The following is a 57,671-nucleotide window of genomic DNA, read 5'->3' on the forward strand; positions in this document are numbered from 1 at the left end:
GCTGATGACATATTAGCTTGTTTTGCATAAGTATCATTGTCATTGGTACTTGTTGGTTGCCTGTCATCAGCAACTTGTGTTTGCGTGTTTGATGCACTATCTTTTGTGTGATCTGTAGCAACAGCTGTACCACTTGTACCATCAATTGCGGTTACCTCATCAGCCAAGACATTTCCAGCTGAGAAGGTGAGTGCGCCTGCAAGTGCAATCCCACAAACCAAACCATATACCTTTGATTTTCTAAAATATCCTTTTCCTTGTTTCTTCAACATTCTTTCTTTACTCCTTTTTTTATAAAGTTTGTTTTAAATGTATTTCTTTTTTGAGAGAATACCGACCACTCCAAGTAGCCCAGTTCCTAAGATTGAAAGTAGGCTAGTCGCTTCTCCTGTTTGCGGCAAGGTTGCTTTGGTACCATCTGCTTTAGTGACAGTGATAGTCTTATCTGCGTTGGTAATAGCTCCAATAGATTCAGGAGTGGCTGTCGAACCATCAGACAGAACTACTTGTCCGTCCTGAGTACTCACAATAGATACTCCAGTATTGGTTTGAATAGGTGCTTCAGGAATCGCAGACTGGATGACCTGACCTGTCACAGTGGAGGTCGTTCCCGTTTGAGATTTTCCCTTTTGTGTGTGGTCTATTGTCACCCCTCCAACATCGTTAATATTTGGTGCTGGTGCTTGATTGTTTGAACTATTATCATCTTCAGATGGAGCAGTAGTTGTTGTCGGATTCGTGTGATCAATATTCACTCCTCCAGCATCACTCACATCAGGAACAGTTGGATTCGGTGTGCTTGGAAGTGTCGGATCTACTGGTGGAGTTGGATTTTCAGGTTTGAATGGTTCTGTTGGATTGCTTGGTTCTGTAGGAGTTGTAATCGGTAGGGTCGGATCTGTCGGGGCTTCTACTGGTCCAACGGGATCTGTAGGTACCGTAATTTCTGTTGTTGGTGCTGTTGAGTCTACCGGGGCAATTTCATCTGCCAAGGCAGTCCCAGTAGCCGAGAGTATAATAGCTGATGTCGCAATTGTTGCGAGTACTTGTTTCTTTGTCATAATTAGTTACCTTTCTGTTTGTTTGTGCGATAGGAGGGCGACTGATAACCTTTTCCTGTTAGGCGTAGTACAAAGCCTGCTGGGCTTCGTGTCTTTCTTGCCACTAAATGATTATCTTTTTTGATGGTGCGAATATGGCTATAAATACTCTTGTAGGGTAAGTGGAATTCTACATCTCGAAGTATGCCATCCACATATCCTCTCGCTTTTTTTACAGCATAGTCAGGCTTAAGGATGAGTTCTGTCCCATCCTCTAATCGTGCCGTTGCACCTCCTTGTTTTCCTAAGTTTCTTAAGTCCCTTAGGTGGACTGTTTGTGTTTCATCTATCATAAGATTTCTCCTTGAAGTTGAAAGGCGATTTACGCCGTGCTGGAGTGATTCGTAAACCACTCTCGGTACTTTATACACTGGGTTTATAGTCTAGGAACCCCTACTCCTTCAGCTTATGATTTTTTAAACCATGCTTTTTCGTTACTGTGGCTGGACTAGATATCCTTTTCTAGCTCGCTACTCGCCCCCATTTTTCTTTTATCCATAGCCACGCTGTATCAGGGCAAGCCTTTTATTTAGTTATCAAAGATCCGTCTAGTTTACTGACATCTCGGTCAAGTTGCTATCAGCGTTTTTGTTTGTAGGCAATCCAATAGCTTAAATCAGAACTAGCATCCTGCTTGTCGTTACTTACACCGAGAAGGTAGCCAATAGAAACATGAAAATACTTGGCTAGTTGTTCTGCGTACTCAGGATTGATACGGCTAAAACCTCGTTCCCAATTTGAAACAGTTTTACGAATCACACCAACTTTTTGAGAGAGCTCCTCCTGAGTCAGACCTGCTTGTCTCCTTAGTTCCTTCAATCGGTTCGAGACTGACTTTGTCACCTGAAATCACCCCCTTTCCCTTTTGGATAGGGCATCCAAATACTTATTGAGTTGGCTGGTTGACAGCTTATTGGGGTAGTAATATCGGATAATGCTTGGACAGGCTTCAGGAAATTCCTTAATGTAGTCACTCCAATTTGAAACTGTCACAAATCCCTGTTCTGTTTCTACGAGAAGAGCCATTTTCCAGAAGTGAGTCATCATCTTGTAGAAATAGCCTGGTATATTTTTGATTGGTTTTTCTTCATTCTCACCTGTTTTAATTTTAAAAATGAGTTTATCAATTTCACGTTCAAGATCTGTGACCCAGACCTCACCCAAAATGGTTAATCCCTGCAGGAGGTCGCTATATTCCTTTTCAACTTGTCGCTTAGCCTGGTATATTTTATTTTCAAGTATTTTGGCATCATCACCAAATAAGCTGAGTCGCTGAATTGCCGTTGAAGATAAAAAACCATGTTGTCCCATTTGGAATGCTTCAGAATCCGAAAGCGTAGATAGTGGAATCTCGTTCTGGTATCGATTAGTATCGTTATCTCTTTTATCATTCTTACTTAGATTATTCTTACTTGGTTCGATATTCCCGACTTCTTGATTTCGGTTTTGACGAGTTCTTGAAGTCGGAATTTCAGAGTTCTTGAAGTCGGAATTTCAGAGTTCTTGAAGTCGGAATTTCCGACTTCATAGAGTTCCCAAGGGTTTGGAGCATCTTCAAAAGCTATTTCTAATAGAAATGGATCAGATACAACATTCTTTGGGTATAGTCTATTAGGTTGCTTCATTCCTTGTCGTTCTTCATCAAGCAAGTTGTATCTAATCAGCTCTTTCTTCAACTTGATGATTTTATCTTTTCCATAACCAGTGTCTTGACTTAGTTCATTATTCGGATAGATGACATAGACGTCACCATGTTCATCTACAAAATTACCTGTGTCTTTAGCTGTCTGAAGTGATAATTTCAAGCGGTCATTGATTAACATATAGAGAAATTTTGCTTCAGCACATAATTTTTGATAATAGGTTGTCCCAACTAAAACTTTAGGCAACTGGTAGTGGATCTCTGTAGCTTGAACTTGAATTAAACTCTTTCTGCCGTAAGCCATATCTTAGTACCCCACCTGAAATGAATTTAGATTACACGCTAGCTGATTTTGTGGTGTAAAAGTAATTATCTGTTGTCTTTCTAGCAATGTGATTACTGCATCAGCTTCATATTTGGTCAATTGTCTTATAAACATGATTTCTTGAATCAATTCTTGTCTTGTCATTTGAGTAGTTCCTTCCTTTCTTTATTTCAATAAATTAAAGTAGCTAAAGAGCGCGTATAGTGATACTAGAGCATTCATCAAAAAGAAAAAGAGATACAGCAGATAAACCTTGTCCCTATGGTAAGCACTGATAAATATTGAACAAAAGATAATTGCAACACAAATATTTGCTGGAATTAAAACTGACATACTTTACCTCCTCATACATAATTCATCAGTCCTGGATTAAACTCCAAAGTCAGCCACATAGCCTCCTCCTGTGTCAACTGATAGACATGTCCCCAAGTGTGATCTCTGGAACGTTGGAGATAAGGATAGGTTCCATGTTTATTCTTTGGTCTTAGTCTATGGACAACACCATCTTTCTCAGCTTGCCATAGTAAGCTAGAGGGTTTGTAGTAATAACCATTTCCTAACCAAATTCTGTTTAGGTCATCATATGGAGATGCTTTCTCTTCTTTAGAAAAATTTTCAGAATCTGTAACAGTTTCTACTTCCTTATCTCCATCAAGATCTATCACTTCAAAGATTTCTAAGGTATCAATATCCATGATAATTTCAATGTTGTTTGACATTTATTCTGTATCCTCCAAATAATTTTAGGTGACGAAAAAGAGAACGATTTCTCGTTCTCTTAAGCTATAAAGTATTTAATTTTACATTTCCCAAAATTCTAGACACTTACCATCCGAATGCCACACGTAGCCATGAAAAAGAAGCGCAGAAGCGCTTTCTGATTACAGGCACTTTTATGATTGCCAATCATTTTACGTTTGACCATTATCACTCACTCGTTTTCAAGGGGATGATATTACAAACAAAACCCTTTGATACAAACACCTTATCTGAACGTACAGACTTTCCTCATGTCTTATCCTATTTTGGTGCGTCTGCATTGAGCTGCTGTTCCTGTTTGAAAGCTTTCTTTTTCTCGCGTCCTTGACGGAAAAAGGTCTGCATAATCGTAGCACATTCATCTTCCAAGATTCCTGTTTCAACTACGACACGATGATTGAGCCGCTCGTCCTCTAAGATATTATAGAGGCTCCCTGCAGCACCAAACTTTTGATTTGGCGCACCGTAGACGACCTGTGGAATCCGCGCTAGACCGATTGCGCCGCTACACATGACACAAGGCTCAATGGTCACAAACAAGGTCGTATCAAGTAAGCGCCAGTTTGCTTCTCGCTGATTGGCCTCTTGAATGGCCATGACTTCTGCATGTAAAATCGCCTGATTGCACTCTTCCCGCGCATTGTGCCCGCGTCCGATAATCCTACCGTCTTTCACGATGACACACCCGATCGGAATTTCATCTTTTTCCAACGAACGCTCCGCCTCTTTCAAGGCCTCCCGCATAAAATATTCTTTTTCTTCCTGGCTGTAGCTATTTTTTGTTTCCATGTCAAGTATTATAGCAAAAAAAGTAAAGAGCTCCAACTAGTGGTGAATCCGAGACAAAAATTGTTTGGTTCTTTCTTCCTTGGGAGAATCAAAGATTTCTTGAGGACTTCCTTGCTCAATAATCTGACCATTTTCCATGAATACTACTCTATCTGCCACCTCACGAGCAAAGCTCAGTTCATGAGTCACTACAACCATGGTCATGCCCTCTTTTGCCAACTCAACCATGACCTGCAAAACACCACCAATCAACTCTGGATCAAGGGCTGATGTCGGCTCATCAAAGTAGATGACAGCCGGGTTGCTGGCAAACGCGCGCGCAATCCCTACCCGTTGCTGCTGCCCGCCTGACAATTCACTCGGATAAGCATGGTATTTCTCTGCAAGTCCCACCTTATCCAGTGCTTTCTGTCCAATCGTATCTGCCTCTGCCTTGCTATATCCTTGCGCCATAATCAGACCCTCAGTCACATTTTCCAAAGCTGTTTTATTAGCAAAGAGATTATAATTTTGAAAGACAAATCCTGTACATTTACGAATCTCCGCGATTTCTTTCTGGCGAATCTGCGCCAAATCATAGCTTGTATCTCCAAATACAAACCGACCGCTATCTGCCCGCTCTAAAAAATTCATACAGCGTAGCAAGGTCGTCTTTCCTGACCCTGATGGACCCAAAATGACGGTCACCGTCCCTTGCTCCACTTGCAAGTCCACGTCCCGCAAGACCTTGGTCATGCCAAAGGACATGTTTATCTTCTGTACTTCTATCATCTTACTCCCTTTTAATAGACTTTCAATTTCTTTTCACCGTAGGCTTGTACTTTCGTCAAGACTGTTGAAAACAATAAGTAAATCAAACCAACCTCACAATACAAGGCAAAGGGCTCATAGGTTCTTGCCGCAATCTGCTGAGTTGCCATAAACATCTCTAAAACCGTGATATTAGCTGCTAAGGATGTATCTTTCACCAGACTGATTAAAGAATTAGATAGTGGAGGAAAGGCTACTCGAAAAGCTTGAGGTAGTACAATACGATGCATGGTTTGCCAGAAAGTCATCCCTACACAATAGCCTGCTTCTAACTGCCCTTTAGGAACGGATTCAATCGAGGCCCGAATCGTTTCAGCTGCATATGCTCCTGTATTGATGGAAAAAACAAAAACAGCGGACGGAAAGGCATCTAGTACCAATCCCAAGCTCGGTAAACCGTAGAAAATCACATAGAGTTGCACCAACAGAGGTGTGCCTCGAATGAGCCAAATATAAAATCTAGCGAGCTGTTTTAACACTGGAATATTGGCAATCTGCACGAGGGCTGTAAAGACTGCTATGAGTAGGCCAAACACGAAAGAGAGGACTGTTAGTGGAATCGTCACTAACAATCCTGGTATCAGTATCTGGCTGAATGAATCAAGAATAATCTGCCATAATCTATCTGTCATAATGATCCCTATTTTTTCATCTGTGACACATCATCGCCGAAGTATTTCTTAGATAATTCTGTCAATACGCCTTCATCTGCCAATTCTTTCAAAGCCCGATCAATAGCCTTGACCAAATCATCGTTACCTTTAACAACCGGTAGAGCTGTTGCCTGCACATCATCTGACAAGGCTACTACTTTAACTGGTGCCTCTGGGTGTTGCTTGATATAGTCAAGATAGGCTACATTATCATTGATAGTTACATCCACACGCTTCGAAGCTAGCAATTCAATTGCTTGTTGGAAACCATCTACACCAACAATTTCTGCACCCTTGCTTTTAGCAACTTCAGCCCAATTACTCGTCAAGCTGTTGGCTGATTTTTTCCCTCTAATATCAGCAAAAGAGGTAATAGTCTTTTCGTCTTTCTGCGTAATCAAGGCGCCATAAATATAGGTATACGGGGTTGAAAAATCGTATTTTTCCCTGCGTTCATCGGTCACACCGACTTGGTTAGCAATGACGTCAAAACGTCCCGCATCAAGCCCTGCGATAATCGAGTCCCACTCCGTTTCGATAAATTCCGCTTTCACTCCGAGCTTTTCAGCTACTTTTTCAGCTACTTCAACATCGTACCCTACCAACTTTCCACTCTCATCATGATAGGTGTAGGGTACATAGGTCCCCTCAGTTCCAACTTTCAAGACCCCCTTTTCCTTGATTTGTTCAAGTAAAGAGCCTGCTGTCTCTGCTTGTTTTTGTGAAGTAGAGCTACATGCAACAAGCACCACACTTGCGACAAGTCCTACTATCCAGACTACTAATTTTTTCATTCAATTTCTCCCTTACTTTCTAGCTTGATGAAAGGCATTTTCTAAATCATCAATCAAATCCTTACCTGCTTCAATACCTACTGCCAATCGTAATAAGTTATCTCGGATACCAATCTGGTCTTGTAAGTCTTTATTGTAAGACTCATGGATCATGGTTGCCGGATGGCAAATCAACGATTCAACGCCACCTAAACTGACCGCAAAACCAAAGAGTTTCAAGGATTGGATAAAGGATTGCAAATCATACACTTCCTTATCTAATAAGAAAGATAAGACACCACCATGTCCTCTTGCCTGACGCTCCTGAATTGCGTGACCAGGATGATCTAAAAGTCCTGTATAAAATACTTGGACGCCCTCTTTTTGATTCAGATATTCTGCCACCAGCTGGGTATTTTCTTGATGCTTATCTAAACGCAAAGGCAAGGTCTTCATTCCTCGCGATAAAAGAAAGGCATCAAAGGGACTCAGGATAGCTCCGAGCAATTTGTGCGTTGCTTTCAGCTTAGGATAAAGATCCTCCCGGTTGGTCACTACTAAACCTGCCAAAATATCCGAATGCCCAGCATAATACTTGGTCGCTGAATAGACAACAATATCTGCTCCAAAATCCAACGGTCGTTGCAAATAGGAGGTCATAAAGGTATTATCCACAATCACCAGCAAGCCTTGTGCTTTAGCACGACCAATCACAGCTTCCAAGTCTGTGACATGAAGAAGCGGGTTGGTGGGAGTTTCTAAAAAAATCGCCTTAACCCTCGGATCAAGCTGAGAAAAGTCATAGTGATTAAAATCAGGCACCAGTTCATAGGACAGGTTTCGACTTTCAAAGAGTTCATTAACAAATTGCCACGTTCCACCATAGACATTATCTGATAGGAGAATACGGTCGCCACTGTTTAATAATTCAAAGACAATAGCTGTCGCAGCCATCCCAGTTGCGGTTGCCAAAGCATAGCGAGCACCTTCCAAACCAGCTACCTGTTGTTCTAAACTAGCCCGAGTGGGATTAGCACTTCTACTATAGACAAAATCACCAAACTGATTGATATTTGGTTGTAAAAAGGTGGATGAAAGATACACCGGATAGGTCACTGCACCTTTTCCTGTGTCATCAACTTGACCATGAATTGCCTTTGTACTATATTCCATGATACCCTCCTATTACTGATGCTTTTTATCATACCACGCTCCTTGCTTCTTGACCAATACATATTTTCTATCACCGTGATTAGTAAAATTTATTCCCCAGCCTCTCCTCTTAAAAAGATAAACACCCGCACATGGAAGCAAGAGCCCATTTTTGACACGCTTCTTCTATCTTTTCCTAATTCATTCCCAGCAAAAAACTCTTCAAAATAGTCTGACTTCAGTATTTCCAAAAGTTTTAATGAATACTATCCTCAGAGTTCACCTCAATACAGTGGTTGATTGCTTCAATGGCTATCGTGCCGTTGAAAGTTGAAACGAAGCGCTGTTCCTTTTTCAGACTAGAACCTCCTTGGGTACCTTTTTCTCATACTGGTTCCCTTTTCACACTCCAAATCTGACCCAATCAAACCCTGTAGAAAAGAGCGCAACAGTCCGAGAATAGCGCGTTTCAGCCCTAAGCTAGAATGCAGGAAATAAGGTAAAAACCGACCTCTTTCTTATGTCTTTTAAGTTCTTTCCCACTCCCAAAGCGGGTGAACGAAGTAATATAGTCCTTTCGTTTATATTTTTACTACTTCGTTCACTCGTCTTGCTGTACTCCAGTACTACCTGCGACTCCTTGCCTCGTACTAAAAATAAACGAAAGGACTATCACTGAATTCAACAGAAAAAAGAGTCCTAACCGTAAGCAAACAAGGGCTGCAATGGCTACGACTCCCTTTAGGTAGAATACTTCCTACACAGTGATGTTTCCTCGTCCATTTGCCTATTTTATAATTGTTTCGAACTAGTAGAAAAGGATACATCCTTAAAACAAACACCGTCCGTGCTAAGCCAATGACACCCTAACCGATTGCTTAGATAACTATCATGCCACTGATGAAACGTATGACAGAAGTATCTTTCATCTTCTCTCACCTTTTAAGCTTAAAAGAACATGTTATCCATCTTCCGGGTCTAGAACCACAAAAGCGAGTCTTTAAAATCACGGCCTCGTCTCACTCCCTTTTATTTGACATAACCTAATTGGATAGCAGGGAAATGTTCTAGTAAATACTCAAAGAAAGGGGTGAGCATCTCATCTGTCTGTTTGCCTTTATTTTTAAAATGTAGCTGTTGGATCTTTTTACTATCTTTTTTGATAACCGAAAGAAACGATGAACGCGAAGTAGTAATCAGACCATAGGCTTTACTTCTCAGCTCATAATGATAAATACGCTCCACCTCTGCTAAATCAACCAAATGGAAACCTCCCTGATAGGTAAAGAGATGATTTTTATAGATTGCAATCTTTAGTTCGTGATTGCTCCAATCTGCCTCATAGACTGCTCGCTCAATCATTCCAACCAACTCTGGATAGCTAGCGTACAGTTCTTGATAGGCACGTGTATTTGCCCTAAAATGTCTGATTGCAGAGTAAAGAAGAAAGAGACCAAGTCCTCCTGCTACAAGCATTGTCAAAACTGCATGAAACCTATCACCTTGCAATTTTGCAAGAGAAACATAGGAGCGAGAAAGAACATCCTGCTCTATCTCACTGCCTGCAAAAAAGCTGACGATATAAGACTGATAATCTTGAATTTCAGACTCTGTATCAGTTCCCAACTGATAAGCATAGACTGCTAAAGGCTTGGGAGTTTGTGATAAATTCTCACCTTGTGCAATCATCTCGTTTACCAGTGGATCATTCTTCTTAGCTTCTAAGCCCAATAAATTTCCCGACTCATCGCTAATCAGATAAAGCTGATTCCCATTTTCCAACTCACCAATCGCCTCTGGGACAAACATAGACACGTTTATCGTGGTCTCCCCATGACTAGAATTAGGTTCATAAACCAGATTCTTACGCTGGAGTGAAGCAAGGTCTGTCTGAAAATAACTGAAAAAGCCATAGCCAACTGCAAAGGAGAGAACCAACAAACCTATCAGAAACATTCCCCAGAAGCCTTTGAATGTTTGTTCTTTCATTTCAAGCACCTATATCCTCTCTACTTCACCACTAAGTTCACCAGTTTGTTAGGAACGACGATTACTTTGACGATTTCCTTGCCCAGTAGCTCGGCCTGTACCTTGGCATCGGCTAACACAAGAGATTGTAACTCTTCTCGTGATAAATCTTTTGCTACTACGAGTTTAGCGCGTACTTTCCCTTTAACCTGCACCACGATTTCAATCTCATCTTCTACCAAGAAAGATTCGTCATACGTTGGCCATGCCACGTAGGAAATACCATCATTTGAGCCCGTCACAAGTTGCCAAAGTTCTTCTGCCAAGTGTGGTGCAAATGGGGCTATCAACTGGAGAAAACCTTTAGCATATTCGATATAGAGTCTTTCTTCTTTGTTAGCACTATTCACAAAAATCATCAGCTGGGCAATGGCTGTATTGAACTTAAGTGTTTCAATCTGATCGGTCACAGCTTTGACCGTTTCATGATAGACCTTGTCCAAGTTACCATTGTTTTCTGTGACAAGTGTTTTTGACGAAATCAAGCGATAAACACGGTCTAGGAACTTACGGCTACCCTCTAAGCCTTCTTCGCTCCAAGGAATGGATGCGTCAAGTGGTCCCATAAACATTTCATAAACACGAAGAGTATCGGCACCATATTGAGCAACTACATCATCCGGATTGACCACGTTTTTAAGAGATTTAGACATCTTGGCAGGTGTTTGTTCTAGCTCTTCTCCTGTTTCCAGGTTAAAGAATGAGCCGTCACGTTTTTCAACCTTGTCAGTCGCGACAAGGGCACCGCGACGATCGCGGTAACTCGCTCCCAAAATCATCCCTTGGTTAAAGAGTTTTTGGAATGGTTCCTTGGTTGGAACCACACCGATGTCATAGAGAAACTTATGCCAAAAACGTGCGTAGAGCAAATGGAGGACCGCGTGCTCTGCACCACCGATGTAAATGTCTACAGGTAACCACGCCTTAAGTAACTCTTCATCTGCTAGTTTTTCTGTATTGTGTGGATCAACGTAGCGGAGGAAGTACCAACTTGACCCTGCCCATTGTGGCATAGTATTGGTCTCACGGCGTCCCTTGACTCCGTCTTCTCGGGTCACCTCTAACCAGTCCGTCAAGTTTGCAAGCGGGCTTTCTCCTGTACCCGACGGCTTGATATTGCTCGTCTTTGGTAAGACAAGTGGTAATTCATCTTCTGGAACTACAGTTGAAGTCCCATCCTCCCAATGAATGATAGGGATTGGTTCCCCCCAGTAACGCTGACGACTAAAGAGCCAGTCGCGCAAGCGGTAGGTCACCTTTTCCTCACCGACACCGTGTTCTACAAGCCAAGCAATCATCTTTTCAATCGCATCTACCTTGTTCAAACCATCAAGGAAATCAGAATGGATATGCAGTCCGTCCTCCGTATAAGCCTCCTGCTCCACATCTCCCCCTTCGATGACCGCGACAATCGGCAATCCAAAGGTTTTGGCAAATTCCCAATCGCGGTTATCGTGCGCAGGGACTGCCATAACTGCCCCTGTACCGTAGCTAGCAAGCACATAGTCGGCAATCCAGATTGGGATTTCTTGACCATTTACAGGGTTAAGCGCATAAGCACCTGTCCAGACACCTGTTTTTTCCTTGGCCAGGTCGGTTCGAGCAAGGTCAGATTTAAGACTAGCTTGATGCTTGTACTCAGCTACTGCTTCAGCTTGTTCAGGAGTCGTGATGTAATCTACCAATTCATGTTCAGGTGCCAGTACAGCAAAGGTTGCTCCAAAAAGGGTATCGGGACGTGTTGTAAAGACTGTAAAGTCCTTTTCTGTCCCCTTAACTGCAAAAGTGACATTGGCACCGCGTGATTTCCCAATCCAGTTACGTTGCATGTCCTTAATGGACTCTGGCCAGTCCAAGTCTTCCAAGTCATTAAGCAAGCGCTCTGCATAAGCTGTAATTTTTAACATCCATTGGCGCATCGGTTTTCTGACAACAGGATAGCCTCCACGCTCAGAAGTTCCGTCAGGTAAGACTTCCTCATTCGCAATGGCTGTTCCTAGCTCTTCGACCCAGTTCACAGGCACTTCCGCTTCATAAGCCAAGCCTTTTTCATATAATTTTGTGAAAATCCACTGGGTCCACTTATAATAATTTGGATCCGTCGTATTGACCTCACGGTCCCAATCATAAGAAAATCCCAGTGCATTAATCTGTCGTTTGAAATTAGCAATATTTTGCACTGTAAACTCTGCTGGGTCATTTCCTGTATCCATAGCATATTGTTCCGCAGGTAGACCAAAGGCATCCCAGCCCATTGGGTGAAGAACATTGTAGCCTCGAGCACGCTTGTAACGGCTTAAAATATCTGTAGCTGTATAGCCTTCTGGATGTCCAACATGTAACCCGGCTCCACTTGGGTAAGGAAACATGTCTAGGGCGTAAAAATTTGGCTTTGCTTTATCCGTACCTGTTTTAAAAGTGTGATGTTCCGCCCAGTATTTTTGCCACTTAGGCTCAATCACTCCATGATTGTAAAAACTCATAGCTATCTCTCCCATTTTGTATGATATCCTCATTATATCATGTTCTAACGCATTTGCAGCAGGAGATTGAACCAAAATACCTGAATTTCTTGATTTCTATTTTTGAAAGCGCTATACTAAAAAAGAGAAAAACGATTTGAAAATATTCGTATGCTCTCTCATTGTTTATCCTCGTTTTGTACACACCAAAGAAAGAAGCAACAGCGATGAAAAAAGAAGTGTTTTATTATTGGGAATATTTCTGCCAGATAAATGCTGGCCTCTGTGGAATGATTGCTCTTACCATGGTCTTGTTTCCACAGTACAGCCTAATGATACGCCTGTCAAATTTTGTAAATGTTTTTTCTTTCCCTCTCATTCTAAATAGAAAAATGAAAACCAAGCTCCGTTATCGCTTTTTAATCGCTATCAGCCTCATAGCCATTCTCGATCCAATTTGGAATAAGATTTCAACAAAACCAATTCATCTAACCCCACTCTCCTTATTTATAGCCAGTCTACTACTCAGCTTATTAGCTCTAGGGAATTATTTTTATCAAAAACATGAAAAAATCCATGTGTGATAATTTCGAACAGGCATTCGCTTGTTCAAGCACTTACTAAAGGTGAACGCGTATGATTTGTTAGCTTCAGCATAAAAGATTCTTAAAAGAGATGAACACTTTTCAGTATCATCTTCACACTCCTTTTCAACATCTTTCTATTTGAATAGTTGAAATCATTTGACATATCACTAGTCAACGGAATGATTGATGATATCCGAGCTCAGAAGCCAAAAAGCAAGGTAGTGCGCGCTCAAAATTCTATTTTTAATACTCGTCAATCCGCAACTCCTCCTAGCAGTCCCTCACCTTGCTAAACTTCAGTTCTATCTTCGATTTAGAGGAGGAGAGCTTTATTATCCTTATTCCCACCTTTTACAATTCTCAGTCATGAAAGGTAGACAGATGTTCAATTTTATAGTCTTTTAGTTTATCTTTTATTATAGCCATTTCGTTTATTTTTAGTACTAGGCAAGGAGTCGCAGGTAGTTGAAATAGTTGATAACTATTTCAAGTGACAGATAAGAAAAGTGTAACTTTTCTCAATGGTACAGCAAGACGAGTGAACGAAGTAATAAAAGATAAACGAAAGGACTATATAACGTATCACATTTCCTCATACGCCAGCACATGAGGAACTAAAGAAGCTGAAAATGCATTGGTCAATTATGACTGCCACATCCAAAAACGCAAAAAGGATACACTTGGTATCCTTTTTCATGTTAATACAAGTCCAAATAATGGTCAATTTCCCACTGTGAAACATAGGTTGCATAGCTTGCCCACTCGATTTTCTTAGCTTCAACGAAGTTTGTGAAAATATGATCTCCCAACGCTGCCTTTACAACGTCATCTTTTTGCAAGGCCTTAATCGCATTATGAAGTGTGGACGGCAAGTCTACAATACCTGCCTCTTGACGCTCTGACTCACTCATCGCATAGATATTTGACTCGACTGGCGCTGGTGCTTCAATTTTATTTTCCACACCGTCTAAGCCAGATTCTAGTAGGACTGCCATAGCCAAATAAGGATTCGCAGTTGGATCGACCGAACGCAACTCCAAGCGAGTTCCCATACCACGAGATGCTGGTACACGGATTAAAGGCGAACGATTACGACCAGCCCAAGCAATATAAACAGGCGCTTCAAAGCCTGGTACCAAGCGCTTATAAGAATTGACCGTCGGATTCATAATCGCTGTGTAGCTATAAGCATGGTTCATCAAGCCACCTAAGAAATAATACGCCGTTTCTGACAACTGCATACCGCGAGTGTCTGCTGGATCATAGAAAGCATTATTACCTTGGCTATCAAAGAGTGACATATTGCAATGCATCCCTGAGCCCGCAATCCCAAACTTCGGCTTTGCCATAAAGGTCGCATACAAGCCGTGCTTGCGAGCAATGGTTTTAACAACTAATTTGAAAATCTGAATATTGTCACATGCTTTCAACACATCTGCGTATTTGAAGTCAATTTCATGTTGACCTACCGCTACTTCGTGGTGACTAGCCTCTACTTCAAAGCCCATTTGAGTCAAGACATTGACAATCTCACGGCGAGTATTATCTGCAAGATCGGTCGGCGCAAGATCAAAATAACCGCCTTTGTCATTTACCTCAAGCGTTGGATTTCCATTTTCGTCCATTTTAAAGAGGAAAAATTCCGGTTCTGGCCCCAAGTTGAAAGAGGTAAACCCTAGCTTTTCCATATGGCGCAATGCTTTTTTCAAGTTCCCACGAGGATCCCCTGCAAACGGCTCCCCTTCTGTCGTATATATATCACAAATTAAGCCTGCTACACGACCATTTTCATCCCCCCAAGGAAAAATGGTCCATGTGTTCAAATCAGGATAAAGATACATGTCTGATTCATTGATGCGGACAAATCCTTCAATGGACGATCCGTCAAACATGGCTTTATTTGATAGCACCTTATCTACTTGTTCATCAGTGGCTGGAATCTCGACATTTTTCATAATTCCTAAGATATCTGTAAACATCAAGCGAATGAAAGTCACGTTCTTCTCTTGAATATCCCGTTTGATATCCGCTACTGTAATTGACATAAATGGTCTCCTTTTTTTGTTCAAATATAAGGTTTCTAGCCATATAGTGGCTAACGAAAGATACTGGTAGGGTTAGAAAAGCGCCCTTGATTACGAAGTTCATCACGGAGAATACGACGTACATCTTCATCTGTCAAGTTTTCACCCTCTCTCTGAGGTCTAGCTTGACGATTGGCATACTCTTTTTTAATCGCTGCGATATTAAGACCCTCAGTTAGAAAATCCTTGATTTCCAATAACTGATCCATATCATTGAGCGAATAGAGTCTACGATTGCCTTCATTGCGATCTGGATAAATCAATCCCTGCTCCTCATAGTAGCGTATTTGACGGGCGGTCAAATCCGTCAATTTCATCACACTACCAATCGGAAAAACAGCCAAAGATCTACGGAATTCTTTCTCTCTCATTGATAAGCTCCTTTCTGCCTACCATTATAGGGGAAATTTATCTATTCGTCAATATCTTATGTAAGAATTTCTGACATCTTTCGTTTTATAATCTTTTTTTAATGTTATCAATGTCTGAATTTACTAAAATCGCCACAAACACACCAACAAATGTCTCAAATACACGGATAAAGACATACTGAATAGCATTGCCAGACGGAATAGACAGGGTAATGATTAAAAGAGCTGCCACTCCACCGATAATACCCGATTTGTTATTCATCGCTACATTGGTCATAATCGTTAACATGACACAAATCGGCACAACAACGAGTGTCACCAACAGATGCTCATGGAACCATTGATTTAAAATAAAAAAACATAGAGCATAAAGGCCACCAATTGAATTACCAAGGATACGTGATGCACCAAAATGCACACTCTTATCAAAATCCTCGCGCAGACTAAATACAGCTGTCAGAGCTGCAATCTGTGCTCCCTGACGACTGAAAAAACCAAAGAGTAATATCACTAAAAAAACGGCTACTCCTGATTTTAAGGTCCGCATTCCTAATTTAAACTGCTTGGGATTAAATTGATATTTCCTAAACATACAAATCCTCTCTCTTCTTCCTAGTAACGCTACTTCTCCATTATACCACTAATTTTTCAAACTAACTCTCAGTAGACCATTTCAAGGAAATAATACCTAGTGACCTCATCATGCTAGGCCAACTCTTTCAGAGCACATGAAATCACCTGCTTACGGCATCTTTTATCATCATTTGAAACAAGACAGGACGCTAGGAACTTCGTTTCAGCACAGATGCCTAGCTATCACAAAAGGGTGAACACAGTCACCCTTTTTGCTATTGCACCAATTTGCTTCCCTAGTAGCTTTATTTGTGTTCATACTAGGAAAAACGATTATCTCTCTCCTCTACACAATCCAGAGTGTGAGAGACGAATGGCAAAACCATTATTTTTCAGTCAAAGCTGCAAGACCTGGCAAGACTTTTCCTTCCAATAATTCCATTGAAGCACCACCACCAGTAGAAATCCATGAGAATTTATCTGCACGACCAAGGTTAATGGCTGCCGCTGCTGAGTCACCACCACCGATGATTGATTTCACCTCTGGTTGTTTAACAATCGCATCCATCACACCGATTGTTCCTGCTTGGAAGTCTGGATTTTCAAAGACACCCATCGGTCCATTCCACACAACTGTTTTCGCACCTGTAAGAGCTTCATCAAATTTCGCGATTGATTTTGGACCAATATCAAGACCAAGGAAGCCTGGATCAACTGCTTCATCTTCTGTATCTTTCACTTCAGTATAGCCTGCAAATGCATTTGCTTCTTTTGAGTCAACTGGCAAGATTAGTTTCCCATTTGCTTTTTCAAGAAGACTTTTTGCTATGTCAAGTTTATCTTCTTCTACAAGTGAGTTTCCAATTTCGATACCTTGTGCTTTGTAGAATGTATAAGTCATCCCACCACCGATAAGAACTTTATCCGCTTTTTCAAGAAGATTTTCGATAACACCAATCTTATCAGAAACTTTTGAACCACCAAGGATTGCTACAAATGGACGGACTGGATTTTCAACCGCTTCTTGGATGTAGGCAATTTCGTTTTCAAGAAGGAAACCTGCAACTGCTTTTTCAACATTTGCTGAGATACCTACGTTTGAAGCATGCGCACGGTGGGCTGTACCGAATGCATCATTGACAAAAATACCGTCTCCAAGAGAAGCCCAGTATTGCCCAAGCTCCGCATCATTTTTTGATTCTTTCTTACCGTCAACATCTTCAAAACGAGTGTTCTCAACCAAAAGAACTTGCCCATCTTCAAGTGCCTTGATTGCTGCTTCAAGCTCGGCTCCACGAGTTGCTCCTGGAATAAAGACAACATCTTGACCTAATTTTTCTGCCAGGTTCGCAGCGACTGGGGCAAGAGATTTTCCTTCCTTGTCAGCTTCCTCTTTCACGCGACCAAGGTGAGAGAAAAGTACTGCGCGTCCACCTTGCTCAAGAATGTACTTGATAGTAGGAAGCGCCGCTGAGATGCGGTTATCATTTGTAATCACGCCGTCCTTCAAAGGCACATTAAAGTCAACACGGACAAGGACTTTCTTTCCTTTCAAGTCAACATCTTTTACAGTAAGTTTTGCCATTTTACAAAAACTCCTATTCTTTATTTTATACTCCTTCATTATACCATATTTTGGAAATTATGGGAAAGATTTCACAAAAATTCTCACTAGAAAGCACGTTTTACATCAAAAAAAAGGGAGGTTAAACAACCTCGCCTTTCATTTTATTATTTTGCAATTTTTGCAAAGTACTCAAGAGTACGAACAAGTTGTGATGTGTAAGACATTTCGTTGTCATACCAAGAAACAACTTTCACTAATTGTTTACCGTCAACATCAAGTACTTTTGTCTGAGTTGCGTCGAACAATGAACCAAATGAGATACCCACGATATCTGAAGAAACGATAGCATCTTCAGTATAACCGTAAGACTCGTTTGAAGCAGCTTTCATTGCAGCATTTACTTCGTCAGCAGTAACGTTCTTATCAAGAACTGCTACCAATTCAGTAACTGATCCAGTTGGAACAGGAACACGTTGTGCAGCTCCATCCAATTTACCATTCAATTCTGGAATAACAAGACCGATTGCTTTTGCAGCACCAGTTGAGTTAGGAACGATGTTTGCTGCAGCAGCACGAGCACGACGAAGGTCTCCACCACGGTGTGGTCCGTCAAGAACCATTTGGTCACCAGTATAACCATGGATTGTAGTCATCAAACCTTCAACAATGCCGAAGTTATCATGAAGAGCTTTTGCCATTGGAGCCAAACAGTTTGTAGTACATGAAGCACCTGAGATAACTGTTTCAGTACCATCAAGAATGTCGTGGTTGGTGTTAAATACAATTGTTTTCACATCGTTTCCACCAGGTGCAGTAATAACAACTTTCTTAGCACCGTTTGCGTGGATGTGTTGCTCAGCTTTTTCTTTAGAAGTGAAGAATCCTGTAGCTTCAAGGACAATTTCTACACCATCAGCTGCCCAGTCAATATTTCCTGGTTCGCGTTCTGCAGAAACTTTAACGAATTTTCCGTTTACTTCGAATCCACCATCTTTTACTTCAACAGTTCCATCAAAACGACCTTGAGTTGTATCATATTTCAACAAGTGTGCAAGCATTGCTGGATCTGTAAGGTCATTGATACGAGTAACTTCAACACCTTCTACATTTTGGATACGGCGGAATGCAAGACGTCCAATACGACCGAAACCGTTAATACCAACTTTAACTACCATGAATGATTTCCTCCTTATGAAAATCGAGTTCTTTTATTTTAAAAGGGGTCACCTTTTAACTATTTGTGAAAATCTTAACTTGCAAATATCCAAGCCATCTTTCAACATTTTTATTATATACCTATTTTGCAAAAATTGCAAGTTTTTGCTTAGCTAGAAATAGGAATTTTCATTAGAATGAAACCGGGTAATTATACTGAAAGAGTCAACATTCTTACAATCAAGCTAGTCCGTACTCTATAAAAATCCTCCTATGACTAACTTTCACAATGACGAATTGTGAAAAGTTGACAAATAAAGATAGCAAAGCAACTTTCCTCTAAACCAAAGCGAAAACTATTTTTTACCTTGAGTTTTGCACAAACTTAGTATCTATCTTGTGGAATTGAACTCAGGCTAAAGGCTTGGAAAATAAAAACACAGATTTTCTAGCTTTAGCTAGCTCCAAAGGCATGGATACCTTTGGAAGCGGGAAATAAACGTTTGCAGAGCAATGCTCACTCTTATAGGGCTATCTTTTAGATATAGTTTTTCCTAACTCTAGAGATATAGTATATCTTTGGAGGTGTAGCTTCCTTTATCCCTAGACGTTATGCTTCTTTGTCATCTTTCCTAATGTTATAGTCATTTCGTTTATCTTTTATTACTTCGTTCACTCGCTTTGCCGTACTCCAGTACAGCCTGCAGCTCCTTGCCTAGTACTAAAAGTAAACTAAAAGACTATATAAGTCCCTATACAAACCCCATTCCGATGATGCAATTTCCAATAACTACCCCCGTGCGTTCCATTCCCAGAATTGACCGCATGCTCCCTAACAACATATCTACCTCTTGGTCCATAGTAGGTCCCCACTCTTCCTGAAGCCGCTGACGCTCCGTATCTATTTATGTAGGAAGCTAGATTTATATAGGATTGCTATCCGTCATCTTCACGGTTCGCATCGTGAAAGCTCTCATTTCAATACCTTGTTCAGCTTGTACAACTGCTAACGCTGGGCTTGCTATAGGAAAGAGGTTTAACCACACAACAAAGGTACATAACCGTTTTTAAATGTATTATTTTGCATAAAGAAATACCTCCTTATTTTTGATAGCCACATTCTACCAAAATAAGGAGGTTTCGTCAATGATATTTTCTATCTCATTTTTTCCAAAATAGGACGGTAGTCTTCAAAACTTACCTTATCCGAGCCATATCGAATCTCTGGGGCAATACCTGCAATGTATGCCAGAACAGGGCTTATATCCTTAACTGGTGCACCCGGTGACAATTTTATAATCCTTTTCTCATCTGACTTAGTAATGAAGACAAGCTGCGGATCATCCCCCACAATTGCCTGACCACGACGTTTAAGCGCAGCTGTCCGCTCATAGTAGATAGCAGAAACAGTATCTAAATCAATGAAGTCGAATTCCCAATTACTAATGAAATGATTCTTATAAACAGCAAGATAGAACTCTTGGTAAAAATCTGCCTTTTCTGGTAGAACAGTGACACCACCTGGCAACTCTGGAAACAGTTGCTCAAATCTTGCATAGCGAGCAATACGCTCTTTTACCTTACGATACTCTAATACTAACAAAATAACAAAAACAAGGACAACAACCAAGGGAATCCCTACTCTAAATAAGCTAGTATCCGTCCCTGCTGGTGCGTCAGTAACAAATATTCTCCAAAACAACCAACCTGCAAAAGCTACAAAAACTGTCCAGATAATAGGTGTAAATAGAAAACCTGTATCTTTCCTCATAATTCGACTCCTCCACAACTATAGAAAAGAAGATGAGGAAACTTGAATTCCTCATCTTTTAGCAGTTCATTAAGCGTTTCCACCATTTTTCTTGATGATCTCGTCTTGTACTGACTTAGGCACATCTTCATAGTGGTCAAATACCATCATGAACGTACCACGTCCTTGTGTAGCTGAACGAAGAACTGTTGCATAACCGAACATTTCAGCAAGTGGCACATAGGCACGAACAATTTGTGTGTTACCACGAGCTTCCATACCATCTACACGTCCACGACGAGCTGTTACGTGTCCCATAACATCACCAAGGTTATCTTCCGGTGCAGTAATCGTTACAAGCATCATTGGTTCAAGGATAACCGGTTGTGCAGATTTCGCTGCTTCTTTAAGGGCAAGGGAAGCTGCAACTTTAAAGGCTGTTTCAGATGAGTCAACATCATGATATGAACCATCATAAAGTTTTGCTTTCACGTCAACGATTGGGTAACCAGCAAGAACACCGTTGGCCATAGATTCAACCAACCCTTTTTCAACTGCCGGGATAAATTCACGTGGAACCACACCACCGACAATCGCATTTTCAAACTCAAATCCTTTTCCTTCTTCATTTGGAGTAAATTCAATCCATACATCACCAAATTGACCTTTACCACCTGATTGACGTTTGAAGAATCCGCGAGCTTGAGTTGAAGCACGGAATGTTTCACGGTAGGATACTTGAGGAGCACCTACATTTGCTTCCACCTTAAACTCACGACGCATACGGTCAACAAGGACATCCAAGTGAAGCTCACCCATACCAGAGATAACTGTTTCACCAGTTTCAACATTTGTTTCAACGCGGAATGTTGGATCTTCTTCAGCCAATTTAGAAAGGGCAACACCCATCTTGTCTTGGTCTGCTTTTGATTTTGGCTCCACCATCAATTGGATAACTGGCTCTGGAACATTGATAGACTCAAGGATTACTTTTGCCTTTTCATCTGTCAATGAGTCACCAGTTGTTGTATCTTTCAAACCAACGGCAGCCGCAATATCACCTGAGTAAACAGTTTCAATTTCTTGACGGCTATTCGCGTGCATTTGAAGAATACGTCCGATACGTTCACGTTTCCCTTTGGAAGTATTCATAACGTATGAACCTGAGTTAAGGACACCTGAATACACGCGGAAGAATGTCAAACGACCTACAAATGGGTCTGTCATAATCTTGAAAGCAAGAGCTGCAAATGGCTCTTCATCTGAAGCTGGACGTTCTTCTTCAGCATCTGTATCTGGATTAATCCCTTTGATAGCTGGGATATCAATCGGACTTGGAAGGTAGTCAATAACCGCATCAAGCATCAACTGAACACCTTTATTTTTGAAAGCAGAACCACACAATACTGGGAAAAATTCAACATTGATTGTCGCTTTACGGATAGCAGCTTTCAATTCTTCGTTTGTGATTTCTTCACCTTCAAGGTATTTCATCATCAAATCTTCATCTGTTTCCGCAACTGCTTCTACCAATTTTTCACGGTATTCTTGAGCTTGCTCAAGGTATTCAGCTGGAATATCTTCTTCAAGAATGTCAGTACCGAGATCATTTGTATAGATTTCGGCTTTCATTTTAATTAAATCAATGATTCCACGGAAATCGTCTTCTGCACCGATTGGCAATTGGATTGGGTGAGCATTTGCTTGCAAGCGCTCATGAAGTGTGCTTACTGAATAAAGGAAATCTGCTCCGATTTTATCCATTTTGTTGGCAAATACGATACGAGGAACCCCGTACTCGGTTGCTTGGCGCCAAACTGTTTCCGTCTGTGGTTCAACCCCTGATTGTGAGTCAAGAACGGTTACTGCACCGTCCAATACACGAAGAGAACGCTGTACTTCAATAGTGAAGTCCACGTGTCCTGGTGTGTCGATGATGTTTACGCGATGGTTATTCCATTGTGCAGTTGTCGCAGCAGATGTAATTGTAATTCCGCGCTCTTGCTCTTGCTCCATCCAGTCCATTTGTGAAGCACCTTCGTGTGTTTCACCGATTTTATGGATTTTACCAGTGTAGTAAAGAATACGCTCAGTTGTAGTTGTTTTACCGGCATCGACGTGAGCCATGATACCGATATTACGAGTTTTTTCTAATGAAAATTCGCGTGCCATTATGTTCTCCTATAGTTTAAATTTAGTTACATCTCATTATAGCATATTTTAGAAAAAAACGGATAGGCAAGACCTACCCGTTACTAAAATGTTTTTAGCTTGTAAAATAGTTAAGAAAGATACTTGTGAGTAAATGTAATAGAGATACTCACTATCACTAAAATCGCGCGCGACCAGTGAAAAAGATGGAACTCCTTTGTCTAAGAAACACTACATTGCTGTCCTATTTTCACTCTGCATGTGTCATAGCCTTATATCACCCAGTCAAGGTTCAAGCTACGACTCATTGTTTATCATCGTAACCTCAGGCGCTTTCTTGCTTTGATAGAAAAACACTTGACACTTTCATAACCTAATTGAATTTGGGCTAAACAAAGTGTGAAAAAGAGGCGAAGCTATTGTAACGTTTGTTTGTAGAACAAACTCACCTCTAGGTTCTTCGTCCGATTTTCTATTTTTCCTTGAACTCTGTATCTTCTTAATGGAGCAAGAGTTATTTACTTACCATGAAAAAGAGGAGTGTTCTTGTACATAAGTACATAGCAAGCATTTCCTATTTTTCACTAGCAAACCAACTCTCTGCATTTCAATCTTACCAACGGAAGTGTGCAAACGCGCGGTTCGCTTCTGCCATACGGTGAGTATCTTCACGCTTCTTAACAGCTGCACCGGTGTTATTTGCTGCATCCATGATTTCTTTCGCAAGGCGGTCAACCATAGTATGCTCACCACGGTTACGTGCAATTGTTACCAACCAACGAAGTCCAAGAGTTGTACGACGTTCTGGACGCACTTCAACTGGGACCTGATAGTTAGACCCACCAACACGACGAGCACGTACTTCAAGTACAGGCATGATATTTTCCATTGCTGTTTCAAATACTTCTAGCGCATCGTTTCCAGTAGCTTCCTTGATTTGATCAAAGGCACCGTATACGATAGAAGCCGCTGTACCACGTTTTCCATCAAGCATAACACGGTTGATTAAACGCGTTACTAATTTTGAATTGTAAAGCGGATCTGGCAATACTTCGCGCTTAGGCGCTTGGTTTTTACGACTCATTTATCTTTATCCCCTTTCTTACCCTTTTGGACGTTTTGTACCGTATTTCGAACGGCCTTGTTTACGATCCGTTACACCTGCTGTATCAAGTGCACCACGAACGATATGATAACGTACCCCTGGAAGGTCTTTTACACGTCCACCACGAAGAAGCACCACGCTGTGCTCTTGAAGGTTGTGTCCGATACCTGGGATATAAGCAGTTACTTCAATCAAGTTACTCAAACGTACACGAGCAAATTTCCGAAGGGCTGAGTTAGGCTTTTTAGGCGTCATTGTTCCGACACGAGTCGCAACACCACGTTTTTGTGGTGAAGAAACATTTGTTTGAACTTTTTTACGGCTGTTGTAACCAACGTTCAAAGCTGGTGATTTAGATTTTTCTACTTTAGACTTACGTGGTTTACGAACCAACTGGTTAATTGTAGGCATCTACATTCTCCTGTATAAATTTTTATTTTTGGTTGATAGAGCACTTGGTGACAGCCTCTATCCGTGTGTACTTTGCAACTATTTGTCAGCACGTCTCTGTACACTTTTGAGAGACCAAAAGTAAAAAGTACCGTTTATCATCATAACACAAACAGCCCCCTCTGTCAACTATCCCTACTGATTATTTCATGCCGCACGCATGAAGGGAGTGAGAAAGAACTCGACAGGTCAAAAAAGGGTTCAGTTTTTACCTTATTTCCTAAATTCTAACTTAGGGCTGAAACGGTCTATTCCCAGACCATTTCACTCCCACCCCTGCACAGCTCCAACAGTCAGAGTAGTGACTGTTGGAGGTTGGAAATGAAGCCAACGAGTTCGCATCAGTCGTAGAGGTCAGATTTGGAGTGGGAAACACCAACAAATATGAGTAAAAACTCCAGTGGAGCTTTTTAGCCTGCTCCTTGAAAAAAGAGCAGCATATCATTTCCAACCGTCAACGGCAGGATAGCTATTATAGTCATTTCGTTTACTTTTAGTACTAGGCAAGGAGCTGCAGGCTGTACTAGAGTACGGCAAAGCGAGTGAACGAAGGAACAAAAGATAAACGAAATGACTATAAAGCAAGCAACCACTGCGTCAACATCATTCGGTTCATAAAGGGAGAAAGCTGGGACTTATGTCCCAGCCTCTAGTTACATGTATTTTTAAATAACTTCACAAAACTTACTTTTCAATCTGACGAATCTTTTATTTTCAGCTATGATAATGCCGTTTTTTTCTAAAGAACTGCCTCTCCTATAAACAACTCTTTTCTGAAAACGAATCTTTCTTCAGGTATTTATCGTGCTAAGCATTTTATCAAAGAAGACTACTGTCCTTTAGTAGAAAAATAAGCCCGCACTTTTGGTGCAACTTTTTCACCATAAAGGCGAATCGCTTTCAACGTATCTTCGTGTGGCATAGAACCGACCGGAATATGGAGCATAAAGCTATCAAGCTTCAACTCTTCAATCACCTGTATCATCTTATCTGCCACCGTATCAGGGTCTCCAACAAACATGGCTCCGTCTTCAGCAATATTTTTTCTATAAGCTTCATAGGTCAGTTCTTTCCAAAAAGGCCTGTCCTTGCTAATAGCATCTACCAACTGTTTTGTCGGATAAAAATAATCTCGCTCAGCTTGCTCCTTATCTTCTGCAATCCATCCCCACGAATGAGCTCCGACCGTCATCTTCTCCTCATCATGTCCTTTCAAGCGCCCAATTTTCCGATACATCTCGACCAAAGGTTTGAAATAACGAGGATTGCTGCCAATAATAGCATAAACAATCGGCAAGCCTAGAGCCGCTATTTTCTGTGTGGATTCAGGACTACCTCCTGTCGCAACTTTGATCGGAAAATCGTCTTGAACGGCTCTCGGATAAACAGGTCTATTCTCTACACTTTGCGTATGCTGTCCCTGCCAATTCAAATAAATCTTGTCCTTAATAGCTAACAGCATCTCGAGCTTCTCATCAAATAAATCTTCATAATCTCTCAAATCATAACCAAATAAAGGAAAAGACTCAGTAAAAGAACCCCGTCCTACCATTATCTCTGCTCGACCATTCGACAGAGCATCAATCGTTGCATACTGTTGATACACTCGAACAGGATCAACCGATGATAGTACTGTCACAGCACTCGACAAACGAATACGCTTGGTCTTAACTGCCCCTGCCGCCAAAACAATTTCTGGCGCCGATACCGCAAAATCTTCCCGATGATGCTCACCGATAGCATATATATCAAGACCGACCTGATCTGCCAATTCAATCTCCTCCACCAAATTGCGGATTCGCTCCGCATGATCCACTGCCTGACCTGTTCTTTCTAGCAGAGTTGTCTCTCCAAATGTAGAAATTCCTAATTCAACCATCTTATCGCTCCTTTATTTTTGTTAGAAACATTTTATCACTAATTAGTGTTAAAAGAAAATCATTTGCTCATACCAATATTCCCAAGATTTGTACTATAACCATTGAAGCCATCAACCACTGCATTCGGTTCATAAAGTAAGAAAGCTGGGACTTAGTCCCAGCCTCTTTCTATACATTCTACATCATACCACCCATCATGCTCGGATCCATTGCTGGAGCTGGAGCAGCTGGTTCTGGTTTGTTTGCAACAACCGCTTCTGTTGTCAAAATCAAGCTAGCAACACTGGCTGCATTTTGAAGGGCAGAACGCGTCACTTTGACAGGGTCAATAATTCCTGCATCAATCATATTAACCCACTCACCAGTTGCAGCATTGAAGCCTGTTCCAGGTTCTGAGTTTTTCAAGCGATCAATCACGATTGAACCCTCAAAACCAGCGTTTAGAGCGATTTGACGAACAGGTTCTTCCAAGGCACGAAGGACAATATTACGCCCGGTTGCCTCATCACCTTCAACCTCAAGGCTTGCAACGGCATCAATGACTGTGACAAAGGCTGTTCCACCACCTGCAACAATCCCCTCTTCAACAGCTGCACGAGTTGCATTGAGGGCATCTTCAATGCGGAGTTTCATTTCTTTCAACTCTGTTTCCGTTGCTGCTCCGACCTTGATGACTGCTACACCACCTGACAATTTCGCTAGGCGTTCTTGTAATTTCTCACGGTCAAAATCTGACGTTGTTGTTTCAATTTGCGCTTTGATTACTCCGATACGGTTACTAATCGCTGCTGCATCACCTGCACCTTCGACAATGACCGTTGTATCTTTATCAACACTAACTTTAGATGCTTGCCCAAGTGCTTCAATGGTCGCATCTTTCAACTCAAGACCAAGATCATCTGTAATAACAGTACCGCCTGTCAAGATAGCAATATCCTCAAGCATGGCCTTACGGCGATCTCCAAATCCTGGTGCTTTCACTGCCACAACATTAAAGGTTCCACGGATTTTATTTAAAACAAGAGTTGGAAGTGCTTCTCCATCCACATCATCCGCAATAATCAACAGCGGACGACTGCTTTGAAGAATACTTTCTAGCAATGGCAAGATTTCTTGAATGTTTGAAATCTTCTTATCTGTAATCAAAATATATGGATTATCCAGTTCTGCTACCATTTTCTCATTGTCTGTCACCATGTACTGAGAAAGGTAACCACGGTCAAACTGCATGCCCTCTACGACATCCAATTCCGTTTCCATCCCCTTAGACTCTTCAATGGTAATCACACCATCTTTTCCGACTTTCTCCATAGCCTCGCTGATGTATTCTCCAACCTTAGCACTACGTGAAGATACAGCAGCTACTTGGGCTATCGCTTCTTTATTTGCAACGGGAACAGAATTCGCCTTAAGGGCTTCTACTGCAGTGCGGACAGCCATTTCAATTCCACGACGGATACCGATTGGATTTGCTCCTGCGGTTACGTTTTTAATTCCTTCACGGACAATAGCCTGAGTCAAAACAGTTGCTGTTGTTGTTCCATCACCTGCGATGTCATTGGTTTTGGAAGCAACCTCTGACACCAATTTAGCCCCCATATTCTCAAAATGGTCTTCTAATTCAATTTCTTTGGCAATCGTCACACCATCATTCGTGATAAGAGGTGAACCGAAAGCTTTTTCAAGCACAACATTTCGTCCTTTTGGACCCAAGGTTACTTTTACTGTATCTGCTAAAATATCAACACCACGTACCATGCTGCTACGTGCATCTGATGAAAATTTGATTTCTTTTGTCATATTTGTTTCCTCCTTGATTATTCAACAATAGCAAGAATATCTGCTTCACGAACAAGCAACAGTTTTTCGTCACCATCTTTTACTTCAATACCTGCATGATTTTCAAGTAAGACTTTATCACCAGATTTTACACTAGACGGTACCAATTCCCCAGTTAGCGTACGGACTCCTTCACCAACAGCAAGCACCTGCGCTGTTTTAGTTGTTTCATGTGCATGCCCAGTGAGAACAAAGCCACCGACTGTCTGTTCTTCTTGTTCTTCTACTTTCACGACCACTCGGTCATTTAATGGCTTAAGCATATCATACCTCCAAAAATACATTCTATTTTAGCACTCCCTATATCCGAGTGCTAATTTCTTTTGTTTTTATTATATCATTTGGTCAAAAATAGTCAAGCAATTTTCTCTACCTTTTCACAAATCGGACTCAAGACTGATAGTTAGACGATAACCGTGCGAAGCAGCTCCTATCTGCACTAGAAATTTTATTCTTTCAGCAAACAGTTGTATTCCTATCCTCACTCGTCCGTGCAACAACATTCTAAAAAATCAAATCATTTCATACTCGTTAATCACCTTCTTCCAGCTTTAGCTCACCTTGCTGACACCTCAGTTCTACTTCCGTTTTCCTTACTCTGTCAGATGTTGATTTTTATAGAGTATCCAGATTGTTTTGTGCATCATTCATCTGTGAATACCCGTTCCTACTAAACATCAAAATCTCCCATATTGACAGTTCCTTAGAGAGAAAGAGTCTCAAGATTTTACTGATGTCCTATCTCTTCAACAATCATGTTTAAACCTAAATGCAATTCTTAGGTTCTGCATTTGCCAATAAGGTACTGTGATGCAAGTTTCAAAGCAATTTTAAAGGGATACTGACTATAGTTTGAAAAACGAACGGTTAACAAAATAAGGTGTTGAAGTGTGCATACAGGTTCTTATGTTGTGACAAAAGTAGTCAACCTCTCTGAATGTTACAGCATTTCCACTTCAAAAAAGTAGGGCATACTATTGCTACCACATGCGGAAGTAAATTTAGAAAACATGTAGTGGCGTATGTAACAGAGAGCCACTCCCCATCACAGGTTACTCGTTGAAGCAGAAGCACTCTATCATTTGAATAGCTTGAAACATGTCCCTATCTTTTGCTGGATATCGCTTTCTAGAACGGTAGCTCTTCTTCATCTAACACCATATCAGCTAAACCCTCGCTCACGTTATTTTCACGCATAGCACGTTGGGCGCGACTTTCAAGTAATTGAAAGGACTGTCCCAGAACTTCTGTCACATACTGGTTCTGACCATTTTTTTCATATTTACGCGTGCGAAGCTCACCATCTATAGAAATAAGACTCCCCTTTCCACCGTAAGATGCCAAAATCTCAGCTAATTTATCCCAAAAGACTGCTGTAATGAAGTCAGCTTCACGCTCACCATCTCCCGTTTTAAACCGCCGATTAACTGCTAGCGTTATACGTGTGAGATGTTTTCCACTCACTGTTTGATTCATTTCAGGTTGGGCCGTCAAACGGCCAATCATAATCACTTTATTATACATTTTTATCCTCCTACTAACCTATTCGTAAAAAATAAATAAAAAAAAATTGGCCAAAACCAATTTTTTTATTTATGAACGATTATCCTTGCCAATGTCTTGCAGGGTCAAAAGGTGTTCCGACTACTTCACTTGACTCTAGCTCAATAATACCACGTTTTTGTGGTGCATTTGGAAGCTGTAATTCACGAGGACTACACATCATTCCAAAGCTCTTTTCTCCGCGCAATTCTCCTGGAAAAATCAAGCTACCATTTGGCATCATGGCCCCCGGCAATGCAACGATCGTCTTTAAACCTAGAGCCACATTTGGAGCACCTGCTACGATTTGGATGACCTTGTCTTCTGCCACCTGGACTTGACAGATATTCAAGTGATCGCTATCTGGATGAGCGGTCAGCTCAACTATTTCTCCAACAACAAATTTTGGCTCACGATCATTAAGTAACCGCTCTTCAAAACCTTCTTTTTGCAATTCTTGATTGAGAATGGCAACTTCTTGATCTGTCAAAAAGACTTGACCCCGTCCAGCAATGTCGAATAAGTTAGATACTTGAAAAATATTCCAGGCAACTGTTTCGTGACTATCTACCTGAAAAACGCGTGCCACATTGCCCTTACGCTCAACAGCGACCTTTGCATCCTTGCTATCTGAAACGACAATCATCAAGACATCGCCCACATACTCCTTATTATATGTAAAAATCATTCCTTACCCTCTCATATTTGCTAAAAAATCATTGATTTCCTGCTTGGTCTTGCGCTCACGGTTGACAAAGCGACCTATCTCCTTACCTTTTTCAAGTACCACTAAACTCGGAATTCCAAATACATTCCACTCCTGCGCCACTTCTAAATACTCATCTCTATCCACTAAGACAAATTGAAACTCTGGATTGGCTGCTTCAATTTCTGATAAAAAAGGCTTGATATAGCGACAATCACCACACCATTCTGCTGAGAAGAAAAAGACCTGTTTCCCCTCTTGTTCTGCTAAATTTGCTAACTCTTCAATATTCTTCGGAATAATCATATCAACTCCTCCTCGTACCAAATTACTCCAGCTTCATTTTCAAACAAATAGCTCTGTCCGTTCTCCATGACTACCCCGCCAACTAGACAATCCTTACTTGAGACCATTTCATTGATAAATACGGTAGCAATCTCTCCGTATTCCTCAAAAAATGCCCGCACCTGCTGAAGCGCCTTAGCTTTTTTTCGCTCTTCATATACAGTCATCAAAGACCAAGCGCTAGCTGCTAGAATACTTGCTCCAACTACGCCTGCTAGCAAGGCTCCTTTTTTCTTCTTCATACCCAACATTTTACCATAATTCATGATAAAATAGTAGCTAGGAGGAACAATTATGTCACATTCTAATTTATTCAAAAAAATCAAAGAAGTTACCGAATTACAAGGTATCGCAGGCTTTGAACACGAAGTCCGAAACCATATTCGCCACAAAATCACCCCTCATGTGGATCGTGTTGAAACTGACGGTCTAGGGGGCATTTTCGGTATTAAAGATACTACCCAAGCAGATGCACCACGTATCATGGTGGCTGCCCACATGGATGAAGTCGGATTTATGATTAGCCAGATTAAGGCAGACGGGACTTTCCGAGTGGTTGAAGTCGGGGGTTGGAACCCATTAGTGATAGCAAGCCAAGCCTTTACACTCCATTTACAAGACGGGCGTCAAATTCCTGCCATTTCAGGTTCCATGCCTCCTCACCTTTCCCGTGGTAGCAGTGGTGGTGCTGGAATTCCCTCTATTAGTGATGTAATCTTCGATGCAGGATTTAGCTCAAAAGAAGAAGCTGAAGAATTCGGTGTTCACCCTGGTGATATTCTCGTTCCTAAAAACGAAACGATCCTAACAGCAAATGGTCAAAATATCATTTCAAAGGCTTGGGATAATCGTTTCGGGGTTCTCATGGTGACCGAATTGCTCCAACATCTCTCAGGTACACAACTACCAAACCAATTAATCGCAGGAGCCAACGTTCAGGAAGAGGTCGGTCTGCGTGGTGCACACACTTCTACCACCAAATTCAATCCAGATATCTTCCTTGCGGTAGATTGCTCACCAGCAGGCGATATCTTTGGAGAGCAAGGCAATATCGGAGACGGTACTCTCTTACGTTTCTACGATCCAGGTCATATCATGCTAAAAAATATGAAAGATTTCTTGCTAACAACCGCAGAAGAAGCAGGTATCAAATTCCAATACTATTGCGCAAAAGGTGGAACTGACGCAGGAGCTGCCCACATGAAAAATCACGGTATCCCGTCTACCACAATCGGTGTCTGTGCCCGTTATATCCACTCGCATCAAACTCTGTACAACATGGATGATTTCTTGCAAGCGCAAGCGTTCCTACAAGCGATTGTCAAAAAACTTGACCGTTCAACGGTTGACTTAATCAAGCATTACTAATTCACTCATTTGACAAGCGAGGAGATCAATTCCTATATATACGATACTCTTTCCTATCACATTTCTGGCCGTAGAGCGACCATATCACCCGTGCTAGTTCCCTCGCTATGGTCAATGGATTTCACCAGTAACGCCTGCTCTCATCAGAGGACATATCCCTCATATCTTAAAAAGCAACAATGGGATGAATTGTTGCTTTTTCTTATTTCTTAATGCCCATTAGTTTACGAACTTCTGGGATTCTATGAAGCTGTGGCAAGAGAAGCATTGTCACAACCACTCTAAATGGAATTTCTATAATTTTAAAAATGCGTCCCTGAACAAAAAATTGTACTGAAATCGGGACATGCTGATAAATTTGATTGAGGAGTGGTGTTAAAAAAAAGGTCCCAATCCCCATAATGACTACTGTAGCCCCAAGTACGTAGAACCAGTCTTTTCTACTATGAATGTCCAACTTTTTCCCGTAGTAAAAGTAACCATATAAAAAGCCTTGTACTGCTTCTAGCAAAGTAAACCAAATAATAAACGGATACCCGGAATTTAAGGCCGTTAGGACATCATTTACCACAAATACAATAATTGCAATCCATGGCCCAGCTAGCATTCCTATAAGAGTATTTGCAATAAATGACAGACTAACTTTTAGCGTGCTAGGAATAATCCAAAATGAATAGTAATGTCCCAAAATATAGCGAATAGCGATTAACATCGCTAAGACAACCAATAACTGAACCCCAAATTTAGGGGATTTTTTCAAAAACATACTCTGCTCCTTTTAACAACTGGAGCTGTCGGTTCTTCGACAGCGGATGCAATGGTTTATCGCGCTTTCGCTTCGTTGTATGGCAACATCCCATCCATACACACTTAACGCAAACCACCTACTCTGTGCAAATTAGCTTTGCCTTATTATTCTACCATATCCAGATGATTTTGACTAGAACATTTCCCAACAAAAAGATTTCAATGCTCTTTGAATAGCTATCGCCTAAAAATCCTCTTTAAAATCGGGTAAAGAATCGGAACAGCAATGATTGTTACTAAAGCAGTGCCAAACGTTCCTCCGATTTTAAGCACTGCAGCCACCACTGCAACCCGCATATTCACTCCACCAATCAAGCCATTGATGATTGTGTACTTCGACAAGTTGCTCACCATTTTAGTAATCGCAGCTATAATCCCCACAATAACAACATTCCTCGTCTGGCTATCCGAATGCATCATTTTTTCAAAAACTAGATGAAGGACTAAACAAACGATGAGAGATTCTAAAATTGTGATCCACACTACTGCTGCATAACCATTTAACATATCAAATAATCCAAGGCCAACTGTCGCGACCAAGGCTCCCAATCTCGAACCATAGAGCAACACAGCTACCACCACTAAGGCATTACCAATATGAACAAATTGAACCCCTACCGGAATCCGTAGAAATTGTACACTAATGATAATCAAAGCAGCATATAAACTCAGCTCCACTAATTGACGCGTTGTCAGACGATTCATCATTTTTTCTCCTTTAAATCATTCATCTGGCTAGCTAACTCCGCCACATACGGCTCATAACAGAGCCCCATCTTCAAATCACGCTGTAATGTCAAGGTATGTCGCAGCGTTTTATCGATAAAATCGAGCGCAAGGTCTGCTACCTCATTTAGCGCTATGCCATGAAAATAACCCGCCCCTAAAATTGCTGTAAGCAAATCTCCCGTTCCAAAAAAATGATGTGGAAAAGATTTTGCCATATGGTAAGAAACAGTTCCTTTTTCCCTATCAAAATGAACCAAGCCAATTTTACCTTTCTCAAACGCAATACCTGTTATGATAAGGTGCTTATTCTCCAGTATGCTTAGCGCCGCTAGAAGTTGCTCCACATCTTCTTTGCTACAATTCTCACCCATATAGGTACAACCTGCCAATAAACAGGCTTCTGTGATATTGGGTGTAATAACATCTGCCCCCATACAAAATCGACGCATAGCTGTCACAAACTCCTCCTGATAGCCCGCATACAAGCGACCTTTATCTGCCATAACTGGATCAACAAACCGTGTAATTTGTTTCTGCTCAGCAAATGCAGCGACCCTATCAAGCTGTTCTTGCGAACCAAAATAACCTGTTATGATTCCATCAATTTTTAAATCCATGTCCTGCCACTGATTTAAAAATCCTTTCATAGCTGCGTCAAGTCGTGTGATACTGATATTGTCAAAACCACCTGTATGAGAAGACAATAAGACCGTCGGCAAAGAAATAACTTCAATCTGACAAGAAGCCAGAATTGGAAGAGCCATTGATAAAGCGACCTTTCCTAGCCCAACAATATCATTGGCAACAATCACTGATTTTGTTTGTCCTGTCATACGTTTACTTGGATTCCCTTTCCCTTATATCATCAACTAACCATATTGTAAAAAAATTCAGCTGGCTACACAATAGGAAAAAAAGTAATTTGTCTGGGGACAGATGGATGTTTTCTAGCGAGATTGGACAAAAACTCTTAAACTAAGCAAAGGCTTAACATCAAGTCCGTTAAAGCCTTGATATTAAGTCTTTGCTACATGGAGTTTGTGTCTTAACCTATGGAATACAAAAAATGGAATCCCCAGCAAGAGGAGTCCATTTCTATTAAAATCTATATTAGCAGCCCAGTACTGTGAGTACACGTTCTGATTTCCAATTTTATTTTTTCAAACGTTCTACATCACGCGCAATGACGAGTTCTTCATCGGTTGGAACAACTAAGACCTTGACCTTAGAATCAGGAGTTGAAATATCTCCTTCTGCTCCAAAAATATTCTTTTCTGGATCCAACTCCATACCAAACCAAGATAAGCCTTTTACAACTGCTTCACGGACGGCTACAGAATTTTCACCAATACCTGCTGTGAAAACGAGAGCATCTGCCCCATTGAGGACTGCAAAGTATTGACCGATAAATTTTTGAAGTCTGTTGACCAACATGTCAAAAGCAAGCGTACATTTGGCTTCCCCAGCATCACGCCCAGCTTCTACTTCGCGCATATCACTTGAGATTTCTGCAATCCCCAAAATACCAGATTGCTTGTTGAGAACATTCACAACATCCGCAGCATCATTCAATTCTGCAACATTTTCAATGAGATAAGGAATGATTGCAGGGTCAATATCTCCAGAACGAGTTCCCATCATTGGTCCAGCTAGTGGAGTGAAGCCCATTGAGGTATCAACAGATTTGCCACCATCAACAGCTGTGATTGAAATCCCATTTCCAATATGAGCGGTAATTACTTTTAGCTCTTCCACTGGTTTATTCAAGACTTTCGCTGCTTCACGTGAAACATAGTAGTGAGAGGTTCCATGCGCTCCATACTTACGGACTTGATAATCTTCATAATACTTAGTCGCAATTGGGTAACGATAGGCTACTTCTGGCATAGTTGTGTGGAATGCTGTATCAAAAACCGCGACACTTGTAATATCTGGCAATATATCCTTGAACGCCCGAATACCCGCAGCATTTGCCGGGTTATGAAGGGGTGCTAGAGCGGATAATGCCTCGATTTTAGCAAGCACTTCATCATCAATCAAGACAGAATCTTTGAAGAATTCACCACCAGCTACCACGCGGTGACCAACACCTGTGATTTCTGAAAAGTTTTCAATGATATGATGTGCCAATAGGTCATCCAATAAAATTTTAACAGCTTGCACATGGTCAGCAATATCAAGTGTCTGACTAGCAGATTGACCTTCAAATTTAACGGTTGAAACCGAATCTTTTAGACCAATGCGCTCAATCAAACCTTTCGCCAACACTTTTTCTTCTGGCATTTGGTATAATTGCCATTTCAAACTAGAGCTACCTGCGTTAATCGCAATTGTTTTTGACATAAGATTCCCCTTTTTAAGCGTTTTCCTAACTAGTATATCAAATTTTCACTTAAATTGCATTATCTTGTTTCCATTTTTTGAAATTCTCAGTAAACTGTTGCAATTCTTCCAGATTTTGTAAATCCGTCAATGGATACATAAAAGTCTCTACCAGCATATCCGTCTGCTTCTGTAATACAAAAATCGTTTTCGCCATCAGCTGTGTCCCAAATAAATTAGACGGTAAGGTCAGTACCGCAACAACTCTGGCATTATCTTGTAACCAAGCTTTCAAGAGCGGACTTTGAGGACTGGTCAGTAAATCATTTGGTGCAAGTAAGATAGCATATCCACCCTGTTTTAAATATTTCAAGGACTGTTCCATCAACAAGTGATGAGCATAGGTATGCTCTGTTGAACTTGCCACTTGATAGCGCTGAGCTATGCGATCATCTGGATAGTAACCAATTGGTAAATCACCAATGATGACTTGACTTTCTTTTAAAATCTGCGGACGAATCGCATCTCCTTGAGCAAAATGGCTACTACTTTCCATCACATCCGCAATACTTGCAGATAGGTCAATCAACAAATCATCCACTTCAATGCCGAGATAGTCAATTTTTTTCTGGCTATGATTTAAAATTGTTTGCGCCAGATTACCAGTTCCAGAACCAATTTCCAAGACAGTAACCTGTTTCTCACTCACCAAGTGGTCCAACAGAAAGGTCAAGATAAAGCCAATACTGTCTGGAGTAAATTGATGATTGTACTGCATCGGTTCTGTCTGATTAGCTTTGATAAAGAGAAATTGATAGGACCTGCGCCACTCCTCAGCCGTCAACTGCAACTGCTTTAGAGCTTCAATATTAGCAACAATAACTTCATGCTCATGGTTGCCTGCCAAATAAGCAGCATTCTGCTCAATCAAAGCATCATAAAAGTTTGTTCCCAAAAGATTTTGGAGGGTTTGGACATTTTCTAACAGCAAGTCATACGCCTGTTCAATTTTTTCAAAATTCATATTCCTATCATATCAAAAAAGACTATTTTTTGCTAGGCAAAGGAAAAGAATAGAAAAACTCATGACCAGAGATTGTCGTAACTGTCACAAGAAGTTGATGGTTATCAGACTGATAATGCGATTGCCCTTTAGAAAATCGGAGATGCCCCTGTACTTTGATGTCCTTTCGGGCTGCCTCATTCTTCACATTTTCCGCCTCCAATTCTCGCTCCATCTTTGAAGACCGCAGAGATTTTTTTGTCATTTGGATTTTTGAGCTCATTTCTTCCCGCGCAATATCAGCTGTCCATTCCGCTATCAAATGGGCCTCTACACTTTCGTGATTAGCCGAAACAACTCGCGCTTCTGATATTTGAGCATGTAAATAGAATTGCAGCACCAAACTAAAAACCGCAACCATAAATGTAGCATATAACATCACTCCTGCCCTACACTTTTTCTTCAAAACGATAAACAAAACTTTTCTCCCAACCATTATCAAAGGTGATATCAATCTGTACAAAGGCTTTTTCTCGTCGGATTTTAGCGGAAGCAACCTGATATAACATGGGTTGATATCCCTGCCCCTTATCATTTGTTTTACGGAAATCATCTGCTTTTGATTTACCAAAAGACAGTCGATGACCAGATTTATCAACATACAGATGATCATGTTCCACCTTAATGAAACGAGTCCCGTCCAACTCATAGCGCAGTTGGTCCGCAAAAACAAGCCACTTCTTTTCAACACTCGTTTCCTGATAAAGCATTTCATGGCGGATTAATTTCGCTAGACCATCAAATACTAGTAGACTTCCTGATAAGACAAGCAGAGCTACTAGACATTCAAGTAGGGAAAAAGCTGGCATCTTACTCTTTTTCAATATGCAATACCTCCTCACCTTTATGCCACACACGCATATGATGAGCATCTCGTTCAATGGTTACACTCACTCCATTCAAGACAAGGTGCTCCTGTTTTGTCTGTATGGCCATCTTTGCTAGCAAAAGTATCTCCTGTCTTTGCCATTGTTCCTCTTGCCATCTCCTGCTGTGAATGACTCCTGTCAAGAGTAAACTTGCAATCATGGAAAAAATGGCGAGAGCAACCAAACTTTCTAGCAAAATATAAGCCTCATTTCTCTGTTTTTTTATAATTCCCACTCCCTAGGTATAATTGATAACTTATTTTCTTCTGATGTGTTAAAAATTCAATTTTTGCTAAAGACGAATTTCCCCCATTATGATCCAATACAATCTGTTGCCTCTGATTGACCTGTACAGTGGCTGGTAATCTCAAGCGATCATACCCATTTGAAATTGTAGAACCTGTAAATTCAAGTACCACCGACCTATGAGAAGATATAGCTAGCTGTTGACTCGTCTTATACATGGTTTCAAACTTGAGGAAAAATAACTGCTCCTCTACACCTGTCAATACATTACGGACCGAACTTGATAGTAGAATCGTCAAAAAACTAACAATAAATAGCGTCAGCAAACTTTCCAACAAGGTATAAGCTCTATGGGTTGACTGTACGAGATTTATCTGTATTTTTCGCATAGTATTCATTGTAGGCTTCTGCCTGTGCTTCCGTAACTGCTCCTGCCTCTACCAATTTAGACAGGCTTGCTTCTCTTCCATTTTGTAATTCATACAATTCAGCTTGCCCCTCTACAACTTTTACAACAGCTGCATTGCCTGCCTGCTTAACAGTTTCTTTTTGCTTACTTATATTAGGGATGAATAAGAGCAATAAAATACTGATGATAAATAAGACCACTAGCATTTCTATTAGAGTAAATCCTCTGACGGTTAACTTTTTCAATTTTTTCATTTTAAACCTCCATGTGTTGATAGATTGGTAGCAACATCGCTGCATAAATTAAGACAATAAGCAAGGCGACAAACATAAATACAAGTGGTTGAATGAGCTGCATGGAAGCAGTCAGCCTCACAAAAAATTCCTCCCAACATTCATCAGCATACAGTCGTAACTCATGTCCTAACTTATCTTTAACTTGACCATATTCAATCATGAGACTTAACTCCTTCTTGAAAAAAGGATAGCGCTTAACATGCTCTTCAAAGGCAATCCCCTTGTCTAAGGCTAGTCCCAGCTCCGTCCCGATACTGCAAAACAAAGCAGATTGTTGCTCTTGCATCAAGTGAATAATCCGAGGCATTTCAAGACCTTGACCGATGAGATTCCCCCATTCACGCGCATAATAAGCCGTGAGATACAGCTGAATCAACCTCCCTAAAAATGGCAATCGTACTAGTAGACTGACTGCCCTTATTTTCTCAGATTTCCGGTACCAATACTTCAGTAGCACTACCAAAACCAAACTAGCAACAACCGATGCTAGAAAAACAATTGGAAGATAATCCATTATCCTCGTAACTCCATTCCTCTCTTCTAATTGAGGTAAGAGATAACTATTTAATCCCAGCATAATCGCAAGCAAAAATCCTAACAATATCACTGGATAGGTGGCTACTTCAACTAGTTTTTTACGCACTTTTATAAAATTTCCTAAGTAATCTTGAATGTTTGTCAAGCTTAACTCCAAATTCCCATGTACTTCTGCCAAGGATACTTGGGTTACAACTACGTCTGAAAATTGCAGATCCGAAAGAAGAGCTGCGAAAGATTTTCCAGTCATCAACCCTCTGGATAAAATACTAGTATAACTATCTGCTAGTAATTGACTTCTTTTTAAGAAATCAACAATTTCTACCAAGTGAAAACCACTCGTAAACAGATTAGTGAATAATGCGATAATCTTACGCTGACGAGTCAAAGATAATTTTTTCGGCCTGCGCTTGACGAACACTGATATGTCCTGCTGTAAAAAGTCTGTCAATCTGCTGATTCCATTGCGTTGCTGAATAGGTTTGATAGGCTTCCGTTGCCACATCTACAATTCCTCCTCCTCCAATTAAACGTTGATAAATAATCCCCTGTAAAGCATGGTGCAATTCATCAGAACTCACTCCTAACTCTAACATGCGGGCATAGACACCTGAAATACTTTTTCCATGAACCGTTGAAAAAATTGTTATCCCTGTCAAACTAGCACGAATAACTGCTCGGGCTGTCTCCTTATCTCTAATTTCTCCAATAATCAGTAAATCCGGTCGATGCCGAAGAGATAGTTTAATCAAGCTGTCATAAGTTAAACCAATGGTTTCATTGAGTTGTAATTGCAACATCGCATCTCGCTTAATTTCGACAGGATCCTCAATAGTGACAATCTGTTGTTCTGCGAATTTCATTTCTGCCAAATGATACATCAGAGTCGTTTTACCAGATCCTACCGGTCCTGAAAATAAATACAGCCCCCGTCCTCTTATCGTGTCTTGAACACGGTCTAAGGCATCAAACCAGAAATGCAATTCTTCTTGCTGATCGTACAAGAAACGAATTACCAGACTTTCTTTTCCACGATAATCACCAACCGTTGACAGTCTGAGCGCTATTGTTCCTACCTTATAGTCATAATCACATGCCCCTTGCTGGCTACGTCGTTTTTCGCCAACATTCATCCCTGCCACAAATTTAAAATGACTAATGATCGCAGCATAGGTCGATTCATCAAACTCACCAATCAAACTCCTAGTATCCAATACCCGTTCATAGACTTGGTAAGAAGCTTCTCGGGGTAATAAATAAAGATCGCTTACTCCTTTTGCTACTGCTTCCCGAATCAGTTCTTGCGCTATTTTTTGAACCATAGTTCCTCCTCACTTTCTTTATTCGTAAATCATTTCATTTTTTATAATTTTTTTAATCTTTTGGAACCTGTGCTCATGAAGTGCCTTGATTCTGGAGATGATGTTCAATCATTCAAACCATTTTTGAAGAAATACAGACTAAAAAAATCGGCGCAACGCACCGAATTTTCTATAAAGTTTTATTTCTCATTTTACAAAAACGTGGCCTTCTCCCTGTCGTTTTAGCTTTGCGCTGTAAACCTCTTGGTAAGTTTTCCTTAGCTTCTAAGAGGATTAAGGAATGATAATTTTGTAAATATTCATCACATTCCTCGCACCAATATTGATCTTCTGGGGTCCAGAAAGCCGTCATCAAGCCGTCCCGATTTTTCTTCATCGGAAATCGTTCAGATAAGTACACCCATTGGCATTGGTAATCTTGCAACGCTTCTTCATAATTACTATACTCATTTTTGCTGATAATCTTTTCTTCCCAGCCATCTAAAAACCACCATGGTTCAAAATCACCATACATTCTAATGACTTGATACATCTCTCATACTCCTCTATGTCCACTATTATAACGAATTTTCAAAAAGGAGAAAAAGATTTAGCTTGTGAAATTTGTTCATAAAAAGAGCAGAACAAGGTCATGATGCAAGCGAGCCTTTTCTCGCTTGCTACTTTTTAGACTTAGACAGAACTGACGTTCCATAAGATGAGAAAATGACAGAAAAAATCGATGTTTGGTAAATACAATGTATCGTCTTTCCGTTTTATTTTACTACGAGGCAACAAGTCGCAAGCATAACTGGAGATAGACAAGGCGAGGCAACGACGTACTAAATTAAAACGGAAAGACTGTCCAACATTTACCAATTCGACAACTATAGCCACTTCGTTTCTATTTTTATTACTTCGTTCACTCGTCTTGCTGTACTCCAGTACTACCTGCGACTCCTTGCCTAGTACTAAAAATAAACGAAACGGCTACACTACATCAAGCTATTTCTACGATGAAATTTAAAGAGGTTAGGACTTTGTCCCAACCTCTATTTCATTATTCTGTTACCATTTCTTCTGCCAATTCCTCAGCAATGGTGTCTTCGATAATTTCAATTTCATTAACAGCCTGTGGCTCAATATTACGGTAGCGTGCCATACCAGTACCTGCTGGAATAATCTTACCGATGATAACATTTTCTTTCAAGCCGAGAAGATTATCTCGTTTACCACGGATTGCCGCATCTGTAAGGACACGAGTGGTTTCTTGGAAGGATGCTGCTGATAAGAAACTATTGGTTTCAAGAGAGGCTTTGGTAATTCCCATAAGGACAGGACGAGCAGTCGCTGGGATACCACCTGCAATTACCACATCTGCATTGGCATCAGTAAAGTCTGTAATATCCATGAGGGTTCCCATCAGAAGGTCTGTATCCCCTGGATCCATGACACGAACTTTACGTAGCATTTGACGAACCATTACCTCAATATGTTTATCTCCGATTTCCACCCCTTGGCTACGGTATACTTTTTGTACTTCAGCAAGTAGGTAGGTTTCAACAGACAAGACATCGCGAACTTCAAGCAAGCGTTTCGGTTGGATTGAACCCTCTGTAAGAGCTGCTCCGCGAGCCACTTGATCTCCGACCTGTACTTTCATACGTGCAGTAAATGGTACAACGTATTCGCCCTCGCCAGTCTTACCCTTAACGTAGACTTTCTTAGTACGAGTCGCAACGTCTTCATCAATTGCAGTCACCTCACCCTTGATTTCTGTAATCACCGCTTCCCCTTTCGGATTACGGGCTTCAAAGATTTCTTGGACACGAGGTAAACCTTGTGTGATATCTGAGTTAGAGGCTACACCACCCGTGTGGAAAGTACGCATTGTCAACTGAGTACCAGGCTCACCGATAGACTGAGCAGCGATTGTACCAACTGCTTCACCTACCTCAACTGCATCACCTGTTGCCAAGTTGATACCATAACAGTGACGACACACACCATGGCGCGTGTTACATGTAAATACAGAGCGAATGGTCACTTGCTCGACGCCAGCATTGACAATTTCACGGGCAATATCTTCTGTAATCAATTCGTTTGGACCAATGATAACGACCCCTGTTTTAGGATGTTTAACTGTTTTCTTAGTATAACGACCTTGCAAACGCTCTTCAAGTGGTTCAATCATTTCCTTGCCATCTGTAATGGAACGGATATCCAAACCACGGTCAGTTCCACAATCGTCCTCACGGATGATAACATCTTGAGCAACATCAACAAGACGGCGAGTCAAGTAACCTGAATCGGCTGTCTTCAAGGCCGTATCCGTCATCCCTTTACGAGCACCATGAGTAGAGAAGAACATTTCGAGAACGGACAATCCCTCACGGAAGTTTGACAAGATTGGCAATTCCATGATGCGCCCATTCGGTGCTGACATCAATCCACGCATTCCGGCAAGTTGGGAGAAGTTCGAAATGTTTCCGCGAGCTCCAGAGTCCATCATCATAACGATTGGATTCTTCGGATCTTGTGATTCTGTCAAGCGTTTCTCCAATTTCTCTTTGGCTGAACGCCATTCATCCGTAACAGCTGCATAACGCTCATCATCCGTAATCATACCACGACGGAATTGTTTCTTAATTTGTTCAACACGTTCGTGAGATTCTTCAATGATTTCTGCCTTGTTATCAATTACTGGAATATCTGCGACTCCCACTGTCAAACCTGCAAGAGTTGAGTGGTAGTAACCAAGATCTTTCAAGCGGTCAAGGAGGGCAGAGGTTTCCGTTGTGCGGAAACGTTTGAAAATTTCAGCGATGATATTTCCAAGGTTTTTCTTCTTGAATGGCGGATTGATTGGAAGCGCTGCAATCGCAGCTTTAATGTCAGATCCGGGCTCCAAGAAATACTTGTCCGGTGCACCTTCTGTCAAATTGGCATTAGTTGGCTCTTGCAGATATGGCAAACCTGCTGGCATAATCGCATTAAACAAAATCTTACCAACAGTAGTCATCAGAACCTTGTGTTTTTGCAATTCTGTCCAAGGCTTGTCAAGGCTGTCTGTTGCAATCCCAACACGGGTATGCAAGTGAACATAGCCATTGCGATAAGCCATAACAGCTTCATCCATGTCTTTAAAGACCATCCCCTCGCCTTCACGACCAGCATCTTCCATTGTCAAGTAGTAATTTCCCAAGACCATATCCTGAGACGGTGTTACAACTGGCTTCCCGTCTTTCGGATTCAAGATGTGTTCTGCTGCAAGCATAAGGATTCGTGCTTCTGCCTGTGCTTCTTCTGACAATGGCACGTGAATCGCCATTTGGTCTCCGTCAAAGTCTGCATTGTAAGCCTCACAGACGAGCGGATGTAGGCGAAGCGCCTTACCGTCAATCAAGACTGGCTCAAAAGCCTGAATTCCAAGTCGGTGTAGGGTCGGTGCGCGGTTTAAAAGTACTGGATGCTCCTTGATTACTTCTTCAAGAATATCCCAAATACGGTCATCTCCACGTTCGATCAGGCGTTTAGCTGCTTTTACGTTCCCTGCAATCTCGCGGGCAACAATTTCACGCATGACAAATGGTTTAAACAGTTCAATTGCCATTTCACGTGGAACACCACATTGATACATCTTCAAAGTGGGACCTACAGCAATAACAGAACGACCTGAGAAGTCAACACGTTTTCCAAGTAAGTTTTGACGGAAACGACCTTGTTTTCCTTTCAACATGTGACTGAGAGATTTGAGCGGACGGCTACCTGGTCCTGTAATTGGCCGACCACGGCGACCATTATCAATCAAGGCATCAACCGCTTCTTGAAGCATCCGCTTTTCATTTTGCACAATGATGCCTGGTGCATTCAACTCAAGCAAACGCGCCAAACGATTATTCCGATTAATGACACGGCGGTACAATTCATTCAAGTCAGAAGCCGCAAAACGTCCACCGTCCAACTGCACCATTGGGCGTAAATCCGGCGGAATAACTGGCAAGATGTTTAAAATCATCCACTCGGGTTTATTTCCAGATTTGTAGAAAGCATCTAACACATCCAAACGACGAACTGCCTTAATCCGCTTTTGTCCAGAAGCTGTTTTTAACTCTTCTTTCAAGGCTGCAATTTCTACTGGCAAATCTACTTGCTTAAGCAGGTCTTGAATTGCCTCAGCCCCCATTTTCGCAACGAATGAACCGTGTCCATACTCACGCAATTTTTCACGATATTCACGCTCTGTCATGATAGATTTGTGCTCAAGCGGTGTATCCTTTGGATCAATCACCACATAAGCCGCAAAATAAATGACTTCTTCAAGCGCACGTGGGCTCATATCAAGAGTCAACCCCATACGACTCGGGATACCTTTAAAATACCAAATGTGAGAAATCGGAGCTTTCAACTCAATATGCCCCATACGCTCACGACGGACTTTAGCACGCGTCACTTCTACACCACAACGGTCACACACGATTCCTTTATAACGGATACGTTTGTATTTTCCACATGAACATTCCCAGTCTTTTGTCGGACCAAAGATGACTTCATCAAAGAGTCCATCACGCTCTGGTTTGAGCGTACGATAGTTGATTGTTTCAGGTTTTTTAACTTCACCATAAGACCACGAACGGACTTTGTTAGGAGAGGCTAAAGTGATTTGCATACTTTTAAATCGATTTACGTCAACCACTAATAATCCCTTTCTTCATTTCTAATAGGAGGATGCGTCAGAAACAGGTACAACATCCTGTTTCTGTTCATCCTTATTCTTCTGATTCGGCTGCAAAGGCAGCTGCAGCATCAGCTGCGGCCTTTGCACGCGCTTTTTCTAAATCATCTACGTGGATGATGTCGTCATCTTCGCCCTCATCAAGATCACGAAGCTCTACTTCTCGATCATCTTCATCAAGGACACGCATGTCAAGACCAAGTGATTGTAATTCTTTGACCAATACGCGGAATGATTCTGGCACACCTGGCTTTGGAATTGGTTTCCCTTTGGTGATTGCTTCATAGGCTTTCAAACGACCGTTGACATCGTCTGACTTGTAGGTCAAGATTTCTTGAAGAACGTTTGATGCTCCGTAGGCTTCTAAAGCCCAAACCTCCATTTCACCAAACCGTTGTCCACCAAACTGCGCTTTCCCTCCAAGAGGTTGTTGGGTAACAAGTGAATAAGGTCCGACAGAACGTGCGTGAAGCTTATCATCAACCATGTGGTGGAGTTTAATCATGTACATGACTCCAACAGACACACGGTTATCAAATGGCTCACCAGTACGGCCATCGTAGAGAATTGTCTTAGCATCACTATCCATACCAGCTTCTTTAACGGTTGACCAAAGATCTTCTGAACTTGCTCCATCAAAGACTGGTGTTGCAATGTGAATGCCCAAGTTACGGGCAGCCATTCCAAGGTGCAACTCCATAACTTGTCCAATATTCATACGAGATGGTACCCCGAGTGGATTCAACATGATATCAACTGGTGTCCCATCTGGAAGATATGGCATGTCTTCTACTGGGACGATACGAGAAACAACCCCTTTGTTTCCATGGCGTCCCGCCATTTTATCTCCGACCTTGATCTTTCGTTTTTGAGCGATATAAACACGGACCAGCATGTTAACACCAGATTGTAATTCATCGCCATTGGCACGTGTAAAGATTTTCACATCACGAACGACACCGTCAGCACCGTGAGGCACACGAAGTGAGGTATCACGAACTTCACGAGATTTATCACCAAAGATAGCGTGGAGAAGACGTTCTTCTGCTGACAAGTCCTTCTCACCTTTTGGAGTGACTTTACCAACAAGGATATCCCCCTCTTTGACCTCCGCACCAATACGGATAATTCCCATTTCGTCCAAGTCTTTCAGAGCATCCTCACCAACGTTTGGAATTTCACGTGTAATTTCTTCAGGACCCAACTTAGTATCGCGTGTTTCTGATTCATATTCTTCCAAGTGAACAGAGGTGTAGACATCATCTTTCACCAAGCGTTCACTCATGATAACCGCATCCTCAAAGTTGTAACCTTCCCATGTCATGTAGGCAACGATTGGATTTTGTCCAAGCGCCATTTCCCCGTTTTCCATAGACGGTCCATCCGCAATAAATTCACCTTTTTCAACAATATCGCCCACTTTCACAAGGGTACGCTGGTTATAGGCTGTACCTGAGTTTGAACGACGGAATTTTTGGATGTGGTAGACATCAAGGGAGCCGTCCTCACGGCGTACTTCTACCTTATCTGCATCTGCGTATGTTACTTTCCCATCATGCTGGGCAATCACTGCTGCTCCTGAATCGTGCGCTGCTTGATATTCCATACCAGTCCCCACATAGGGAGCTTTGGGATCAATCAATGGTACAGCCTGACGCTGCATGTTGGCTCCCATGAGGGCACGGTTGGAGTCATCGTTTTCAAGGAAAGGAATACATGCTGTCGCAACGGCAACTACCTGCTTAGGTGATACATCCATGAAGTCAGCAGATTCTGCTGGGAATTCTTGGTTATTCCCTTGGTGACGTCCCATGACAATCTTATCTACAAAACGACTGTTTTCATCAAGTGGAGAAGTAGACTGGGCTACGATATAAGCATCTTCTTCATCGGCAGTCAACCAAACAATTTCATTTGTCACAACCCCTGTGGCACGATCAATCTTCCGATACGGTGTCTGGATGAAACCGTACTTGTTCAAATGTCCATAAGAAGACAAGTTATTGATCAAACCGATGTTTGGTCCCTCAGGTGTTTCAATCGGACACATACGACCATAATGAGTGTAATGCACGTCACGAACTTCGTATCCAGCACGGTCACGTGTCAAACCACCAGGTCCTAAGGCAGACAAACGACGTTTGTGGGATAGCTCTGATAAGGGATTGTGTTGATCCATGAATTGTGACAACTGGGATGAACCAAAGAATTCTTTAATTGCTGCAGTTACAGGACGGATATTAATAATTTGTTGCGGAGTCAATACTTCATTATCTTGTACACTCATGCGCTCACGAAGATTGCGTTCCATACGTGTCAAACCAATACGCACTTGGTTGGCAAGCAATTCACCTACGGCACGAATCCGACGGTTTCCAAGGTGGTCAATATCATCAACACGACCAAGCCCCTCTGCAAGGTTGAGGAAGTAGCTCATTTCAGCCAAGATATCTGCTGGTGTAATTGTCCGAACATTTTCTGCTGGATTGGCATTTCCAATAACTGTTACAACACGGTCTGGATCTGTCGGAGCTACAATCTTGAATTTTTGAAGCAAGACTGGCTCTACCACAACAGCAGCATCATTCGGGCTATATTCCACCAAATTCAATTCATCGAACTGAGCTTCAACTGATTCGAGTACATCACGGCTCAAGATAGTTCCTGCTTCAAGGACAATCTCTCCCGTATCACCATTGATGACATGCTCTGCCAAGGTTTGGTTGAGCAAGCGCGTACGAAGATTCAACTTCTTGTTAATCTTATAACGACCAACAGGCGCCAAGTCATAACGACGCGGATCAAAGAAACGTGCAATCAATAAGCTACGTGAGCTTTCTGCTGTTTTAGGCTCACCTGGGCGAAGACGCTCATAAATTTCTTTGAGCGCTTCATCAGTACGCGAGTCTGCTGGGTTTTTATGAATATCTTTTTCAATGGTATTGCGCACCAATTCGCTGTCACCAAAGATATCAAAGATTTCATCATCTCCTGAGAACCCAAGCGCACGAACAAGGGTTGTAAATGGAATTTTCCGAGTACGATCAATCCGTGTATAAGCAATGTCTTTTGAGTCTGTTTCAAGTTCTAACCATGCACCACGATTTGGGATAACAGTTGAACCATAGCCAACCTTACCGTTTTTATCAACCTTATCATTGAAGTAAACACCAGGCGAACGCACAAGCTGACTAACAATAATTCGCTCCCCACCATTGATGATAAAGGTTCCCATTTCAGTCATGATTGGAAATTCACCAAAGAAAACTTCTTGTGTCTTAATTTCACCTGTTTCTTTGTTAATCAAACGGAAAGTTACAAATATCGGCGCTGAATAACTCGCATCATGAATACGTGCTTCTTCTAGGGTGTACTTTGGTTCCTTCAATTCATAACCAACAAATTCCAATTCCATGGTATCTGTAAAATTGGATACTGGAAGTACATCTTCAAAAACTTCTTTAAGACCGTGATCCAAGAATTCTTTGAATGAGTCCGTTTGAATTTCAATCAAATTTGGTAAATCAAGAACTTCTTTGATTCTTGAAAAACTACGACGGGTACGGTGCTTGCCGTACTGAACTTCATGTCCTGCCAAGTTTTTAACTCCTTCTTTTTTCTCTAGGCCTAGATGAGACCACACACTGTCGTTTTGTCTGAATTTTTAGAATCTTTAAGAATTGATGACAATCCTCCAAAAATACCAAAAACAGACACAAAAAGAGCAGCTAAATCTTCCTTAACTAAGCATGATTTAACTGCTGCAAGCCTTGTCTGGACAATATTTCAAACAAGGCACACGACAAATAATATACGACTATTATACCCTATTTCTCATGATTTTTCAAGAGGTACAGCAGGCTGTTTCATGCTATACCCTTGAAAAATTTCTTTGACGATTGATGTATCTTAAAGCGATTTTAAACTGGTATAGTCATTTAGTTTGCTTTTAGTACTCGGCAAAGAGCTGCAAGCTGTACTAGAGTATGGCAAAGCGAGTGAACGAAGTAATAAAAGATAAACGAAATGACTATACATGCTATTGAGTCTACGAAACTAATTAGAGGCTATACAATGAAGTGAGCCAGTTGAGAGTACAAACATTCTCCACAAATAGCTGGGGCTTATGCTATCAAATAACAAAATGGTCAAAAAAGAGAGGGGCATCCTTGGTAGGGTACAAGGCTACTTAAGAAGAAGTCCCAAACTAGAAAAACGGAGGCGAACTGCCTCCGTTTCTATTCTGTCAGATTAACGATTAGACTCACCGCTTGAAGACGGTTTTGTGTTAGAAGATGATGAATTTCTACTCGACGAAGATTTTGGTTCTGATTTCGGAGGCGCAGGAGGAATCAAGGTATTCCACGCTTTGGCATAATCTTCCTCTGTTCCACCAATCATAAACCGATAATCCGTGACAGGCGCTCCATTCTTCGCCCAATAACTCGTCGTCTGGGTCCCTCCTAGCGCAGTTGATACACCGTTTATCTGAACAGTTCCAGGTCGTGTGCCAGTAGCAGCTAAAACGCTTGAGGCAATCACGCTGCTATCCAACTGGAAACGTGCCTCAAATAAGTCTGGGCGCACCTCGTAGATGGCGCTCGTCAGGTAGGCAGCATAGGCGGCATTGTTGTTGTAACCCGTTAGAAATTCCATGCTGGTATTATCATCATGACCAGCCCAGGTTCCTAAGGTAATCTGTGGCGTAGCCAACATGAGCCACACATCGGCGGTATCATTACTCGTCCCTGTTTTCCCAACCAGATCACTAGCCGCCGCTTGAGGATTTATAGCCGCTAGACGTCCCGAGAAGGTAGACGTTTCTCCAGACGCCAAGGCTTGCCTCAGGAGCATCATCACGATACTAGAAGTCGCTTTAGAATAGACTTGTACAGGTTTTGCTTGATGTTGATAAATCACTGTTCCGTCATGAGCAGTAATTTTCTCTACAATATAGTTTTCATTGTAGACGCCACCATTTGCAAGCGTTTGATAAGCGTTTGTATTCGCAACAACCGTCGTCTCAACCCCACCTCCTAATGGGAGACTTTCAATATCATACAACTCAATCGTGTAGTTCATTTTATCCATGTAGGATTTGACATCTACACCTGCATTTTGCAGCATTTTGTAGGTCCAAAAAGCTGGGATATTCGCTGAAGCATTCAAGGCACCTTGTAAGGTCATCATCCCCGTCCCCCTGCTCTCTCCATGCATAATCGGTGTTCCGTCAGAAAAAGTTGTCGGATAGTTGGACAGGACGCTGGCAGAGCCTAGTAGCCCCTGGTCAATAGCAACCCCATAAGCTAGGAATGGCTTAATGGTAGATCCTGGGGAGCGCTTCGTATTGAGGGCATGATTATTCTGATTGGAACGATAATCTCGACCACCCACAAATCCTAGAATAGCCCCGGTTCGATTGTCCAGAAGAACGCTCCCTGTCTCAACGAGCCCCCCACCACTATCAAGTACTTCGCCATAATTTGCTACGACAGACTGCATGGCACTGTAAATATTTTTATTGACTGTACTGGTAATGGTGTAACCACCTTGACTGATATTCTGTTTTGCCAATTCCTTATAGGCTTTGACTGTCTCATCATTTTTCAAATCTTGAGCAGTTACTTGGTCTCTCTTGATGAGGTAACGATATATGATATCCTCTGCTTCTGACAAGACCGCATAATACAAGTAATCCTTGCTATCTTCTAAAATTGGAGCTGGGGCAACAAAATCTTTTTTAATATCATAGGCGAGATAAGTTTCATAATCCTCTTTGTTAATATAACCCGAGCGGTACATGTTGTACAAGACATCTCTTGACCGCTCAATGCCATAAGACATATCCTCTTCAGATTTAAACCTACCGCCCGCTGTATAAGGTGAATAAACGATTGGACTTTGAGGCAAGCCAGCAATAAAAGCTGCTTGCGGCACGGTTAACTCTTTTGCTGATTTGCCAAAGATTCCACGTGACGCTTCCTCAATTCCAGCAATGTTGCGCCCTTGATTGTTGCGTCCAAAAGGTGAAACATTGAGATAGGTCGTTAAAATTTCTTCCTTACTCATCGCACGCTCAAGCGCAAGAGCCGAAATGATTTCATTTGCTTTTCGACTAAAGGTCGGTGCATCTCCGACAATTTGCTGCTTAATCAACTGCTGGGTCAAGGTCGAACCACCACTTGATGAACCGATACCAGCCGAACCAAGCGCCGCACGTAAAACTGCTTTAGGAACGACACCATTATGGCTTGCAAACGTCACATCTTCTGTTGCAATGACCGCATGTTTAACATTATCAGAAATCGCATCACTGCCCACAGGTGCCCGCAATAAATCAGAACTAATCTCTGAGACGAGACTGCCATCTGCATACACAACTTTAGAAATCCGACTAACCTCGGTCACTTGCTTGACTAATTCTGTGGGGTTCGGTACAGTTACACTATCAAAAAGACTAGCAACATATCCCAGTCCAAGACCTGCTCCTAATACCCCAAACAAAAAAATGACAATAGCTCCAAAATCTACTAATAGTTTTAAGCTTCTCAAAGCGATACCAACTATATCATTGATTGTCAAAGAAACATTTTCCTTTGCTTCTCCCCTTTTTTTAGGTAATTTAGTCGTCATAGATAACTCCTTATCTCCCCTATTCTATCATATTTTTTATGTTTTGACGAAAATTTCCTGCACGATTTTCCCTAAAATATGATACAATGGAAGCTGATAAAAAACTTAAACAAGGAGAAGAGACATGCACATTTTTGATGAGCTAAAAGAACGTGGTTTGATCTTTCAAACTACAGATGAAGATGCTTTGCGAAAAGCCCTAGAAGAAGGGCAAGTCTCTTATTATTCTGGCTACGATCCAACCGCTGATAGTTTGCACTTAGGACATTTGGTCCCAATCCTCGTCTGCCGTCACTTGCAATTAGCCGGGCATAAGCCATATCCACTTGTAGGAGGGGCAACTGGCTTAATTGGAGATCCATCTTTCAAAGATGCAGAACGTAGCTTACAAACAAAAGATACCGTTAAACACTGGGTTAAACGTATCCAAACTCAACTGGAGCGTTTCCTTGATTTCGAAAACGGTGACAACAAGGCTGTCATGACCAATAACTACGATTGGTTTGATAACATCAGCTTTATTGATTTCTTACGCGATGTCGGAAAATACTTTACCATCAACTACATGATGAGCAAGGAATCTGTTAAAAAACGGATTGAAACAGGCATTTCTTATACAGAATTTGCCTACCAAATCATGCAAGGATTTGACTTCTACGAGCTCAATCGCTTGTATGATGTTACCCTTCAAATCGGAGGTAGTGACCAGTGGGGCAATATGACTGCTGGAACCGAGTTGCTCCGTCGAAAGGCCGATAAGACCGGGCACGTCATCACTGTTCCCCTTATTACCGACGCAACCGGTAAAAAATTCGGAAAATCTGAAGGAAACGCGATTTGGCTCAATCCTGACAAGACATCTCCCTATGAAATGTACCAATTCTGGATGAATATCATGGATGCAGATGCGATTCGTTTCTTGAAAATTTTCACTTTCCTACCACTCGATGAAATCGAAGAAATCCGTCACCAATTTGAAGCAGCACCACATGAACGCTTGGCGCAGAAAATCCTTGCCCGCGAGGTCGTGACCTTGGTTCACGGTGAAGTAGCTTATCAAGAGGCGCTCAACATCACCGAACAACTCTTTGCAGGAAACATCAAAAATCTTTCTGTCAAAGAACTAAAACAAGGACTTCGTGGCGTACCAAACTACACGGTAACAGCCGATGATAACCTCAATATCACTGAGCTTCTTGTCACCGCAGGTGTGGTCAACTCAAAACGCCAAGCCCGTGAAGATCTCCAAAACGGAGCCATCTACATCAATGGCAGCCGCGTGCAAGACCTTGACTACATCCTAACAGACGCAGATAAACTCGAAAACGAATTGACGGTTATCCGACGTGGGAAGAAAAAATACTTTGTGCTGACATTTAACTAACTTTAAAACAAGCACCTAATATAGTCTTTTAGTTTGCTTTTAGTACTAGGCAACGAGCTGCAGGCTGTACTAGAGTACGGCAAAGTGAGTTAACGAAGTAATAAAAGATAAACGAAACGACTATAACGGAATGGTCGTTATCCTGCAGCCTACACCTAGAAACTAAAAAGCGAACAAGATAACATTTCTGAACAACAGAAAATGAACCTTGTTCGCTTTTTCATTTCTAGGCTCACACTTTCGACAGCCTATTCCCAGACTATTTGACACGAGGCTACCCGTTTTAACTCGAACCTAGGATGTAAAAAAGAAACAAACGACTTCCGTGGAGGTAACAGATTTTTGTTCCACCCTCTACTTTTTTCTTTCTTTCTCCTTTGCATGTTTATTTTTCGCTTTTACAACTAACTGGGCTACTACAATACAAGAAATCATCGGTAAAACGTTTAAAAATAGCTCAAAACAATCTTCTAACATCATTATTCCCTAATACTTAAAAATTTCGAATTAAAATATGTACCTATCATTTCATCATGAATGTTAACATATTGAATTCTTATAATAACCCCTTTATTCCATCCCCCCGGTTGCAATCCCGCGTTCACTTCACTATTAGCATATACTACATTAGCCCCCAACTATCATAGCTGGTACGCATGTTCCAAACAAAGACAAAGCAAGTAAACAGGCAGAGATACTCTTTTTAAATTTCATAACGTCATCTTTTCTTTCGTATCTAAAAAATAAAACAAAGTTATGACTTACTGATAGCTTGGTTTATCAAAAAAACTCCTTTCTAACAAACTACCTCAATGTTCTTACATCTTTATTGTAAAGCATATATTAAAAAAAACAAGTCTGTTTTTTAATATATATTTATGTTATAATGGAGGAGTTGTTACTTCTAAATAGACCAACTCTTTTTTATATCCAAATTTTTGTTCCATTCAATCATTCTTTACTACCCATTCTTTCCTTCTGACACTCTCTTCTCCCCCTCCACCCAAAAAAGGATAATATACTATGCACTGTATCTTTTGCCACGACCTTTCACTAGAAAATATCTTCTACCAGACGGAGCATTTCAAGCTGGTTTGGGACATTGACCCCATTCAGACAGGACACCTATTGATCATCAGCAAGGAACACTTCACTAGCCTTTCTGAACTGCCTCTACCACTCCTCCACGAACTAGCAGAGTTGGAACAAACAATCACCAGACTCATGGAAGACAGTCTTCCAATTGACGGTGTAACCCTTGCACGAAATGATAAGGATTTGATGGATACAGGTACACATTTTCATTCCCATCTCATTCCAAGGAAACAGAATGACGGTTTTTGGGAGCAGATAACAGTTGATAAGCACTCTCTCCCACTCGAAGCCTTTCTCAAACAGTTAAAACATACTTAAACATAAAAGCCATAGAACCAACAATCCTGTTGTTCTATGGCTTTTTTATAGTCGTTTAGTTTATTTTTAGTACTAGGCAACGAGTCGCAGGTAGTACTGGAGTACAGCAAGACGAGTTAACGAAGTAATAAAAATATAAACTAAATGACTATATCCTACCCATTCACACCGTATCCGCAATGCTTACCTTACTTCTGCTTCGCTTGACGTCAACTTAAAACAATTCATGAGATGCCTGATACAAGACACGATAATTGTTGCGTTTAATAGTTTATATACTACTTTTTCCCCTCATGATGTGACAAGTACATTGACCTGCCAAACAAGAGCATTGTAGACTGTGAGGCGCATTTGGCAACTGATTTGCTATCTGTGTAGCCAATACCTGCAAATCAGAACGCGAAAACTGCCCCATTTCTAATAATTGTCCGACTAACTCTCCATTCTTGGTAGAACACATGGTATCCAGCAAGTTCTGAAGCTGTATCTGCACGTGCTCCCTTTCTTCTACCAAAGGATAATAGCGATATTGACTCCCCTCCTTTTTCATTTCCAGGTAGGCTTTTTTTCGCAAGCGACCTAAGAGCGTTTTTATCGTTGTAGCCTGCCAATCAACCCCCTCTTGTAAAGCAGTAATAATCTGACTAGATGTGCGACCAGGGCATGCCCAAATCACGCGCATTACCTGCCACTCCGCAGCGGATATCATCTGCTCCATAGCAGCACCTCCTTTCTTCTAAAGTTTACGATTGTAGTCGATTTTTGTCAACTATTCCTACTCAACAGCTTTTATCCCTTTCCACTAGTCGCCTTATGCCCCAACTGAAAAGGTTGGAACTTGATGTTCCAACCTTCTCTATATCATATCAATGCGCCAACATTTCTTGACCGATTTCAAGACCAGTTAAACTATCTGGATAGTAGGTTGGCCAATTCTCTAGCTCATCAAATAACCTCTCCTGACTTTCACCACCAAAGAAGATATGGAAATGACCTGTTTTCGTTGGAGCAATATTATGGTCACTAAACTGTACATACTTGAAACGTCCTGCATTAGTATCCGTTGCTTCAAACAAGAAGCGTACCCCACGATTGCCTTTCTTGTACGTCAAAATTTGATAGCCGACATACTTGTAGGTATGCTTTTCTGCTTGACCATTGACTACAAACTCCATCGCATCATTGGTAATGTGAATCTGCTCCACATCAGTCTTATAGCCCTTGTCATAGTAAGTCTTGTATTCTTCAGCTGTCATTTGACCACTTAATTTAGCCTTATAATCAAAGACCTGATCCAAGGTGCCGTCTAACAAGTAAGGATAGACCGACTGCCATTTGCCTGCATAATCAGATAAGGTACGATCTTTGACTGCACTATCGTCAAAATAGCCTGCATAAACTGTCTTAGATGTTCTTGCTCCTTCTTCCGGCAAAATGTCTGAGCCAGCTTGACTCGTGGTTTTTTCCAAAGCTTTCAGATTATCTTTCATCACCGAAATATAATCTGCCCCCTTGTTCACTGCCTCATCTGTCAGACTTTCTAGTGGATTCAAGACAGCCAGTTCCACACCCGTTTCTTTTGACAAGGTCTCAGCTACTGCTTTTGAAGCATTTTCTTCGAAATAAATATACTTGATACCATATTGTTTGATATACTTAGTTAACTCTGCCAAACGAGAAGGTGTTGGCTCCTGATCCGCAGATACCCCTGTAATCGATATTTGCTTCAAGCCATAATCCAAGGCTAGATAAGCAAAAGCCGTATGTTGAGTCACAAAGTATTTTTGCTTTGCACTAGACAAAATGGTTTGATACTCTGCATGCAGGGCTTCTAACTTCTCAATATAAGCAGCTGAATTTTTTTCAAATACCTCTTTTTTCTCTGGATATTTAGCGACCAAGCCGTCACGGATTGCCTCCACCAAGGAAATCGCACGCACTGGCGATAGCCAAACATGGGGGTCGTAATCATGGTGATGCCCTTCCTCACTATGTTCGTGTTTCTCCTCTTCTTTGTCGTTTGGTAAGAGCAACATACCCTCTGTCGCCTTGATGACCTCAACTTTCTTGTCATCAACAGATGTTAAAACATCTGCTACCCAGGTTTCCATATTTTCATTTTCATAGACAAAGACATCTGCCTCTTGAATTTCTGTAATATTTTTAGCCGAAGGATCAAAATCATGGGGTTCTGTCCCTGCTTTCACAAGAAGAGAAACATCCGCTTCTGTCCCCACCACTTGCTTGGTAAATTCATAGACTGGATAAAAGGTCGTGACAATCTGAATCTCTTTCTTTTTCGATGCTACTTGTGAACCACAAGCCACTAGCAAAAAGACGCTAAGTCCCATTAGACATGTTAAAATTTTTTTCATGTTTTCTCCTATTTTTTAAATTTATAGAGCAAATTGACCAATAAAAAGATACCAATAAAAATCAACGTAATACTTGCACTCGCTGGCGTTTCTGCATAATAAGATAGAAACAAACCAGAAAGCATTCCAACAAAGCCAATCACCATCCCAATGGCAATCACCATTTTAAAACTCTTTCCCAAACGAAGCGCAATTGATGCAGGCAAAACCATAATCGTTGACACCAATAAGGCTCCTGCTGCTGGAATCATAAGCGCAATCGCTACTCCTGTCACTATATTAAAGGAAACAGACATCGCACGAACAGGCAAGCCATCCACAAAAGCTGTATCCTCATCAAAGGTTAAAATATACATGGGGCGTAAAAAGAGAAAGGTCAAGGCTAGCACGACTGCTGCAATCGCAAATAGGGCAATTACTTGCTCAGAGCTAATCGTTACTATTGAACCAAATAAATACTGCTCTAAGCTCAAGCTACTCTTACCACCCAAGCGACTCATAACAATCAAGGATACCGCTAAACCAGTCGACATGAGAATAGCTGTCCCAATCTCCATAAAACTCTTATATAAAACCCGCAGGTATT

General features: G+C 41.4%; 52 protein-coding genes, 1 pseudogene and 1 riboswitch (2 of these 54 cut by a window edge). Of the genes and pseudogenes, 4 read left to right on the forward strand and 49 right to left on the reverse strand.

Annotation, left to right across the window (positions count from 1 at the left end; genetic code table 11):
- The 13 genes and pseudogenes from E4T79_RS01985 to leuS all read right to left on the reverse strand — a co-directional run.
- Positions 1-272, reverse strand: partial view of a putative cross-wall-targeting lipoprotein signal domain-containing proteiin gene (locus tag E4T79_RS01985; RefSeq protein ID WP_135027120.1) — the 5' portion only. The gene continues 928 nt to the left of window position 1, outside the view; 272 of the gene's 1,200 nt are visible here — the first part of the coding sequence; the start codon lies at positions 270-272; the stop codon falls past the left edge of the window.
- Positions 273-305: 33 nt separating this feature from the next.
- Positions 306-1,061, reverse strand: coding sequence for an LPXTG cell wall anchor domain-containing protein (locus E4T79_RS11420; RefSeq protein ID WP_135027122.1), 756 nt, complete (start codon positions 1,059-1,061; stop codon positions 306-308).
- Positions 1,062-1,063: 2 nt separating this feature from the next.
- The gene (locus E4T79_RS01995; RefSeq protein WP_135027123.1) at positions 1,064-1,393 is read right to left on the reverse strand and encodes a hypothetical protein; all 330 of its coding nucleotides are present in this window, start codon (positions 1,391-1,393) and stop codon (positions 1,064-1,066) included.
- A gap of 286 nt (positions 1,394-1,679) precedes the next feature.
- On the reverse strand, positions 1,680-1,943 hold the full coding sequence (locus tag E4T79_RS02000; RefSeq protein ID WP_135027124.1) for a helix-turn-helix transcriptional regulator: 264 nt from the start codon (positions 1,941-1,943) through the stop codon (positions 1,680-1,682).
- Positions 1,944-1,949: 6 nt separating this feature from the next.
- Positions 1,950-3,046, reverse strand: a pseudogene (locus E4T79_RS02005) (replication initiator protein A).
- A gap of 365 nt (positions 3,047-3,411) precedes the next feature.
- On the reverse strand, positions 3,412-3,786 hold the full coding sequence (locus tag E4T79_RS02010) for a hypothetical protein (RefSeq protein ID WP_135027125.1): 375 nt from the start codon (positions 3,784-3,786) through the stop codon (positions 3,412-3,414).
- 301 nt (positions 3,787-4,087) lie between these two features.
- The gene (gene tadA, locus E4T79_RS02015; protein ID WP_135027127.1) at positions 4,088-4,615 is read right to left on the reverse strand and encodes a tRNA adenosine(34) deaminase TadA; all 528 of its coding nucleotides are present in this window, start codon (positions 4,613-4,615) and stop codon (positions 4,088-4,090) included.
- Positions 4,616-4,651: 36 nt separating this feature from the next.
- A complete protein-coding gene (locus E4T79_RS02020) occupies positions 4,652-5,386 on the reverse strand; it encodes an amino acid ABC transporter ATP-binding protein (RefSeq protein ID WP_135027129.1) in 735 nt (244 codons plus the stop codon).
- Between the two features lie 11 nt (positions 5,387-5,397).
- Positions 5,398-6,057, reverse strand: a complete 660-nt coding sequence (locus E4T79_RS02025; protein WP_135027131.1) for an amino acid ABC transporter permease — start codon at positions 6,055-6,057, stop codon at positions 5,398-5,400.
- Between the two features lie 8 nt (positions 6,058-6,065).
- The gene (locus tag E4T79_RS02030; protein ID WP_135027133.1) at positions 6,066-6,872 is read right to left on the reverse strand and encodes an amino acid ABC transporter substrate-binding protein; all 807 of its coding nucleotides are present in this window, start codon (positions 6,870-6,872) and stop codon (positions 6,066-6,068) included.
- A 12-nt stretch (positions 6,873-6,884) separates the two neighbouring features.
- Positions 6,885-8,024, reverse strand: coding sequence for a PLP-dependent aspartate aminotransferase family protein (locus tag E4T79_RS02035; protein WP_135027135.1), 1,140 nt, complete (start codon positions 8,022-8,024; stop codon positions 6,885-6,887).
- A gap of 1,008 nt (positions 8,025-9,032) precedes the next feature.
- The gene (locus tag E4T79_RS02040) at positions 9,033-9,992 is read right to left on the reverse strand and encodes a hypothetical protein (RefSeq protein ID WP_135027137.1); all 960 of its coding nucleotides are present in this window, start codon (positions 9,990-9,992) and stop codon (positions 9,033-9,035) included.
- 20 nt (positions 9,993-10,012) lie between these two features.
- Positions 10,013-12,514, reverse strand: a complete 2,502-nt coding sequence (gene leuS, locus E4T79_RS02045) for a leucine--tRNA ligase (RefSeq protein ID WP_135027139.1) — start codon at positions 12,512-12,514, stop codon at positions 10,013-10,015.
- A 206-nt stretch (positions 12,515-12,720) separates the two neighbouring features.
- Between leuS and E4T79_RS02050 the strand changes: the two genes are divergently transcribed.
- A complete protein-coding gene (locus tag E4T79_RS02050) occupies positions 12,721-13,077 on the forward strand; it encodes a hypothetical protein (RefSeq protein WP_135027141.1) in 357 nt (118 codons plus the stop codon).
- Positions 13,078-13,778: 701 nt separating this feature from the next.
- On the opposite strand, the gene glnA is transcribed toward E4T79_RS02050, so the two are convergent.
- The 16 genes from glnA to E4T79_RS02135 all read right to left on the reverse strand — a co-directional run bounded on the left by glnA (position 13,779) and on the right by E4T79_RS02135 (position 30,864).
- Positions 13,779-15,125: a type I glutamate--ammonia ligase gene (gene glnA, locus E4T79_RS02055; RefSeq protein WP_135027142.1), complete on the reverse strand. Its 1,347-nt coding sequence runs from the start codon at positions 15,123-15,125 to the stop codon at positions 13,779-13,781.
- A gap of 50 nt (positions 15,126-15,175) precedes the next feature.
- Complete coding sequence (locus E4T79_RS02060) at positions 15,176-15,535, reverse strand: MerR family transcriptional regulator (protein ID WP_135027143.1); 360 nt, start codon at positions 15,533-15,535, stop codon at positions 15,176-15,178.
- Positions 15,536-15,620: 85 nt separating this feature from the next.
- The gene (locus E4T79_RS02065; protein ID WP_167752600.1) at positions 15,621-16,133 is read right to left on the reverse strand and encodes an aromatic acid exporter family protein; all 513 of its coding nucleotides are present in this window, start codon (positions 16,131-16,133) and stop codon (positions 15,621-15,623) included.
- Between the two features lie 360 nt (positions 16,134-16,493).
- A complete protein-coding gene (locus tag E4T79_RS02070) occupies positions 16,494-17,693 on the reverse strand; it encodes a phosphoglycerate kinase (RefSeq protein WP_135027147.1) in 1,200 nt (399 codons plus the stop codon).
- A 146-nt stretch (positions 17,694-17,839) separates the two neighbouring features.
- On the reverse strand, positions 17,840-18,850 hold the full coding sequence (gene gap / locus E4T79_RS02075) for a type I glyceraldehyde-3-phosphate dehydrogenase (RefSeq protein ID WP_075105329.1): 1,011 nt from the start codon (positions 18,848-18,850) through the stop codon (positions 17,840-17,842).
- A 1,136-nt stretch (positions 18,851-19,986) separates the two neighbouring features.
- Positions 19,987-20,601, reverse strand: coding sequence for a hypothetical protein (locus E4T79_RS02080; RefSeq protein ID WP_135027149.1), 615 nt, complete (start codon positions 20,599-20,601; stop codon positions 19,987-19,989).
- A gap of 69 nt (positions 20,602-20,670) precedes the next feature.
- Positions 20,671-22,752 carry an elongation factor G gene (fusA, locus tag E4T79_RS02085; RefSeq protein ID WP_135027151.1) on the reverse strand — a complete coding sequence of 694 codons (2,082 nt, stop codon included), beginning with the start codon at positions 22,750-22,752 and terminating at the stop codon, positions 20,671-20,673.
- A gap of 592 nt (positions 22,753-23,344) precedes the next feature.
- Positions 23,345-23,815 carry a 30S ribosomal protein S7 gene (gene rpsG / locus E4T79_RS02090; protein ID WP_067087676.1) on the reverse strand — a complete coding sequence of 157 codons (471 nt, stop codon included), beginning with the start codon at positions 23,813-23,815 and terminating at the stop codon, positions 23,345-23,347.
- 18 nt (positions 23,816-23,833) lie between these two features.
- Positions 23,834-24,247, reverse strand: coding sequence for a 30S ribosomal protein S12 (gene rpsL / locus E4T79_RS02095; RefSeq protein WP_018379166.1), 414 nt, complete (start codon positions 24,245-24,247; stop codon positions 23,834-23,836).
- 868 nt (positions 24,248-25,115) lie between these two features.
- Complete coding sequence (locus E4T79_RS02105; protein ID WP_135027153.1) at positions 25,116-26,165, reverse strand: LLM class flavin-dependent oxidoreductase; 1,050 nt, start codon at positions 26,163-26,165, stop codon at positions 25,116-25,118.
- Between the two features lie 178 nt (positions 26,166-26,343).
- On the reverse strand, positions 26,344-27,966 hold the full coding sequence (gene groL, locus E4T79_RS02110) for a chaperonin GroEL (RefSeq protein ID WP_135027155.1): 1,623 nt from the start codon (positions 27,964-27,966) through the stop codon (positions 26,344-26,346).
- Between the two features lie 17 nt (positions 27,967-27,983).
- Positions 27,984-28,268: a co-chaperone GroES gene (gene groES / locus E4T79_RS02115; protein ID WP_135027157.1), complete on the reverse strand. Its 285-nt coding sequence runs from the start codon at positions 28,266-28,268 to the stop codon at positions 27,984-27,986.
- A gap of 865 nt (positions 28,269-29,133) precedes the next feature.
- The gene (locus E4T79_RS02120) at positions 29,134-29,529 is read right to left on the reverse strand and encodes a single-stranded DNA-binding protein (protein ID WP_135027159.1); all 396 of its coding nucleotides are present in this window, start codon (positions 29,527-29,529) and stop codon (positions 29,134-29,136) included.
- Positions 29,530-29,608: 79 nt separating this feature from the next.
- Positions 29,609-30,235: a YtpR family tRNA-binding protein gene (gene ytpR / locus E4T79_RS02125; RefSeq protein ID WP_135027161.1), complete on the reverse strand. Its 627-nt coding sequence runs from the start codon at positions 30,233-30,235 to the stop codon at positions 29,609-29,611.
- A gap of 3 nt (positions 30,236-30,238) precedes the next feature.
- A complete protein-coding gene (locus E4T79_RS02130; protein WP_135027163.1) occupies positions 30,239-30,559 on the reverse strand; it encodes a thioredoxin family protein in 321 nt (106 codons plus the stop codon).
- A complete protein-coding gene (locus E4T79_RS02135; protein ID WP_245168028.1) occupies positions 30,556-30,864 on the reverse strand; it encodes a DUF4651 domain-containing protein in 309 nt (102 codons plus the stop codon). Before E4T79_RS02135 ends, E4T79_RS02130 begins: the two co-directional genes overlap by 4 nt.
- A gap of 28 nt (positions 30,865-30,892) precedes the next feature.
- Between E4T79_RS02135 and pepA the strand changes: the two genes are divergently transcribed.
- Positions 30,893-31,966, forward strand: a complete 1,074-nt coding sequence (gene pepA, locus E4T79_RS02140) for a glutamyl aminopeptidase (protein ID WP_135027167.1) — start codon at positions 30,893-30,895, stop codon at positions 31,964-31,966.
- Between the two features lie 202 nt (positions 31,967-32,168).
- Here the strand turns inward: pepA and E4T79_RS02145 are convergent, their stop codons facing one another.
- The 16 genes from E4T79_RS02145 to pbp1b form a co-directional block, all read right to left on the reverse strand.
- Positions 32,169-32,732 (reverse strand): folate family ECF transporter S component, encoded by a 564-nt coding sequence (locus E4T79_RS02145; RefSeq protein WP_135027169.1) that lies wholly within the window; start codon positions 32,730-32,732, stop codon positions 32,169-32,171.
- Between the two features lie 38 nt (positions 32,733-32,770).
- Positions 32,771-32,860, reverse strand: a riboswitch (THF riboswitch).
- Positions 32,861-32,950: 90 nt separating this feature from the next.
- A complete protein-coding gene (locus tag E4T79_RS02150; protein ID WP_135027213.1) occupies positions 32,951-33,478 on the reverse strand; it encodes an ECF transporter S component in 528 nt (175 codons plus the stop codon).
- Positions 33,478-34,335 (reverse strand): pyridoxamine kinase, encoded by an 858-nt coding sequence (locus tag E4T79_RS02155; protein WP_135027171.1) that lies wholly within the window; start codon positions 34,333-34,335, stop codon positions 33,478-33,480. Before E4T79_RS02155 ends, E4T79_RS02150 begins: the two co-directional genes overlap by 1 nt.
- A gap of 319 nt (positions 34,336-34,654) precedes the next feature.
- On the reverse strand, positions 34,655-35,845 hold the full coding sequence (locus tag E4T79_RS02160; protein ID WP_135027173.1) for an acetate kinase: 1,191 nt from the start codon (positions 35,843-35,845) through the stop codon (positions 34,655-34,657).
- Positions 35,846-35,894: 49 nt separating this feature from the next.
- Positions 35,895-36,848: a class I SAM-dependent methyltransferase gene (locus tag E4T79_RS02165; RefSeq protein WP_135027174.1), complete on the reverse strand. Its 954-nt coding sequence runs from the start codon at positions 36,846-36,848 to the stop codon at positions 35,895-35,897.
- 22 nt (positions 36,849-36,870) lie between these two features.
- The gene (gene comGG / locus E4T79_RS02170; protein WP_135027176.1) at positions 36,871-37,266 is read right to left on the reverse strand and encodes a competence type IV pilus minor pilin ComGG; all 396 of its coding nucleotides are present in this window, start codon (positions 37,264-37,266) and stop codon (positions 36,871-36,873) included.
- Positions 37,267-37,276: 10 nt separating this feature from the next.
- Positions 37,277-37,711: a competence type IV pilus minor pilin ComGF gene (gene comGF / locus E4T79_RS02175; protein WP_135027179.1), complete on the reverse strand. Its 435-nt coding sequence runs from the start codon at positions 37,709-37,711 to the stop codon at positions 37,277-37,279.
- Positions 37,698-37,991, reverse strand: coding sequence for a competence type IV pilus minor pilin ComGE (gene comGE, locus E4T79_RS02180; protein ID WP_135027181.1), 294 nt, complete (start codon positions 37,989-37,991; stop codon positions 37,698-37,700). Before comGE ends, comGF begins: the two co-directional genes overlap by 14 nt.
- Entirely contained in the window at positions 37,963-38,391 is a 429-nt protein-coding gene (gene comGD / locus E4T79_RS02185) for a competence type IV pilus minor pilin ComGD (protein ID WP_135027215.1), read from the reverse strand. The genes comGE and comGD overlap by 29 nt, the downstream gene beginning before the upstream one ends.
- A complete protein-coding gene (comGC, locus tag E4T79_RS02190) occupies positions 38,351-38,665 on the reverse strand; it encodes a competence type IV pilus major pilin ComGC (protein WP_135027183.1) in 315 nt (104 codons plus the stop codon). The genes comGD and comGC overlap by 41 nt, the downstream gene beginning before the upstream one ends.
- A gap of 1 nt (position 38,666) precedes the next feature.
- The gene (comGB, locus tag E4T79_RS02195; protein ID WP_135027184.1) at positions 38,667-39,695 is read right to left on the reverse strand and encodes a competence type IV pilus assembly protein ComGB; all 1,029 of its coding nucleotides are present in this window, start codon (positions 39,693-39,695) and stop codon (positions 38,667-38,669) included.
- Positions 39,616-40,566 carry a competence type IV pilus ATPase ComGA gene (gene comGA, locus E4T79_RS02200; RefSeq protein ID WP_135027186.1) on the reverse strand — a complete coding sequence of 317 codons (951 nt, stop codon included), beginning with the start codon at positions 40,564-40,566 and terminating at the stop codon, positions 39,616-39,618. The genes comGB and comGA overlap by 80 nt, the downstream gene beginning before the upstream one ends.
- A gap of 169 nt (positions 40,567-40,735) precedes the next feature.
- Entirely contained in the window at positions 40,736-41,098 is a 363-nt protein-coding gene (locus tag E4T79_RS02205; RefSeq protein ID WP_135027188.1) for a DUF1033 family protein, read from the reverse strand.
- A 507-nt stretch (positions 41,099-41,605) separates the two neighbouring features.
- Positions 41,606-45,241, reverse strand: coding sequence for a DNA-directed RNA polymerase subunit beta' (gene rpoC, locus E4T79_RS02210; protein ID WP_135027190.1), 3,636 nt, complete (start codon positions 45,239-45,241; stop codon positions 41,606-41,608).
- A 73-nt stretch (positions 45,242-45,314) separates the two neighbouring features.
- Positions 45,315-48,878 (reverse strand): DNA-directed RNA polymerase subunit beta, encoded by a 3,564-nt coding sequence (rpoB, locus tag E4T79_RS02215; protein ID WP_135027192.1) that lies wholly within the window; start codon positions 48,876-48,878, stop codon positions 45,315-45,317.
- A 653-nt stretch (positions 48,879-49,531) separates the two neighbouring features.
- Complete coding sequence (gene pbp1b, locus E4T79_RS02220) at positions 49,532-51,913, reverse strand: penicillin-binding protein PBP1B (protein WP_135027194.1); 2,382 nt, start codon at positions 51,911-51,913, stop codon at positions 49,532-49,534.
- Positions 51,914-52,037: 124 nt separating this feature from the next.
- Here pbp1b and tyrS point away from each other — a divergent pair, with 124 nt between their 5' ends.
- Positions 52,038-53,297 carry a tyrosine--tRNA ligase gene (gene tyrS / locus E4T79_RS02225; RefSeq protein ID WP_135027196.1) on the forward strand — a complete coding sequence of 420 codons (1,260 nt, stop codon included), beginning with the start codon at positions 52,038-52,040 and terminating at the stop codon, positions 53,295-53,297.
- Between the two features lie 354 nt (positions 53,298-53,651).
- Here the strand turns inward: tyrS and E4T79_RS11425 are convergent, their stop codons facing one another.
- The gene (locus E4T79_RS11425) at positions 53,652-53,777 is read right to left on the reverse strand and encodes a hypothetical protein (RefSeq protein WP_256957938.1); all 126 of its coding nucleotides are present in this window, start codon (positions 53,775-53,777) and stop codon (positions 53,652-53,654) included.
- Between the two features lie 543 nt (positions 53,778-54,320).
- Between E4T79_RS11425 and E4T79_RS02230 the strand changes: the two genes are divergently transcribed.
- Entirely contained in the window at positions 54,321-54,710 is a 390-nt protein-coding gene (locus E4T79_RS02230; protein ID WP_135027198.1) for an HIT family protein, read from the forward strand.
- 271 nt (positions 54,711-54,981) lie between these two features.
- On the opposite strand, the gene E4T79_RS02235 is transcribed toward E4T79_RS02230, so the two are convergent.
- From E4T79_RS02235 to E4T79_RS02245, 3 genes are all read right to left on the reverse strand, one after another.
- Positions 54,982-55,428, reverse strand: coding sequence for a CopY/TcrY family copper transport repressor (locus E4T79_RS02235; protein WP_135027200.1), 447 nt, complete (start codon positions 55,426-55,428; stop codon positions 54,982-54,984).
- Positions 55,429-55,576: 148 nt separating this feature from the next.
- Positions 55,577-57,085, reverse strand: a complete 1,509-nt coding sequence (locus tag E4T79_RS02240) for a zinc ABC transporter substrate-binding protein AdcA (protein WP_135027202.1) — start codon at positions 57,083-57,085, stop codon at positions 55,577-55,579.
- Between the two features lie 8 nt (positions 57,086-57,093).
- On the reverse strand, positions 57,094-57,671 hold the 3' portion of the coding sequence (locus E4T79_RS02245; RefSeq protein ID WP_135027204.1) for a metal ABC transporter permease. Its footprint extends 244 nt past the window's final position; 578 of the gene's 822 nt are visible here — the last part of the coding sequence; the start codon falls outside the window, past its right edge — the gene reads right to left on this strand; the stop codon is at positions 57,094-57,096.

Source organism: Streptococcus sp. LYSM12 (assembly GCF_004569635.1).
Classification (GTDB): Bacteria; Bacillota; Bacilli; order Lactobacillales; family Streptococcaceae; genus Streptococcus.

Bases quoted from the DNA above. Each gene is read 5' to 3' on its own strand.
- E4T79_RS11420 (WP_135027122.1), bottom strand. From the start codon at position 1,061: ATGACAAAGAAACAAGTACTCGCAACAATTGCGACATCAGCTATTATA.
- E4T79_RS01995 (WP_135027123.1), bottom strand. From the start codon at position 1,393: ATGATAGATGAAACACAAACAGTCCACCTAAGGGACTTAAGAAACTTA.
- E4T79_RS02010 (WP_135027125.1), bottom strand. From the start codon at position 3,786: ATGTCAAACAACATTGAAATTATCATGGATATTGATACCTTAGAAATC.
- tadA (WP_135027127.1), bottom strand. From the start codon at position 4,615: ATGGAAACAAAAAATAGCTACAGCCAGGAAGAAAAAGAATATTTTATG.
- E4T79_RS02020 (WP_135027129.1), bottom strand. From the start codon at position 5,386: ATGATAGAAGTACAGAAGATAAACATGTCCTTTGGCATGACCAAGGTC.
- E4T79_RS02025 (WP_135027131.1), bottom strand. From the start codon at position 6,057: ATGACAGATAGATTATGGCAGATTATTCTTGATTCATTCAGCCAGATA.
- E4T79_RS02030 (WP_135027133.1), bottom strand. From the start codon at position 6,872: ATGAAAAAATTAGTAGTCTGGATAGTAGGACTTGTCGCAAGTGTGGTG.
- E4T79_RS02035 (WP_135027135.1), bottom strand. From the start codon at position 8,024: ATGGAATATAGTACAAAGGCAATTCATGGTCAAGTTGATGACACAGGA.
- E4T79_RS02040 (WP_135027137.1), bottom strand. From the start codon at position 9,992: ATGAAAGAACAAACATTCAAAGGCTTCTGGGGAATGTTTCTGATAGGT.
- leuS (WP_135027139.1), bottom strand. From the start codon at position 12,514: ATGAGTTTTTACAATCATGGAGTGATTGAGCCTAAGTGGCAAAAATAC.
- E4T79_RS02050 (WP_135027141.1), top strand. From the start codon at position 12,721: ATGAAAAAAGAAGTGTTTTATTATTGGGAATATTTCTGCCAGATAAAT.
- glnA (WP_135027142.1), bottom strand. From the start codon at position 15,125: ATGTCAATTACAGTAGCGGATATCAAACGGGATATTCAAGAGAAGAAC.
- E4T79_RS02060 (WP_135027143.1), bottom strand. From the start codon at position 15,535: ATGAGAGAGAAAGAATTCCGTAGATCTTTGGCTGTTTTTCCGATTGGT.
- E4T79_RS02070 (WP_135027147.1), bottom strand. From the start codon at position 17,693: ATGGCAAAACTTACTGTAAAAGATGTTGACTTGAAAGGAAAGAAAGTC.
- gap (WP_075105329.1), bottom strand. From the start codon at position 18,850: ATGGTAGTTAAAGTTGGTATTAACGGTTTCGGTCGTATTGGACGTCTT.
- E4T79_RS02080 (WP_135027149.1), bottom strand. From the start codon at position 20,601: ATGAGGAAAGATACAGGTTTTCTATTTACACCTATTATCTGGACAGTT.
- fusA (WP_135027151.1), bottom strand. From the start codon at position 22,752: ATGGCACGCGAATTTTCATTAGAAAAAACTCGTAATATCGGTATCATG.
- rpsG (WP_067087676.1), bottom strand. From the start codon at position 23,815: ATGAGTCGTAAAAACCAAGCGCCTAAGCGCGAAGTATTGCCAGATCCG.
- rpsL (WP_018379166.1), bottom strand. From the start codon at position 24,247: ATGCCTACAATTAACCAGTTGGTTCGTAAACCACGTAAGTCTAAAGTA.
- E4T79_RS02105 (WP_135027153.1), bottom strand. From the start codon at position 26,165: ATGGTTGAATTAGGAATTTCTACATTTGGAGAGACAACTCTGCTAGAA.
- groL (WP_135027155.1), bottom strand. From the start codon at position 27,966: ATGACAAAAGAAATCAAATTTTCATCAGATGCACGTAGCAGCATGGTA.
- groES (WP_135027157.1), bottom strand. From the start codon at position 28,268: ATGCTTAAGCCATTAAATGACCGAGTGGTCGTGAAAGTAGAAGAACAA.
- E4T79_RS02120 (WP_135027159.1), bottom strand. From the start codon at position 29,529: ATGTATAATAAAGTGATTATGATTGGCCGTTTGACGGCCCAACCTGAA.
- ytpR (WP_135027161.1), bottom strand. From the start codon at position 30,235: ATGATTTTTACATATAATAAGGAGTATGTGGGCGATGTCTTGATGATT.
- E4T79_RS02130 (WP_135027163.1), bottom strand. From the start codon at position 30,559: ATGATTATTCCGAAGAATATTGAAGAGTTAGCAAATTTAGCAGAACAA.
- E4T79_RS02135 (WP_245168028.1), bottom strand. From the start codon at position 30,864: ATGAATTATGGTAAAATGTTGGGTATGAAGAAGAAAAAAGGAGCCTTG.
- pepA (WP_135027167.1), top strand. From the start codon at position 30,893: ATGTCACATTCTAATTTATTCAAAAAAATCAAAGAAGTTACCGAATTA.
- E4T79_RS02145 (WP_135027169.1), bottom strand. From the start codon at position 32,732: ATGTTTTTGAAAAAATCCCCTAAATTTGGGGTTCAGTTATTGGTTGTC.
- E4T79_RS02150 (WP_135027213.1), bottom strand. From the start codon at position 33,478: ATGAATCGTCTGACAACGCGTCAATTAGTGGAGCTGAGTTTATATGCT.
- E4T79_RS02155 (WP_135027171.1), bottom strand. From the start codon at position 34,335: ATGACAGGACAAACAAAATCAGTGATTGTTGCCAATGATATTGTTGGG.
- E4T79_RS02160 (WP_135027173.1), bottom strand. From the start codon at position 35,845: ATGTCAAAAACAATTGCGATTAACGCAGGTAGCTCTAGTTTGAAATGG.
- E4T79_RS02165 (WP_135027174.1), bottom strand. From the start codon at position 36,848: ATGAATTTTGAAAAAATTGAACAGGCGTATGACTTGCTGTTAGAAAAT.
- comGG (WP_135027176.1), bottom strand. From the start codon at position 37,266: ATGTTATATGCTACATTTATGGTTGCGGTTTTTAGTTTGGTGCTGCAA.
- comGD (WP_135027215.1), bottom strand. From the start codon at position 38,391: ATGCGAAAAATACAGATAAATCTCGTACAGTCAACCCATAGAGCTTAT.
- comGC (WP_135027183.1), bottom strand. From the start codon at position 38,665: ATGAAAAAATTGAAAAAGTTAACCGTCAGAGGATTTACTCTAATAGAA.
- comGA (WP_135027186.1), bottom strand. From the start codon at position 40,566: ATGGTTCAAAAAATAGCGCAAGAACTGATTCGGGAAGCAGTAGCAAAA.
- E4T79_RS02205 (WP_135027188.1), bottom strand. From the start codon at position 41,098: ATGTATCAAGTCATTAGAATGTATGGTGATTTTGAACCATGGTGGTTT.
- pbp1b (WP_135027194.1), bottom strand. From the start codon at position 51,913: ATGACGACTAAATTACCTAAAAAAAGGGGAGAAGCAAAGGAAAATGTT.
- tyrS (WP_135027196.1), top strand. From the start codon at position 52,038: ATGCACATTTTTGATGAGCTAAAAGAACGTGGTTTGATCTTTCAAACT.
- E4T79_RS11425 (WP_256957938.1), bottom strand. From the start codon at position 53,777: ATGATGTTAGAAGATTGTTTTGAGCTATTTTTAAACGTTTTACCGATG.
- E4T79_RS02230 (WP_135027198.1), top strand. From the start codon at position 54,321: ATGCACTGTATCTTTTGCCACGACCTTTCACTAGAAAATATCTTCTAC.
- E4T79_RS02235 (WP_135027200.1), bottom strand. From the start codon at position 55,428: ATGGAGCAGATGATATCCGCTGCGGAGTGGCAGGTAATGCGCGTGATT.
- E4T79_RS02240 (WP_135027202.1), bottom strand. From the start codon at position 57,085: ATGAAAAAAATTTTAACATGTCTAATGGGACTTAGCGTCTTTTTGCTA.